We start from the raw sequence: 57671 nt of genomic DNA, 5'->3' as shown, positions 1-57671 counted from the left end.
GCCGGCGCCGACGGCCTGGCCGGTTCCGTACGGGACGCGGCCCGGCGGCTGCTGGACGAGGTCGACGGCACGGTCGGTGTCGTGGTGGCGATGGACCGCCGCGCGGAGGCCCGCCGTTGGCTGGCGGGGCTGGGCGACCGGGTGGTGGCGCTGGGCTCGCTGGAGGCCAAGGGGCTGGAGTACGACGCGACGCTGGTGGTCTCGCCCGCCGAGATCGCGGACGAGTCGCCGGCCGGGCTGCGGGTGCTGTACGTGGCGCTGACCCGGGCCACCCAGCAGCTGACGGTCCTGTCCGGGGCGCGGGACGAGCCGGACGAGCACGGGGTCCCGGACCTGCTCAGGGACTGAGCCGCGGGCGGCTGTCGGGGGCCGTACGGGGGAGTCCCGGGGAGTCCGGCGGCCGCCGCGAAAGAAGGTCGCGGGACGGGATTCGCTTCGAGAGATGGTTTGTTAGCCTTGGTGGTGGCACCGGCCCGATCCAAGCCCCCGGGCCCAACCATAGTCGCTACGAGCGACCACTTGCCGCGAGGCGAGCATGGCGGGTCGGTGTCACTGAAGCACGACGACGGGCGTCTTCCGGAGCAATCCGGGAGGCGCCCGTCGCCGTTCGCGCACTGTTCATCCGGGGTTGACGGCGGGTCTTCCACTCGGCGGATAAATTCTCGTATGGTGGAAGAGTCTTTCCGGAATCGGGAGCTGGTTACCGTATACCGGTTGGTAGGTGGGACGATCGGTCCTCGCGCTCCGGCCCGGTCCCGTTGCGGACCCCGGAGCGGCGCGCAGAGTGAAACAAGGGAAAGCAGAGGAAGTCGGCCATGGCAACGGCGCCTAGCGTCTCGTATTCGATGACGGTTCGGCTGGAGGTTCCCGCGAGCGGTACGGCGGTCAGCCAGCTCACCACGGCCGTGGAGTCCTCCGGCGGCTCCGTCACCGGCCTCGACGTGACCGCCTCCGGCCACGAAAAGCTCCGTATCGACGTCACCATCGCCGCGACCTCCACCGCGCACGCGGACGAGATCGTCGAGAAGCTCCGCGGCATCGAGGGCGTCTCGCTCGGCAAGGTCTCCGACCGTACGTTCCTGATGCACCTCGGCGGCAAGATCGAGATGCAGTCCAAGCACCCCATCCGCAGCCGTGACGACCTGTCGATGGTCTACACCCCCGGCGTCGCCCGGGTCTGCCAGGCCATCGCCAACAACCCCGAGGACGCCCGGCGCCTGACCATCAAGCGCAACAGCGTCGCGGTCGTCACCGACGGCTCCGCCGTGCTGGGCCTGGGCAACATCGGCCCCAAGGCCGCGCTGCCCGTCATGGAGGGCAAGGCGGCCCTCTTCAAGCGCTTCGCCGGCATCGACGCCTGGCCGCTGTGCCTGGACACCCAGGACACCGACGCGATCGTCGAGATCGTCAAGGCCATCGCCCCCGGCTTCGCGGGCATCAACCTGGAGGACATCTCCGCGCCCCGCTGCTTCGAGATCGAGGCCCGGCTGCGCGAGGCCCTGGACATCCCGGTTTTCCACGACGACCAGCACGGCACCGCCATCGTGGTGCTCGCCGCGCTGACCAACGCGCTGCGCGTGGTGGGCAAGAAGACCGAGGACGTACGGGTCGTCATGTCCGGCGCCGGCGCCGCGGGCACGGCCATCCTCAAGCTGCTGATCGCGGCCGGCGTCCGGCACGCGGTCGTCGCCGACATCCACGGCGTGGTGCACGCGGGCCGCGAGGACCTCGTCGACGCCGACCCCGACTCGCCGCTGCGCTGGATCGCCGACAACACCAACCCGGAGGGCGAGACCGGCACCCTCAAGGAGGCCGTCGTCGGCGCCGACGTCTTCATCGGCGTCTCCGCGCCCAACGTCCTGGACGGCGACGACGTGGCCCAGATGGCCAAGGGCGCGATCGTGTTCGCACTCGCCAACCCCGACCCCGAGGTGGACCCCGCGATCGCGCGGCAGACCGCCTCCGTCGTGGCCACCGGCCGCTCCGACTTCCCCAACCAGATCAACAACGTGCTGGTCTTCCCGGGCGTCTTCCGCGGCCTGCTGGACGCGCAGTCCCGTACGGTGAACACGGAAATGATGCTGGCCGCTGCCGGTGCCCTGGCGGACGTCGTCCTGGACGACGAGCGCAACGCGAACTACATCATCCCCAGCGTCTTCAACGACAAGGTCGCCGGCGCGGTGGCCGACGCGGTGAAGGAGGCCGCCAAGGCCGCCGGGGAGGCTGTGACGGCCGCCACGACGGTCTGACGCCCGGCGCGTCGCATGACACGGGGCCCGCGGCGCCCCCATAGGGTGGCGGGCAGCAACGGCCGCCCGCCCTGCGGGGCCCGGCCCGGTGGGACACGGTGCGGGATGTCACCACTCCGAGGCAGTGGCGCTTTCCGTGTGACCCTCCTGGGTGCCGGATTGGCTTTACCGCCGCAGGTGGGGGCAGGATGCTCCCCCGAGGACTCCGTCCAGGGGGCACCCCCGGGGCGCGAAAGGATCTGAAGGCAGACCCGGGTCCGGGAACTGTCCGAGGGCCCTGGCAGCATCGGCTTCGATCTCACGCCTCATTGGCAAGAAGAACACGGGAGTACAAACATGAACCGCAGTGAGCTGGTGGCCGCTCTGGCCGACCGTGCCGAGGTGACCCGCAAGGACGCCGACGCCGTTCTGGCCGCGCTCGCCGAGACCGTCGGCGAAGTTGTCGCCAAGGGCGACGAGAAGGTCACCATCCCCGGCTTCCTGACCTTCGAGCGCACCCACCGTGCCGCTCGCACCGCGCGCAACCCGCAGACCGGCGACCCGATCCAGATTCCGGCCGGCTACAGCGTGAAGGTCTCCGCGGGCTCCAAGCTCAAGGAAGCCGCCAAGGGCAAGTAAGCCACCGGGGGCCGCACGGCCCCTGTGAAAAAAGGCGTGAGAGCGGCCGCCCCCCTCGGGGGGCGGCCGCTCTTTTGCGCACACGACGCCCTGAAAGGCCCCCTGAAAGGCCCGGGGCGGTGCCCGTGGGGCCCTTGCGCCTCCTGGTGTCCGCCGAAGCTCTACAGGGGCGTAGAGGCCGTTCAGGGCTTACGCGGGGGTGGAGGGGCCTGTATGGGGGAATGGGGCGCGGGGGCGTACGGGACCGCCGTACGGGGTGGGGGAGCGTGGCTCGCCGCGGCGAGAGCCGGCCGGGTGTATGCGAGCGGGGCCGGACTCGGAAGGGTGGACCCGGGTGGCCGAATCGGGAGGGGCGGATCTGACGGGCCGGGCCGGGGGCTCGGGGGCTCGGGGGTTCGGAGATGGCGGTACCTTCGCCGCCGCCCGTCGCACCCGCAATGCGCGCAGCCCTCGGCTGCTGACGGCACCGGACCACAAGGCCCCGATTCAACCATTTACGAAAGCAAATTCGATGGCCTTTCCGTCCCTCTGTCACACGCAGCGGAAGGGGCGGCCACCCGGGTGGGTGGCCGCCCCTTCCGTCATGTGTGCGCGGGCGCTCCGCCGACGCCCGCCGCGCCGGTCAGGCGCTCAGCGCCCCGTTCGGCAGCTCCACGTGCGCCCCCAGGCTCACGAGCTTCTCCATGAAGTTCTCGTAGCCCCGGTTGATCAGGTCGATGCCGTGCACGCGCGAGGTGCCCTGCGCCGCGAGGGCGGCGATCAGGTACGAGAAGCCGCCGCGCAGGTCCGGGATGACCAGGTCGGCGCCCTGCAGCTTGGTCGGCCCGGACACCACCGCCGAGTGCAGGAAGTTGCGCTGCCCGAAGCGGCAGGCGCTGCCGCCCAGGCACTCCCGGTAGAGCTGGATGTGCGCGCCCATCTGGTTGAGCGCCGAGGTGAAGCCGAGCCGGGACTCGTACACCGTCTCGTGGACGATGGACAGGCCCGACGCCTGCGTCAGGGCGACCACCAGCGGCTGCTGCCAGTCGGTCTGGAAACCGGGGTGTACGTCGGTCTCCAGGGCGATCGCGTCCAGCGAGCCGCCCGGGTGCCAGAAGCGGATGCCCTCGTCGTCGATCTCGAAGGCGCCGCCGACCTTGCGGTAGGTGTTCAGGAAGGTCATCATCGAGCGCTGCTGCGCGCCGCGCACGTAGATGTTGCCCTCGGTGGCCAGCGCCGCGGACGCCCAGGAGGCCGCCTCCAGGCGGTCCGGGAGGGCGCGGTGGTTGTAGCCGCCCAGCTTCTCGACGCCGGTGATCCGGATGGTCCGGTCGGTGTCCATGGAGATGATCGCGCCCATCTTCTGCAGTACGCAGATCAGGTCCTCGATCTCGGGCTCCACGGCCGCGTTCGACAGCTCGGTGACGCCTTCCGCCAGTACGGCGGTCAGCAGCACCTGCTCGGTCGAGCCGACGGACGGGTACGGCAGGCGGATCTTGCAGCCGCGCAGCCGCTGCGGGGCCTCCAGATACTGGCCGTCCGCCCGCTTCTCGATGGTCGCGCCGAACTGGCGCAGCACGTCGAAGTGGAAGTCGACCGGCCGGCCGCCGATGTCGCAGCCGCCCAGGCCCGGGATGAAGGCGTGGCCGAGGCGGTGCAGCAGCGGGCCGCAGAAGAGGATCGGGATGCGCGAGGAGCCGGCGTGCGCGTCGATGTCGGCGACGTTGGCGCTCTCCACGTGCGACGGATCGAGGATGAGCTCGCCCGCTTCGTCGCCGGGGCGCACCGTGACGCCGTGCAGTTGCAGCAGGCCGCGTACGACGCGTACGTCGCGGATGTCGGGCACATTGCGCAGTCTGCTCGGGCTGCTGCCGAGCAGCGCGGCAACCATGGCCTTGGGCACGAGGTTCTTCGCGCCGCGAACCCGGATCTCGCCCTCCAGCGGGGTGCCGCCGTGGACAAGCAGTACGTCGTCGGTAGAGACGGTCATGGATCTCGCGTTCCTGGAGACGGACAGGGGGCCAAGGAGAAATGGTAAGGGCGACGGAGGGGTTGCCCGTAGGCCGGAGCGGGTCCGGGGCGTGTAATGGCTTTGTCACAACACCCTCCGCAACGGTCCGCCTTTGTTCTGTAATCGACATTTGGCCCACTGTGCACTGCTGTGCCCCGGTACGTCGCTCACGGCACGGACCCGTGCGCCGGGCCTGCCGTCGTACGCCCTGCACTGCTCTCGCCCGGGTACCGCTGTTGACTCCCCGCCGCGGTCCGATGTGCGGGATCATGTCCCCATGACCGAGGTGTCCTCGCTCACCGGCCGGCTGCTCGTCGCCACACCGGCGCTCGCCGACCCGAATTTCGACCGTGCGGTGGTGCTCCTGCTCGACCACGACGAGGAGGGGTCCCTCGGCGTGGTCCTCAACCGCCCGACGCCCGTGGGAGTCGGCGACATCCTCGAACCGTGGGCGTCCCTGGCCGGCGAGCCGGGCGTGGTCTTCCAGGGCGGCCCGGTCTCGCTGGACTCGGCGCTGGGCGTGGCCGTGGTGCCGGGCGGCCCGGAGACGCCGGAGAGCGCGCTCGTCGGCGACGGGCCGCTGGGCTGGCGCCGCGTCCACGGCGCCATAGGGCTCGTCGACCTCGAAGCGCCACCGGAACTGCTCTCCACGGTCCTCGGCAGCCTGCGGATCTTCGCCGGGTACGCGGGCTGGGGCCCCGGCCAGTTGGAGGACGAACTGGTCGAAGGCGCCTGGTACGTCGTCGAATCCGAACCGGGCGACGTGTCCTCCCCGGACCCGGAACAACTGTGGCGAGCCGTCCTGCGGCGCCAGCGCAACGAACTGGCGATGGTCGCGACGTACCCCGACGACCCCTCCCTGAACTGAAGCCCCCACTCGGGCTTCCGCCCGCCCGGCCCCGCCCCGACGCCACCCCCTCGCTCAGCCTCCGCCCTCCCCGCCCAACCCGAAGAAGCGTTCCGCCAATGGGTGGGCGCCGCGGGTGGGCAGGGCGAGGCGGACGGTTACGGGCGGCGCGTTCTTCAGGCGTACGAAGCGGATGCCCGGGTGCGTGTGCCGCTCGGCGACCTCCCGCGGCGCCACGCCGACCCCGTGCCCGGCGGCCACCGCCTCCAGCCACTCGTCGAAGTTGTCCGCCGTACAGGCCAGGCGCGGGCGGCGGCCGGCCGGCCACAGTTCGGGGCGGGTGCTGCCGGTGACGGTGTTCACCACGAGCGGGTGGTCCGCCAGCTCGGCCCAGTCCAGCACGCGGCGGCGCGCCAGCGGCCCGGTCGCGCCGAGCCTGCCGACCGCGGCGACCCGCGGCTCGTGCAGCAGTACCCGGGTGCGGACATCGGCGTCCGGCGGGGCGTCCCCGCGCAGTACGGCGATGTCCGACTCCCCGGTGTCCAGCCCGGCCAGCGGCGTGTCGCGGCGCACCAGCCGTACCCCGGCCCCGGTCGCCGCCTCGAACTCCGCGTTCAGCTCGGCGCAGGCGCCCGGCAGCAGCGAGGTGAAGCCGAGCCGCAGCACGCGCTGCCCGCCGGGGGCGCGCAGCGCGGCGGCCAGGCGGGGGAGCAGCGGCGCCAGTTCGGCGTAGAGGCGGCGCCCGTCCTCGGTCAGCTCGACGCGCCGGGTGGTGCGGTCCAGCAACCGGGTGGCGAGCGCCTCCTCAAGGGCCCGTACGGTCCTGGTCAGCGCGGGCTGCCCGACCCGCAGCCGATCGGCGGCATACGTGAAGCTCCGCTCCTCCGCCACGGCCATGAACGCCCGCAAATGACGCAACTCGACACCGTCGATCCCGTCGACGCCGCGTGGCCGAGCCGTCGTCGGTCCCGTGCCCGTCATGACGTCCGCGACGTCCACCGTCTCGTTCACGTCCTGGTGCCACCTTCTGCTGGAACAGCCGTTCAGCCGTTCAGTCATTCAGCCGTTCTGTCGTTCATGGCTCACGCCGCGCCGTCCAGGCGTTCGTCCCCGCGCGTTCCTTTCTCGATTACGCGGAGCCCGCCCGCGCGGCTTCGCACATGCGTGCGGACTTGTCCTGAGGGCTGCCGGAGGTGTCCCTTGAGGATCAGCTCAGTGATTTCTCAACAGCTTCAAAAATGTCCGCGTCGGTCTCCCGCTGCCAGGACGGGAGGTCGGGCCAGTCGGCCACATAGCCGGGTTTCGGGTCTTCGAAGTGCTTGAACATCTGGGCCGTCCAGCATGTCGCGACGAACCGGCCCTTCTGCTCGCGGGACAGTTTCGACGTCCGCCCACCGCTGATTTCGACGAATTGCCGCACCTGGTCGTACACGGCCCCCGCGGCGTCGCGCTCCCACTGCGGGGTGTCCTCCCATGGAGTGACGTAGCCGGCCTTGGGCTCGCCGGGGAAGTGCCGGCGCACTCCCGAGATCCAGGTCTCCCGGAACAGTCGTGCGCCCTTGGTCTGCGACATGCCAACCCCTTTCGTCACGGCGTGCCCAGCGAGCCGATCTCCGCCCTCAGCTCCACCACGCGGTGGTCGCTCACGGGGCCGAACTCGTCGCACAGGGCTCGGAGTCTACGGGCGACGTATCCGGATGATGAGGCTCGGGCGAGGCCGACGGCTTCCCTGCCGTACGTGACGACCTGTTCGGCATCCCGCCGCTTGGCTCCGATGGCCGCCAGGCCGGTGAGCGCCGCGGCCCGACGCCGGTACGACTGTCCGGAAGCCAGGGCCGTTTGTTCCAGCGCGTCCCGCAGCGCTTGCTCGGCCGGATCGAGACGCCCCAGCTGTACGTAGCACGCCCCCCGCTCCTCTGCCAGACGCGCGCCGTCGAATCGAAGCCACCCGCCCTCGGCGCTGCTCCCGGAGAGGCCACGGACGGCCTCGGCCCGGTCCATCGCTCGTTCGCACGCCTCAAGATCGCCGAGCCCTGCGTACGCCTCGGCCTGGACCGAAGCGACCCAATGGCGGGTCGAGAGGCCGCTGTCACCCCGGCCTGCGAGCCTTGCCGCGGCGCCGAGCAGCTGCGCGGCCTGGTGATAGCGGTGCTCGGACATCTCCACGTAGGCGTGGCGTACGAGGGCGCAGGCCCACAGGTCGTACGCTCCGGCGTCCTTGCCGGCCGAGGCCGCGAGCACATACGAGGCAATGGCGTCGGAATTCCGGTTTCCGTCGAACGCGATCTCGCCGGCCAACTGGAAGAGGTCGGCAGCCGCGCTCAGCAGAGGGCGAGTGCTGCCACGGTTTTCCCCGAGGGCCTCATTCATGGTCGCCAGCTGGTCGTGGATGACGGGGTACACCGAGCCCTTGAAACGAGCCATTTGATAGACCTGCCAGAGGTGGCGGTTCATCCTGGCGAAATCGGCGGCCGTCTCCCGGGGGGCCGCTTCCGTCAGGGCTGCCGCCTCCTCCGTCGGCAGGGCGGCCAAGGCGCCGCTGACGGTGAGTACGCGCAGGAATTCGCGGCGGATCATTTCGTCGATGTCTCCCGCGTCCGGAGAGGTGCTGGGCCGAGGAGGCCCGGCATTGCTGCGATCCGCACATTGCGGCGGCGACAAAAGGGCATCCAGCTCGGGCAGGCTGATTTCGAGGGCGCTTGCCAGGCCTCGACGCTGGGGTGGCTGGGGAGCGATCCTGCCGCTTTCCCAACGGCAGACCGTGGTGCGGTCCACGCCGAGTATCAGGGCCAGTCTTTCCTGGCTGTAACCCAGCGCCCTGCGCCGTTTCGCGAGTCCCATGAAGCTCCTCCCTGCGGTCCGGGGGCTGGGCCGGCCGCCGAGCACGGATCTGCGTCAAGACTGCCGCATCGATGCCGTGGGTTTCCCCGACTCTGCCGTATTTACTCGGAGTTGCTGCACACGGTCCGGTAAGGAACGGCGAAAGGGGCTGTACATGGCAACGCGAAACGCTGTCGAAGGACACGAGCCGGAAGAGGTCCCGCGAACGCCCGGTCCGAATACCGGTCAGCGTGTGCTGATGACGCTGCGGGTGTCCCGCGACTCCGGGCGCACATGGGGACGGACGATTACGGTCCGCGAGGGTGATCCGGTGAGGCTTCTGGCGAGCCCGCAGTTTCCCGCGTGCGAGTGCCGACGCTGTACCGGCTGTCATGTGGGGCCTGCGTGCTCGCTCAGGCCGGCTCCCTGATGCGTTGCAACAGCCGGCGCTGTTTGCCGTACGGCCTGGTAGTGACGGCAGAGGACAGATCCCCTGCGGGTCACGTGGACAGTGTCGTCCAGTGTCTGCTGGTCGGTCACCACGGCGGAGAGCCCATGCCCCATCCCCCGGGGTGATCTCACCCATTCCCCCCAGACATAAATCCCCCCACCCCGGCATTTCCCCCGCCATCCGGAGCACGCCTACGTTTCCCCGGTCGGTGCAGGTGGGCGGACGGAAGTAGGGAGTTGGTGGCGGTGGGCAAGGTGTGGTTGTTGGTGTTGGGGGCGTTTGTGCTGGGGCTGGATGCGTATGTGATGGCGGGGTTGCTGCCGGTCGTCGCGCACGACCTCGGGGCGACGGTGTCGCTGGTGGGGCAGATGGTGACGGTCTTCACGCTGGCGTACGCGATTGCCGCGCCGCTGGTCGCGGGGCTGATGGTGGGGGTGCGGCCGCGGGCGGTCATTCTGGTCGCGCTCGGCGTCTTCACGGTGGGCAACGCCGCCACGGCCCTCGCCCCCGCGCTCGGCGCGCTGCTCGCCGCCCGGGTCGTCGCGGGGGCCGGGGCGGGTGTCTACGCGGCACTGGCGACGGCCGCCGCCTCGGCGCTGGTGCCGGCCGGGCGGCGCGGCCGGGCGCTGGCGCTGGTCATGGGCGGGATGAGTACGGGGACCGTGCTCGGTGTGCCGGTGGGGGTGCTGCTGGCCGGGCACGCGGGGTGGCGGTCGACGATGTGGCTGGTCACCGGGTTGGGCGCGCTGGCCCTTGTGGGGCTGGTGGCGCTGTTGCCGCCGGTGCCGGCCGATCCGCCGGTGCCGGTGCGGGCCCGGCTGGCCGCCGTCAGTGACCGCGAGGTGGCTCCGGTCGTCGGCGTCTCGTTCCTGGCGGCCGTGGCGAGTCTGGGGCTGTACACCTATCTCGCGCCGGTACTGGCCGCGGCGGGCGGTGTGGGCGAGGTCGCCCCGTACCTGTGGGCGTGGGGGATCGGCGGTGTGCTGGGGAGCCTGGTGGCCGGGCCGCTGGTGGACCGTACGGGGAAGGCCGCGGCCCTGGTCGGCGGGGTACTGGTGACGGTCGCCGCCGCCCAGGCGCTGCTGCCGCTGCTGGCCTCCGCCGCGCTGCCGGGTGCGGCCGCGGCCCTGGTGCTCTGGGGCGCGGCCGGCTGGGCCCTGCAGGTGCCGCAGCAGCACCGCCTCCTCGCGCTGCGCGACGACCGGGGCACGGTCGCCCTCGCCCTGAACAACTCGGCCCTCTACCTGGGCAGCGCGGTCGGCTCCGCGCTGGGCGGGCTGGCCCTCGCGGCGGGGGTCGAGGCGTACGCGCTGCCGTGGGCGGCGGCCGGTGTCGCGGCCCTCGGGCTCGCCCTCCACCTGTGGGCGGGCCGCCGCTCCCGGCACGCCGCGCGCGTCGGTACCCTTGGCGGTTATGAGCACTCTTGAGCCCGAGCGCGGGGCAGGTACGGGGACCCTCGTAGAGCCGACGCCGCAGACGTCGCACGGCGACGGCGACCACGAGCGCTACGCCCACTATGTCCAGAAGGACAAGATCATGGCGAGCGCGCTCGACGGCACTCCCGTCGTCGCCCTCTGCGGCAAGGTGTGGGTACCGGGCCGTGACCCGAAGAAGTACCCGGTCTGCCCCATGTGCAAGGAGATCTACGAGTCCATGAGCGCCGGTGGCGACAAGGACAAGGGCGGCAAGGACGGCGGCAAGAAGTAGTTCCCCGGAGCCGGCGCGCCGCCGTCCGGCTCCCCGTCCGCCCTGCGCGTGCCCGGCCCGTTCCCGTACGAGGAGCGGGCCGGACTGCGTACTGCGCGCCGCGCGCCGAGGCCCGGCCCCGAACGGGGGCCGGGCCTCGGTCGTCGGTGCGCCGGACGGCTCAGTCGCGCCAGGGGGAGAGGTTGAAGATGTCGCCGCTCTCGGCGTTGGCGGTGCACTGGTTGGGATAGGTGTGCTTGTAGGCGGTCGTCCTGCCGTGCCAGGTGCCGTGGGCGACGACCGTGACCGGCTGGTAGATCCGCGGGCAGGCGCGGTGCGCCTGCGGCACGCGGGCGAGGTCGCCGTTGGCCAGGGCCAGCTTGAGGCAGGACGCCTCCGGGGCCGGGTGGCTGCCGCCGGTCGGGAAGCACCGCAGGTAGGCGGCGGCGAGGAGGGGCCCGGAGGGATCGGTGCCCTCGTGGACGGCGATGTGCAGACGGCCGCCGGTCTCCGGCGGGGCCTCCGCGGCGACCGGGGCGGCGGTGAGGGGCAGCAGCCCCAGGGCGGCGACGGCCAGCAGGGCGGTGCGTACGGGTCTTGCGCGCATGGGTTCGGTCGGGTCCTTTGCGTGTCGTGCGGCTGGGAGCTGCTTCCAGGGGCTGCTGCCGGGGACCGGTTCGTGCGGATGGTGTCCGGGGCTGCTTCTGGTCGCTGAGGAGGGATATCTGATTCATAGATAGACGCACCGGGACAAAATGGCGGCGAATGTGGGCCAGTGGTGGCGTGTCGCCCGTGCCGTTGCCCGATCGGCTCTTGTGGGGGAGCGTCGGCGCGCTTAGCCTCCTGAGGATTGTGCATGGCGAAACGCCCGTTGCGTATGTTGCAACGTTCCTCCAGGGGGTCCTCAATGCAGCTCTCCGCCCGAACAGCCGCCCGCGCGGCGGCACTTGTCTTGGCCGCCGGCATCGCCGCGGGCTGCGCCCCGTCCACCTCGGGCGGCGGCGCCAAGGAAGACACCAAGACCGGCACGCTGCGGGTCTGGCTCTTCCAAGAGGTCAACAACAAGCCCAAGGAAGAAGTCGTCCGCAAGGCGGTGGCGGACTTCGAGGCCGCGCACCAAGGTGCCGAGGTCGACGTCGACTACATCCCGATCGACACCCGCGCCCAGCGCATCAAGGCCGCCTTCAACGACCCGAAGAGCGCCCCCGACGTCATCGAGTACGGCAACACCGACACCGCCGGGTACGTCAAGGACGGCGGACTGGCCGAGGTCGGCAAGGAGTTCGGCGCCTGGAAGGACGCCAAGGACACCGACCCGACGGCCAAGGAGTCGGTGACCGTGGACGGCAAGGTCTACGGCGCCCCGCTGTTCGTCGGCGTCCGGGCCCTGTACTACCGCACCGACATCTTCAAGGACCTGGGCCTCGCCGTCCCCACGACGCAGGACGAGGTCGCCGAGACCGCCCGCAAGATCCGCAAGGAGCGGCCCGAGCTGTACGGCATCTCCGTCGGCGGCGCGTACACCTACGGCGCCCTGCCCTACCTCTGGGCGCACGGCGGCGAGTTGGCCACCGGCAAGGGCGATGCGTACACCGCCGCCGTGAACAGTCCGAAGGCGCAGGCGGGCATCAAGGCGTACGCGGACCTCTTCGGCGACGCCAACTGCCCGGCCGCCAAGTGTGCCGAGATGGGCGGCAACGACAGCGTCGCCGCCTTCGCCGCGGGCAAGGCGGGCATGACGATCGGCGGCGACTTCAGCCACCAGGCCATGGAGGACGGCAAGGTCAAGGGCAAGTACGCGGTCGTGCCGCTGCCCGGCACCACGAAGGGCTCGATCGCGCCGGCCTTCGCGGGCGGCAACAACATCGGCGTCCTCAAGAGCAGTTCGCACCGCACGCTGGCCGTGGACCTGATGAAGCAGCTGGCCGGCAAGGACACCCAGCGGCGGCTGTTCGACGCGATGGGCTTCCTGCCGACGTACTCCGACGTACGGGCCGAGGCGGCGAAGAAGCAGCCGTTCGTGCGGCCCTTCGTGCAGACGCTGGAGGCGGGCGCCAAGTTCGTCCCGGCCTCCCCGGCCTGGGGCACCATCGACTCCTCGCTCGTCCTGCCGACGATGTACCAGGAGATCGTCAGTGGCCGCAAGGACGTCGCGGCGGCGTCCGGTGACGCCGCGAAGAAGATGGACGAGGCGTTCAAGAAGTGACGCTCACCGTCAAGGAAGCGCGCGCCGGGGGCGGCCGTACGCCGCTCACCGGCAGTCGCCGCGTACGGCCGCCGTCCCGGCACGGGAGCCGCTGGACGCCGTGGCTCTACCTCGCCCCCGCCCTGGTCGTGCTGGGCGGGCTGCTCGTCTACCCGATCTACCAGCTCGGCCTGATCTCGTTCCTCGAATACACCCAGGCCCAGGTCAGCGGCGGCGAACCGACCACCTTCAAGGGGCTGGCGAACTACGCCGAGCTGTTCGGGGACGGCCAGTTCTGGCAGGTGCTGCTGGCGACGGTGGTGTTCGCCGCGGTCTGCGTCCTCTCCACGCTCCTGGTCGGCTGCTCGTTCGCCGTCCTGCTCACCCGGATACGGGCCCTGCCGCGCCTGGCCCTGATGCTCGCCGCGCTCGGCGCCTGGGCCACGCCCGCCATCACCGGCTCCACCGTCTGGGTCTTCCTCTTCGACCCGGACTTCGGGCCGGTCAACCGGGTGCTGGGCCTCGGCGACTTCTCCTGGACCTACGGGCGCTACAGCGCCTTCGCGCTGGTCCTGCTGGAAGTCGTGTGGTGCTCGTTCCCGTTCGTGATGGTCACCGTCTACGCGGGCATCCGGGCCATTCCGGGCGAGGTCCTGGAGGCCGCGGCCATGGACGGCGCGTCGCAGTGGCGGATCTGGCGCTCGGTCATGGCGCCGATGCTGCGGCCGATCCTCGTCGTCGTCACCATCCAGTCGGTCATCTGGGACTTCAAGGTCTTCACCCAGATCTACGTCATGACCAACGGCGGCGGCATCGCCGGCCAGAACCTCGTACTGAACGTGTACGCGTACCAGAAGGCGTTCGCCTCGTCCCAGTACAGCCTGGGCTCGGCGATCGGCATCGTGATGCTGCTGATCCTGCTGGCCGTCACGCTCGTCTACCTGCGCCTGCTGCGCAGACAAGGGGAGGAGCAGTGAGCGCGGGAGGAGCGGTGCGTACGGAAGGAGCCGTGCATGGGGGAGGAAGCGCGAGTGGGGGAGGAACGTTGACCGTGGTCCGTATGCCGCGCATCCGGCGGCCCGGGCGGCTGGCCGCCGAGGCGGGCGCGCTGCTGATCGCCGCCGCCGTGGCCTTCCCCCTCTACTGGATGGTGCTGTCCGCCTTCAAACCCGCGGGCGAGGTGCAGTCCACCGAGCCGCTGCCGTGGACCCTGCACCCCTCGCTGGACGCCTTCCGGCGGGTCTTCCAGCAGCAGGACTTCGGGCGCTACTTCCTGAACAGCCTGTTCGTGGCGGGCGTCGTCGTCATCGTCTCCGCGCTGATCGCCTTCCTGGCGGCGACGGCCGTGACCCGCTTCCGCTTCCGGTTCCGTACGACGCTGCTGGTCATGTTCCTGGTCGCGCAGATGGTGCCGGTCGAGGCGCTGACCATCCCGCTGTTCTTCCTGATGCGGGACATGGGCGAAACCGTGCCCGGCATCGGCCTGAACACCCTCGGCTCACTGATCCTGCCGCACCTCGCCTTCTCGCTGCCCTTCGCGATCTGGATGCTGCGCGGCTTCGTCAAGGCCGTCCCCGAGGCCCTGGAGGAGGCCGCCTACCTGGACGGCGCGTCCCGCGCCCGCTTCCTGTGGCAGATCCTCTTCCCGCTCGTCTTCCCCGGGCTCGTCGCGACCAGCGTCTTCTCCTTCATCACCACCTGGAACGACTTCCTCTTCGCCAAGTCCTTCATCATCAGCGCGACGGAGAACTCCACCCTGCCGATGGCCCTGCTGGTCTTCTTCAAGCCGGACGAGAACGACTGGGGCGGAATCATGGCGGCGTCGACCGTGATGACCGTGCCCGTACTGGTGTTCTTCGTGCTCGTCCAGCGCAGGCTGGTGTCGGGGCTGGGCGGCGCGGTGAAGGACTGACGAGCCCCCGCCCACCTCTATCTCCACCCCATCACCACCCCCACCTCTCACCACCACCCACCACTCTTCGCCCAAGGAATGGAAGGCTCAGCACATGGAGGACGCAGTGACGGCGGCCGGCGCGCGAACGGAGACCGGCCTGATACCACTGCCCCGCGACACCCGGCCGGAAGACGGCGCGTTCCACCCCGGACCGGGGACCGTCCTGGACGCGGGACCCGGCACGGAGGCCACCGCGGCCTGGCTGCGCGGCACCGTCGGCGCCGCGACCGGCCTGCCGCTCCCGCCCGGCACCGCCGGGGACGGCAAGGGCGGTACGGACGGTGGCAGCACCCCCGGGGACGGCGGAAGCGCCTCCGGGGACGGCGGCGCGATCCGCCTGCGCGTCGACGCGGAGACCGCCGACGCCCTCGGCCCCGAGGGCTACCGGCTGACCGTCGACAGCGACGGCGTCAGCCTCCTCGGCGGCGGCGCGGCCGGCGTGTTCTGGGGCGCGCAGACCCTGCGGCAGCTGCTCGGCGCCGACGCGCACCGCCGCGCGCCGCTGCGCCCCGGCCACCGCTGGTCCGTGCCGGCCGTACGCATCGAGGACGCGCCCCGCTTCGCCTGGCGCGGCATGATGCTCGACGTCGCCCGCCACTTCCTGCCCAAGGACGGCGTGCTGCGCTACATCGACCTGCTCGCCGCGCACAAGCTCAACGTCCTGCACTTCCACCTCACCGACGACCAGGGCTGGCGGATCGAGATCCAGCGCTACCCCCGGCTCACCGAGGCCGGCGCCTGGCGGGAGCGCACCAAGCTCGGCCACCGGGCCTCACCCCTGTGGGACGAGCGCCCGCACGGCGGCTACTACACCCAGGACGACATCCGAGAGATCGTCGCCTACGCCGCCGCGCGGCATATCACCGTCGTCCCGGAGATCGATATTCCGGGCCACTCGCAGGCCGCCATCACGGCATACCCGGAACTGGGCAACACCGACGTCATCGACACCAACTCCCTCAAGGTCTGGGACACGTGGGGCGTCAATCCGAATGTACTGGCCCCCACTGACAACGCCCTGCGCTTCTACGAAGGGGTCCTGGAGGAGGTCCTCGCCCTCTTCCCCTCCCGGTTCGTGCACATCGGCGGCGACGAGTGCCCCAAGGACCAGTGGCGCGCGTCGCCGCACGCCCAGGCCCGCATGAAGGAACTGGGCCTGGCCGACGAGGACGAGCTGCAGAGCTGGTTCATCCGGCACTTCGACCGCTGGCTCACCGACCGCGGCCGCCGCCTGATCGGCTGGGACGAGATCCTGGAGGGCGGCCTCGCGCCCGGCGCCGCGGTGTCGTCCTGGCGCGGCTACGCGGGCGGTATCGCCGCCGCCCGTGCGGGCCACGACGTCGTCATGTGCCCCGAGCAGCAGGTCTACCTCGACCACCGGCAGCACGGCGGCCCCGACGAGCCCGTACCGATCGGCTACGTACGGACTCTGGAGGACGTCTACCGCTTCGAGCCCGTGCCCCCGCAGCTGACACCGGAGGAGGCCGCCCGGGTGCTCGGTACCCAGGCCAACGTGTGGACCGAGGTGATGGAGAGCCAGCAGCGCCTGGACTACCAGGTCTTCCCGCGCCTGGCCGCCTTCGCCGAGGTGGCCTGGTCGCAGCTGCCGCCCCCCGAGGACCGCGACCAGGCCGGCTTCACCCGCCGGATGGCCGACCACTACCGCCGCCTGGACGCCCTCGGCGTCGACTACCGGCCACCCGGTGGCCCCCTCCCGTGGCAGCGGCGCCCCGGGTTGCTCGGACGCCCGATCGAGGGGTCGCCCCCAAACGTGTGAGCCGGGGCGGATGCGGGCCGCCGGAGCGCCCGGTTGCTGGGACGGTGGTGGCCCGCGGAACGCAGCCAAGGCAACCAGGGTGAGGTATGTCCGGTACATCGCATCAGGTGTCCTCGGGAGCGCCCGCCCGCGCGCAGGACGGCCCCCGGCTCCGGCCGGGGCGCCGTCCCGTACGTCCCGAACGCCCCGAAAATCGGCCATGTCCAGCCCGTGGAGCGCCCCCTGCCGCGCGAGGGCGTCCCGAAGCCGGGCCCTAGCACCGCGGGCCTGCAAAGATGTGCCAGAGTTGCCACGTCCGGACCGTGAGCACGTACCGTACGGCGGAGCGGAACAGCCGGGACACCGGGGAAGGGGCAGCTGGGTTGACCACGCACGCACCGCAGGCTTCGCAATCGGTGACGTTGCCGGCCTCGCTCGACGAGGCCGTGGCGGCGCTCGCCGCCATGCCCGCCGCCGTGCCCGTCGCGGGCGGTACGGACTTGATGGCCGCCGTCAACTCCGGGCTGCTGCGGCCCGCGGGACTGGTGGGCCTCGGCCGGATCAGCGAGATCCGCGGCTGGCAGTACCAGGACGGCCACGCCCTGCTCGGCGCGGGCCTGACCCTCGCCCGCATGGGCCGCCCCGACTTCGCCGCGCTCATCCCGGGCCTGGCCGCCGCCGCCCGCGCCGCAGGACCCCCGCAGGTCCGCAACGCGGGCACCCTCGGCGGCAACATCGTCACCTCCGCGCCCACCGGCGACACCCTGCCGGTGCTGGCCGCCCTCGAAGCCAACCTGGTCATCGCCGGCCCCGGCGGCGCCCGCCGCGAGATCCCCGTCAGCCACCTGCTGGCCGGCCGCGAGATGCTGCGCCCCGGCGAACTCGTCGGCTACGTACGGGTGCCGCTGCTGCACGCCCCCCAGACCTTCCTGAAGGCCACCGGCCGCACCGGCCCCGGCCGCGCGACCGCCTCGGTCGCCCTCGTCCTGGACCCGGCCCGGCGCGGCGTGCGCTGCGCGGTCGGCGCGGTGGCCGCCATGCCGCTGCGGCCCCTGGAGGCCGAGCAGTGGGTGGCCTCCATCATCGACTGGGACGGCGAACGCAAGCTGGTGCCCGAGGCGCTGGCCGCCTTCGGCGACTACGTGGCCGCCGCCTGCATCCCGGACCCGCCCCCGCCGCAGGACGGCACCGAGCCGCAGACCCTGCCGCCCGCCGCGCTGCACCTGCGCCGTACGGTGGCGGCCCTGGCCCGCCGAGCACTTGGGAGGGCGCTCTCGTGAGCGACGCCGACCGTCCCGACCGTCCCGACCGGCGCAACAGCCCCGAGGACACCCAGCCGCTGCGCGTGGTGCGGCCACAGGACCGGCAGCGGTGGGAACCGCTGCCCCAGGGCAACGAGTACGAGTCGGAGGCCACCGCCTTCGTCCAGCTCCCGGAGGGCTTCACCAGCGGCCCCTACCCGGGCGGCTACGGCTACCCCGCCTACCCGGACGCGCACGGCACGGGCACCGCGGACGCCCACGGCGGCGTGCCCGGCGCCGGTGACCACGGCGGGTACGGCGCCGACCCGCTCGCCGCGCCCGGCCACGGCTACACCCCGCCGTCCTCCTTCGCGCCGCCGACGCCCGGCGCGACCACCGACCCGTCGGCCACCGGGCAGTGGACGATGCCGTTCGCGGACGTCCCGGCCACGGACCTGCCCGCGCACGGCATGCCGGACGGCGTGCCGCACACCGGCGTACCGGGCGGCCACTACGCGGACGGCACGGACGGCGCCTCGCACGCGCTCTGGCCCGCCGCCGGCACCGACGGCTCCAGCGGCACCACCGGCCAGTGGGCGATCCCGACCGCCCCGGACGAGGTGCTGGAGGAGTCCGGCGAATACCTGCTGGGCGACGACCGTACGAACCCGGCCTCCGGATACGGAAACGCGTACGGGCACATCGAGCACGGGCACGACCCGGCGGCGACCGGGCACTGGAACTTCACCACCGACCAGCACCCGGACGCCGGCACCGGCCACCTGCCGTACGACCCGGCGGCACACCGCCCCCCGGACCAGGTGACGCCCGGCTACGACCCCGGCCTCGGCGCGCCCGCGGCCGGCGAGACCGCGGGCGGCGGCGCGGGCAACTGGTCGCTGCCCGCCGACGCGCTGGCCCAGTGGCCGCCGCGCCACCAGCCGCACGAGGAACCCCGTACGGAGCCGGCGGCCGTCGAGGACGCCGGGCAGGCCCCGGAGCCCGCCGCCGACCCGGTCGCCGGGCCGGTCGCGCACGGTCCCGCCGACGCCGCCGAGCCGGCCGCGGACGGGGCCGGGGCGCACGCTGCGCAGGCGCGTACGGACGAAGCGCGTACGACGGGCGAAGCGCGCACGGACGAAACGCATACGGAGGAGACGCGTCCGGAGGAGACGCGTCCGGAAGAGGGGTATCCGGACGGGGCACCTACGGAGCAGACGCATCCGGACGGGCCGCGTGCGGAAGATGTGCGTACGGAAGACGCGCGTGCGGAAGACGCGCGTACGGAGGAGCCGCGCACGGAAGACGTCCCCGCCGAGGCCGACGCCACCCCGGAAGCCCCCGGCGGCGGCAGCACGGACGCGCCCCCGGCCGCCGTACTGCCCGACGCCCCGCCCGCCGCCCCCGAAGCGGCCGGGCCCGAGCGGCCCGCCGACGGCATGCCCGCGGAAGCCGCCTCCCCGGAAGCCGCCTCCCCGGAAACCGTCCACCCGGAGGCCGAGCACGCCCCGGCCGGTGCGGCCTCCCCGGCCGAGGCCGGTGTCCGGCCCGCGCCGGACGCCCCGGCCGGCACCCCCGTGTCCCCGGCCGCGCCCGCCGAGCCCGTAACGGCCCCGGAGCCCGCGGCCCACCCCGAACCCGCGGCCGCGGACCCCGCCACCCCGGGGGCCCCCCTCGCAGCGGCAGAACCCCGGACAACACCCCCCGTGGAGGCGGCAGAACCTCCCGCCCCGACCACCGAACCCGCCACGGCCGAAGCCCTCTCGGCGACGGACCCCGACCCCGCCCTCACCGATCCCGACCCCGTAGACCCCCACGACGAACACCCGCACACCTCCTACGTGCTGACCGTCAACGGCACCGACCGCCCCGTCACCGACGCCTGGATCGGCGAGTCGCTGCTGTACGTGCTGCGGGAGCGGCTGGGCCTCGCCGGGGCCAAGGACGGCTGTTCGCAGGGCGAGTGCGGGGCCTGTTCCGTCCAGGTCGACGGGCGGCTCGTGGCGTCGTGCCTGGTGCCCGCCGCGACCACGGCGGGCAGCGAGGTCCGTACGGTCGAGGGCCTGGCCCAGCACGGCGCGCCCTCCGACGTGCAGTGCGCCCTGGCCGAATCGGGCGCCGTGCAGTGCGGGTTCTGCATCCCCGGCATGGCCATGACCGTCCACGACCTGCTGGAGGGCAACCACGCCCCCACCGAGCTGGAGACCCGCCAGGCCCTCTGCGGCAACCTGTGCCGCTGCTCGGGCTACCGGGGCGTGCTCGACGCGGTCAACGAGGTCGTACGCGGCCGTGCCGACGCCGCCGCGGCGGCCGAGGAGGCCGCGGCCGCCGCCCCCGAGGAGCCCGGCACCGGTACTCCCCGCATCCCCCACCAGGCGGGCCCCGCCGACCCGCAGGGCCCCGCTTCCCACGGCCACCACCCCCACGGGCCGCACCCCCACGGCCCGGGCGCAGATCCGCAGTCCGGAGGCTCCGCATGACCGGCACATCCGAGGGCGCCGGCGCCGTCACCGCGACCCCGGCCGCCGGCGTCCCCGTACCCGCCGAACCGCCGCCGCACGGCCTCGGCGTCTCCCTCCCGTCCGCGGACGCGCCCGCCAAGACGGAGGGCGTCTTCCCGTACGCCTCCGACCTGTGGGCCGAGGGCCTGCTGTGGGCCGCGATCCTGCGCTCCCCGCACGCCAGCGCCCGCATCCGGTCCGTCGACACCAAGCAGGCCGTGGAGATGCCGGGCGTCCGGGCCGTCGTCACGCACGCCGACGTGCCGGGCGACGCCGGGCACGGCCGGGGCACGCCCGACCGCCCGGTCTTCGCGCACGACGTGGTCCGCCACCACGGCGAGCCGATCGCCGCCGTCGCCGCCGACCACCCCGACACGGCCCGGCTGGCCGCGGCCGCCATCGCCGTCGAGTACGAGGTCCTGGAGCCGGTCACCGACCCGCAACTGGCCTTCGAGGCCGAGCCGCTGCACCCGGACGGCAACCTGATCCGGCACATCCCGCTGCACTTCGGCGACCCCGAGGTGGTCGGCGAGACCATCGTCGAGGGCCTGTACCGCATCGGCCGCCAGGACCCGGCGCCGATCGGCGCCGAGGCCGGGCTCGCGGTGCCGCGCCCGGACGGCGGCGTGGAGATCTACACCGCCTCCACCGACCCGCACACCGACCGCGACCTGGCCGCCGCCTGCTTCGGGCTGGAGCCGGAGCGGGTCCGCGTCGTCGTCACGGGCGTGCCCGGCGCCACCGCGGACCGCGAGGACCCCGGGATGCAGCTGTCCCTCGGGCTGCTGGCGCTGCGCACCGGCTGCCCGGTCAAGCTGACCGCCACCCGCGAGGAGTCCTTCCTCGGCCACGCCCACCGCCACCCGACCCTGCTGCGCTACCGCCACCACGCGGACGCCGAGGGCAAGCTGGTCAAGGTCGAGGCGCAGATCCTGATGGACGCGGGCGCGTACGCGGACACCTCCGCCGAGGCGCTGGCCGCCGCCGTGTCCTTCGCCTGCGGCCCGTACGTCGTGCCGCACGCCTTCATCGAGGGCTGGGCGGTCCGTACGAACAACCCGCCGTCCGGGCACCTGCGCGGCGAGGGCGCCATGCAGGTGTGCGCCGCGTACGAGGGCCAGATGGACAAGCTGGCCGGCAAGCTCGGCATGGACCCGGCCGAGCTGCGCCTGCGCAACGTCATGGCCACCGGCGACCTGCTGCCCACCGGCCAGACCGTCACCTGCCCGGCGCCGGTCGCCGAACTGCTGCGCGCCGTCAAGGACGAGCCGCTGCCCGAACTGCCCAAGGACACACCGGAGGAGGACTGGCTGCTGCCCGGCGGCCCGGAGGGCGCGGGCGAGCCGTCCGCGGTGCGCCGCGGCGTCGGCTACGCGCTCGGCATGGTCCACATGCTCGGCGCGGAGGGCACCGACGAGGTCTCCACCGCCACCGTCAAGGTCAGCGGCTCGGTCGCCACCGTGCTGTGCGCCGCGGTGGAAACCGGTTCGGGGTTCTCCACCCTGGCCCGCCAGATCGTCCAGGAGACCCTGGGCATCGAAGAGGTGCACGTGGCGGGCGTCGACACCGATCAGCCGCCCGCCGGGCGGGCCTGCCACGGGCGCCACACCTGGGTCTCCGGCGGCGCCGTCGAACGCGCCGCGAAGATGGTGCGTACGCAGCTCCTCCAGCCCCTCGCCCACAAGTTCGGCATGTCCACCGAACTCCTCCAGATCAACGACGGCAAGATCACCTCGTACGACGGCGTCCTCAGCACCACCGTCGCCGAGGCCCTCGACGGCAAGGAACTGTGGGCCACCGCCCAGTGCCGCCCGCACCCCACCGAGCCGCTGGACGAGAGCGGCCAGGGCGACGCGTTCGTGGGCCTGGCCTTCTGCGCGATCCGCTGCGTCGCGGACGTCGACATCGAACTCGGCACCATCCGCGTCGTCGAGATGACCGTCGCCCAGGACGTCGGCCGCGTCCTGAACCCGCGCCAGCTCCGCGCCCGTATCGAGGCCGGCGTCACCCAGGGCCTCGGCGCGGCCCTGATGGAGAACCTGCGCACCACCCGCGGCCAGGTCCGCCACCCCGACCTCACCGGCTACGCGATGCCCACGGCCCTCGACGTCCCCGACATCCGCATCGTCAAACTCGTGGAGGAACGCGACGTCGTCGCCCCCTTCGGCGCCAAACCCGCCAGCGCGATCCCCGTCGTCACCTCCCCGGCCGCCGTGGCCTCCGCCGTACGCGCCGCCACGGGCCGCCCGATAGGCCGCCTCCCGATCCGGCCGCAGGCGGCGGTGGCGCAGCAGCAGTAGCGGCCCGGCACGCACGTGGGGGCGGCCTCGTACATGTAGGGGGCCGCCCTCAGCTGTCCGTCTCTGCGGCTGTGCGTCTATGCGGCGCGGACGAGCGACCGGGCGCGCTCGTTGAAGTCGGCCACGAGGGAGTTCTTCCCGAAGGGCACCATGCGGCGCTGGATGTCCTGTACGGCTTCCACACAGCGGCTCGACTTCACCTGGGCAGCCAGATCCAGCGTCCGTACTCCGGCGGCGTGCGCCGCGTCGAGGTCGTTCCGCTGCAAATGGGATACCGCCACCACGGCTTGGGACATGGCGCCACGACGGGCCCGTTTCTGCCGCTCCGCATAGCGGATCGAGGACTGCGCGTGCTGCTCCGCATGATCGGGCCGCCCCATGTCCCGGAAGGTGTTCGCCCATTCCCCACCGAGGTAGGCGGGGTCGATGAAGGCTGCCCACTCGGGCTCGGCGGCCAAATCGACCCTTGTGTACGCGGCCTGTGCTTCGTGGACCGCGCGAGCCGCAGCCTTGGGCTCACCGAGTACGGCGAGGGCGCGCGCCTCCAGTGTCCAGAGGTCGGCCAGGCACGCGTTCGACGTGGTCTTCGCCAAGCCGTGCCGCCCGGCCTGGGCCAGCCGACGCCCCTCCGCAGGGTGTCCCACCAGCGTGGCCTGGTCCGCCATGCCTGCCAGCACATGGGCGCCCAGAGCGGCGTCACCACTTTCCTCCGCCAGGCGGAGCGACTGGATCAGGAACCGCTGAGCGGTGCCGTGTTCGCCGTTGTCGTAGGCCATCCACCCGGCCAAGTAGGTCTGCTCACTGGCCGCTTCACAGAGCGCTTTGCGTACGTCCTCTGTGTACGTCCGCTTGAGCAAGGGGAACACGTGCTGATTCAGGTACTCGGTGAGAGCACGACGCCCGGACCCGCCGCCCTGGAAGATATCCATCTTCTGGAATACGCCGAACATGTTCCGCACCGCGACAACGTCTTCGAGATTTACCCGCCGGCCCGGCCGGGACTGGTCTTGGTCGAGCGTACTCAGCAGCCAATCGCGGGACGGCCCGATACCCGCGACAGCCGTGAAAGGGACTCCTGCGAGAAACATTCGCCTGTCCACGTCTGCCCTTCCTAGCTCCATGACAGCAGTGACTGTCGCGTCCCACGATGAGCTGTACGTCAGCGCCCGGTCAACGGTGGGTGACCCTCCCAGGCCGAGGTCCCCCGTGGTCACTCGGTAACCGAACCGCTCCGTGAACAGGTCGGCCAAGATCGCTGGTACCGGTTGACGTGGGTGTTCCCCCCGTAGCCACCGCGAGACGCTGGACGTGTCGGAGGACACGTGAGGATGTCCTCGCTCCGCGGCCCTCACCTGTACGGCCCGGCCGAGTGCGCGCTTGCTCCAGCCCGAGCGCTCCAGCCAGTCGGACAACTTGCCATTTGGAACCTTCGCCACGGCTGACTCCCGCACGATCGGCGCTGACCGGCTGTATGAGGCAAGGGGATTCACTGTCTTTCACTACCCCTTTCCACGCTATCCCTCCCCACGCTGCGGCGGTTGGCTTTGCGTAGCAGTTCCCCGGCAGGGATGAAGCGAAAGTTGTGCGAGATGACCTATAGGCAAGGCGTCAGGGTGTTCGATCGAAGTAACAGCCGTGTCGGCACGGTGCTCTTGGAGGTTGAGGGCGGAGTGCTGCTCATGGACTCGGGAGGCAACGGCTGGACAGCAGAGACTTCCGGGCTCCGGCTGGCGACCGAGGACGAGCGCGCATCGGCTGCCCCCGGCAACATGGCACAAGGGTGATCCCCATGACGCCAGACGGATACCTCAGCCCACCCGTCCACCTCTCGGAACCGTTCGACCTGGACCCGTCACCCGTCGCAGGCTGCTCCGTGTGCCAGGAGAAAACCGAAGAGCGTCGGCAAGCCCTCGACGCGGGCTTCATGGCGGTAGCGGCTTGCGCTGCGATCGAGATCGGCCGCCACCCGAAGCACCGAGTGGGGTCGCGTGGTGAGTGAGCACAGGACGCGTGAGGAACCGGTCCTCGGCCGCCCAGCTCCACCGTGCAGCGAGTCGTGCCGCACGGTGGAGCGTGCCCAAGCCGTGCCGGTCGCGGCCGGCACCTCTTTGGATGTTAGGTCCGTATTGCACATAATGTAATGAACGCGGGAGTGCGTCCTGCCCGGCGTCACCCATGATGCTGTTCGCCGCCCGTCCCAGCACCGCCCGGTGCGGGGAGCACCAGCGACGAAAGCATCACCGTGACAGCCACCTCGCCCCGGCCCGCCCTGCCCGTCATACCCGGCGCGTCCGTCGGCCGTGCCCTGTGGATGCGCGTGGCCGGGTGGGTGTCGCCGGTCATCGCGCTCGTTCTCGGTGTATCGGGCAACTGGGACCCCTCCGCGTGGACCGACGAGATCGTCACCATCGACGTGGCGCGGCGGTCCTGGCCGCAGATGATGGAGCTGCTGGGGCAGGTCGACGCAGTGCACGGGCTGCACTACGTGCTGATGTACCTGGTCGGGCAGATGACCGGGGGGCTCAACGAATTCACGGCGCGGGCGCCCTCCGCGGTGGCGGTGGCCGTCGCGGTGGCCGGCCTCACCTGGCTGGGGCGGCTGCTCGGCGGTCCGCGTCTGGGGCTGTACGCGGGGCTGCTGCTCGCCGTGCTGCCGACCGCGTCGCGGTACGCGCAGGAGGCCCGCTCGTTCGCCTTCGTCATGGCGGTGGCGGTGCCGGCCACGGGCGTGCTGGTGAAGGCCCTGTCCAGCCGTGCCCGAGGCCGGTGGCTGGTCGCCTATGTCGTGCTGATCGCCCTGCTGGGCTGGTTCAACCTGCTGGGGCTGCTGCTGGTGGCCGCCCACGCGGTCACCGTGCTCCTACGGCGCCCCGGCCGCCGCGTCGTCGTACGCCTGCTCCTGGCCCTGACCGCGGGAATCGCCGCCGTCGTTCCGCTGCTGGTCCTCGCCTCCGCCCAGAGCTCCGCCGTGGGCGAAGCCGCACCGGTCACCGCCGGGACACCGTTCAGCTACTTCACCTGGCTCCTCACCCCCGGCCAGGGCACCCTGCCCACCGCGCTGAAACTCCTGCTCACCTTCACCGCCCTCGCCGCCCTGGCCCTCCTCGTGGTGCGCCGGCGCAAGGCTCCGTCCCTGGCGCTCGCGGTCGGTGTGCCCTGGCTGGCCGTGCCGCCGCTGCTCCTCATGGCCGTTTCCCTCGGCCACCCCCTCTTCGCCTACCGCTACCTGCTGTTCTGCCTGCCGGCCCTGGCCCTGCTGCTCGCGCTGGCCGCCACCGTCGTCCGTCCGTACCAGCAGCTGCTGCTCGTGCTGCTGCTGGCCGTCCCCATCGCCACGTCCCACCTGGCCATCCGCAAGGAGGACAGCCGCCAGTGGGACACCCGCGCCGTGATCAGGACCCTGCGCATCCACGACGCCCCCGGCGACGCCGTTCTCTTCAGCGGAGCGCGGTGCGGTCTGATCGCCAGTGCCTTCAAGGAGGCGTTCACGGGACGCGCCGACCTGGGCACGGCCCGGACGGCCGCCGCGGCCGGTGCGCTGGACAACCTGCCCGCCGACCCGGCCCTGCTGCAACAGCGTCTGGCCCACACGCCCCGCGTGTGGCACATCACCTGCAACCACCTGTCGTCCGGTGCCCGCCAGGCCGCCGCGCGCACCGCCGCGTCGCAGGAAGCAGCCCTCGACCGCGCCGGTTTCTCCCCGGTCCTCCACCACAGTGCCCCGGGCGTGGACATCACGCTCGAACAACGTCCCGCCACCGGACAGGCCGTCGTCAGGGCCGCCGGCCAGTCCGCCCGCTGATCCCGTCACGGACGCGTACGGTCGGTTCGGTCCGGCATCGGGTCAGGGAGAACCTCGGGCGGACAGGTTCGGATGGTGCTTGCTTGGAGGCCGTGATCGGAATCGAACCGACGTAACCGGATTTGCAGTCCGGTCCCTCAACCACTCGGGCACACGGCCGGGATGAAGCGATGTCCCGAGAGTAGGCCGGGGGACCGGGGGAGGGGCAAGGGGCCGGGCCCGGCTGCCATGAGGTTGCAATGTGGCGTTCACGGGTCCGGTGCGGCACCGGTTCCCGGGCGCGTACGGGGGGCGCTCAGGCCGTGTGCAGGAACTGCTCCACCACCCGGGCGAAGAGGTCCGGTTCGTCGACCCAGGGGTAGTGGCCCACCGCGTGGAGGGTCCGTACCCGTGCGTCGGGGAAGGACTCCGCGACCAGTTCGCCCGCCCGTACGCCCGTCACCGCGTCCCGGTCGCCGGTCACGACCAGCACCGGGCACGTCACCTCGCGCAGGCCCGCCAGGATCGCCTGTCGGGCCGGTTCGTCCACGCCCTGCCAGAACGCGGCGCGCGGCACCGGGTGCAGCTGTTCGGCTTCGGCGGTTGCGTGGGTCTGCTGGGGGGCCTCCCAGTGGCCGTAGGCGAGCGGGGCCGCGGTCAGCAGCAGGTCGTGCGCCTCGGCCAGGTCGGGGGTTTCCGTCAGGCGCTGTAGTGCTGCTGATGCCTCCGGCCACCAGGGCTCGTCCGAGCGGGAGGTGAAGATCTCCCGCGCGTCGTCGGGCAGTTCCCCCTGGATACGGGAGCCGGGGCAGACCAGGATCAGCCGGGTGAGGCGGTCCGGGTAGGCGGCCGCGTACGCCTGCGCGGTCGCCGCGGCGGCGTCGTGGGCGAGCAGCGCGAAACGGTCCAGGCCGAGGTGGGCGCGGAGTGCCTCCAGGTCTTCGGCCAGGTGCGGGAAGGCGTAGCCGGACGGGTCGGCGGCGGGCGGGGAGGCGCCCGTGCCGCGGCTGTCGGGGATCAGCAGTTGCCGTTGCTCCGCCAGGCCGCCCAGGTCGCCCAGGTACGCGGCGTCCCGTCCCGGGCCGCCCGCCAGGCACATCAGGGGCGGCAGCCCGGAATCGTCCGGGCCGAGCACGCGGTGGTGCAGGTCGGTGGCGTCGTAGCTGGTGAAGTGGGGCATGGGGCAAGCCTGCCGGATGGGGGGAGGGGCGGGGGAGCCGAGAGCGGGGGCCGGGACGGGGGCGGCCCGGCGCCCTAGTTCCAACGGCTGACAAGATCCCCGTCCTGCGACAGGGGCGAATGGCGCCGACGCCTCTTACGCTGACCGCATGACTGCCGTGGACCCGCACGACGCCGCCGAAGTGCCCCCGCCCGCCCCTGCCTTGGCCGCGCCGTCCATGGTGGACACCGGCGCACGTCCCGCGGCTGCTGCGCCCCTCGCGGACCCCGCCGCAAGCCCCCTGCCCGCGCCGCCCGCCGAAGGCGTCCTCGGCCGTACGTACCGGGCGCTGACCCTCGGCATCATCTCTGTCGTCTCGCTCATCGCCTTCGAGGCGAGCGCGGTGAACACCGCCATGCCCGCCGTCGGCCACGCCCTGGACGGCATCGAGCTGTACGCGTTCGCCTTCTCCGCGTACTTCACGGCGAGCCTGTTCGCGATGGCGCTGTCGGGGGAGTGGTGCGACCGCGGCGGGCCGCTCGCGCCCCTGTTCACCGGGATCGCCACCTTCGGCGCGGGCCTGGTGGTCGCGGGCTCGGCGCAGCAGATGTGGCTGTTCGTCGCGGGGCGCGGGGTGCAGGGCATCGGCGGCGGCCTGGTCATCGTCGCGCTGTACGTCGTGGTCGGCCGCGCCTATCCGGAGGCGCTGCGGCCGTCCGTCCTCGCCGCCTTCTCGGCGGCCTGGGTGCTGCCGGTGATCGTCGGCCCGCTCGTCGCCGGGACCGTCACCGAGCACCTGGGCTGGCGCTGGGTCTTCCTCTCCATACCCGTGCTCGTCCTGCTGCCGCTGACGGTCATGCTGCCCGCGCTGCGCAAGCTGCCGTCCCGGAGGGGGGACGATCGGATGGACCGGCGCCGCATCCTGCTCGCCCTGGCGGTGGCCGCCGGTGCCGGGCTCCTGCAGTACGCGGCCCAGCGGCGCGACTGGGTGGCTGTGGTGCCCGCGGCCGCCGGGCTCGTCCTGCTGGCGCCCGCGATCGTCCGGCTGCTGCCGAAGGGCACGTTCCGGGCCGCCCGCGGCCTGCCCTCCGTCGTCCTCATCCGCGGTCTGGCCGCGGGGTCGCTGCTGGCCGCCGAGAGCTTCATCCCGCTGATGCTCGTCACCGAGCGCGGCCTGTCCACGACGCTGGCCGGGCTGTCGCTGACCGGCGGCGGCCTCACCTGGGCCCTGGGCTCGTACACCCAGAGCCGGCCGCGCCTGGAGCCGTACCGCGAGCGGATCATGGGCATCGGGATGCTGCTGATGACGGCGGCGATCCTGGCCGTACCGCTGGTGCTGCTGAACGGCGTGCCCGTATGGATCGTCGCGGCGGCGTGGATCGTGGCCGGGTTCGGTATGGGGCTGAACATCTCCAGTGGGAGCGTGCTGCTGCTGAAGCTGTCCCGCCCGCAGGACGCGGGCAGCAACTCGGCCTCCCTCCAGGTCTCCGACGCCCTCGGCAACATCACCTTCGTCGGCCTGAGCGGCCTGCTGTTCAGCGCGTTCGGCGGCGCCGCGGTCGCCGTCTCCGCCACGCCGGACGTGACCAACGCCGCATCCGGGCAGCCCGCCGCCTTCGCCGCGGTGTTCGTTGCCATGGCGGCGGTGGCCCTCACCGGAACGTGGGTGGCCACGCGGCTGAAGCCCGCCGCGGACGGCCGCGCGGGGGCCCCGTCCGGTGGCGCGAAGACGGCACCGGCGCCGCACCCGAGAACGCCGTCCGCTCCCGCGGAGCGTTAGGCTGACGCGGTTGCCGATCGCCGAGTCAGCCCGACGGAGACCGTGACTACCACCACCAGCGCCACCAACAACCACCACCTGTCCCCGGCCTTCCCCGGACGGGCCCCCTGGGGTACCGCGAACAAGCTGCGCGCCTGGCAGCAGTCCGCGATGGACCGGTACATCCAGACGCAGCCGCGCGACTTCCTCGCGGTCGCGACGCCCGGCGCGGGCAAGACCACCTTCGCGCTCACCCTCGCCTCGTGGCTGCTGCACCACCACGTCGTGCAGCAGGTGACCGTGGTCGCCCCCACCGAGCACCTGAAGAAGCAGTGGGCGGAGGCCGCCGCCCGGATAGGCATCAAGCTGGACCCGGACTACAGCGCGGGTCCGCTGAGCAAGGAGTACCACGGCATCGCGATCACGTACGCGGGTGTCGGCGTACGTCCGATGCTGCACCGCAACCGGATCGAGCAGCGCAAGACGCTGGTCATCCTCGACGAGATCCACCACGCCGGCGACTCCAAGTCCTGGGGCGAGGCGTGCCTGGAGGCGTTCGAGCCGGCCACCCGGCGGCTCGCGCTGACCGGTACGCCGTTCCGCTCCGACACCAACCCGATCCCCTTCGTGACGTACGAGGAGGGCAACGACGGCATCCGGCGCAGCTCCGCCGACTACACCTACGGCTACGGCAACGCGCTCGGCGACGGCGTCGTCCGCCCGGTGATCTTCCTGTCGTACAGCGGCAGCATGCGCTGGCGCACCAAGGCCGGTGACGAGATCGCGGCGCGGCTCGGCGAGCCGATGACCAAGGACGCGGTCTCCCAGGCGTGGCGCACCGCGCTCGACCCGCGCGGCGACTGGATGCCCAAGGTCCTCCGGGCCGCCGACCAGCGGCTCACCGAGGTCCGCAAGGCCATACCGGACGCCGGAGCCCTGGTGATCGCCTCCGACCAGGAGCAGGCGCGCGCGTACGCCAAGCTGATCCGCGAGATAACGGGGCAGGGCGCCACCCTCGTGCTGTCCGACGACAGCGGCGCCTCGCAGCGCATCGACGACTTCGCGCACTCCGACGACCGGTGGATGGTCGCGGTGCGCATGGTGTCCGAGGGCGTCGACGTACCGCGCCTGGCCGTCGGCGTGTACGCGACGACCATCTCCACCCCGCTGTTCTTCGCCCAGGCGGTCGGCCGCTTCGTACGGTCCCGCAAGCGCGGCGAGACCGCGTCGGTCTTCCTGCCCACCGTCCCCTCGCTGCTCGGCTTCGCCAACGAGATGGAGGTCGAGCGCGACCACGTCCTGGACAAGCCGAAGAAGGACGGCGACGAGGACCCCTACGCCGAGTCCGAGAAGGAGATGGACGAGGCCAACAAGGAGCAGGACGAGGACACCGGCGAGCAGGAGCAGTTCTCCTTCGAGGCGCTGGAGTCCGAGGCGGTCTTCGACCGGGTCCTCTACGACGGCGCCGAGTTCGGCATGCAGGCGCACGCGGGCAGCGAGGAGGAGCAGGACTACCTCGGCATCCCCGGACTGCTGGAACCGGACCAGGTGCAGATGCTGCTGCAGAAGCGGCAGGCGCGGCAGATAGCGCACAGCAAGAAGAAGCCGGACTCCGAGGCAGACCTGCTGGAGATGCCCGCCGAGCGGCGTCCGGTGGTCACGCACAAGGAGCTGCTGGAGCTGCGCAAGCAGCTGAACACCCTGGTCGGCGCGTACGTCCACCAGAGCGGCAAGCCGCACGGAGTGATCCACACCGAGCTGCGCCGGGTGTGCGGCGGCCCGCCGAGCGCGGAGGCCACGGCCGGGCAGCTCAACGAGCGGATCAAGAAGGTACGGGAGTGGGCCACGCGCATGAAGTGACCTGTGCGCGAAGTGGCGCCCGTATGAGGTGACGCGCGCGAAGCGACGCCGGTATGAGGTGAGGTGGCGGCCCGCGGTCCGGACGGTGTTCCGGGCCGCGGGCCGCGCCCGTACGCGCCCCGCCCGCCTATGCGTCCCGCGCCCGTACGCGCCCCGTGTTGTACCCCAGGCCGAAAGGCCCACGAGTGCCGCCGACCGGTCACAACGTGCGGATGTTCAGGGATAAAGCGGTCACGGAAGACCGGATTCTGGACGGACTCTTCCGCTGACCGGACCAGCTCGCTACTGTCCCGGTCACGCACACGCCCCGTGGCAGCGCCGCCGCGGAGCGCAGCCGGTGCCATGCGGCCGGCGGCCTCTTTGCGCGCGCTGCCCCGGGACCGGCAGCGCACCCCGCGGACGAGCCGCCACTCACCCGAGGAGGGGGCGTCGTGACCGCGGAGACCTCCCAGACGCTCGACCGAGGACTGCGTGTCCTCAAATTGCTCGCCGACACCGACCACGGCCTGACCGTCACCGAGCTGTCCACCAAGCTGGGGGTCAACCGGACCGTGGTCTACCGCCTGCTCGCCACCCTGGAGCAGCACGCCCTGGTGCGCCGGGACATCGGCGGCCGGGCCCGGGTCGGCCTGGGCGTGCTGCGCCTGGGCCGCCAGGTGCATCCGCTGGTACGGGAAGCCGCGCTGCCCGCCCTGCGGGCCCTGGCCGAGGACATCGGGGCCACCGCCCACCTGACGCTCGTGGACGGCACCGAAGCGCTGGCCGTGGCCGTCGTCGAACCGTCCTGGACCGACTACCACGTCGCCTACCGCGCGGGCTTCCGCCACCCGCTGGACCGCGGCGCGGCCGGGCGGGCGATCCTCAAGGCCCGCCAGGGCCGTATCGAGGACGCCGGACTGGCCCTGACGCACGGCGAGTTGGAGGCGGGCGCGAGCGGCGCGGCGGCCCCGCTGCTCGGGGTCAGCGGTATCGAAGGCAGTGTCGGGGTGGTGATGCTCGCGGACACGGTGCCCGAGCGGGTCGGGCCGCGGGTGGTCGAGGCGGCGCGCGAGGTGTCCGAAGCGCTGCGGTGAGCCGGGCGCGGTGGCGTACGGACCGGCGGCACGTACCCGGCGCGGTGGCGGCCGGGCCTGCGGTTACGTACCCGGCGCCCCGTGATGAGAGTCCCGGCGCGCCGGTCATCTAGGGTGGCGGGGTGTCTTCTCGCACTCGCGCCCTCGGGATCTGCGCCGCCCTGATCATCGCGCTCCTCGCCACCGTGGTCTTCGCGCCGCTGCCGTTCTCGGTCGCCTTCCCCGGCGACACGGCGGACGTGCTCGGCAAGCACAAGGGCAAACAGGTGATCACGATCAGCGGCGCGCCGACCCGCGAGACCAGCGGCCAGCTGCGGATGGCGGCGATCGTGGCGACCGGCCCGGACGCGCCGGTCCGGCTGCCGGACATCGTCAAGGGCTGGTTCCGTACGGACCAGGCCGTGATGCCCGTCGAGTCGGTCTACCCGGTCGGCGACACCGCCGAGAAGGCCGTGGAGCACAACCTGAAGGACATGCGCTCCTCCCAGGACGTCGCCACCCGCGCGGCCCTGAACTATCTGCACAAGAGCGACAAGGACGTCCAGGTCAAGCTGGACCTGGGCACGATCGGCGGGCCCAGTGCCGGCCTGCTGTTCTCGCTGGGCATCATCGACAAGCTGGCCGGGGACGGCAAGGGCGGCGAGCTGACCGGCGGGCGGAAGATCGCGGGCACCGGCACGATCGAGGCCGACGGCACGGTCGGCGCGGTCGGCGGCGTCTCCCTGAAGACGCAGGCCGCGGGCCGGGACGGCGCCACGGTCTTCCTCGTCCCCGAGTCGGAGTGCAAGGACGCGCAGGCCGAGCTGCCGGAGGGGATGCGGCTGATCCCCATCACCACGCTCTCCGGCACGGTCGACGCGCTCAAGGCGCTGAAGTCCGGCGGCAGCGTCCCCAGCTGCTGAGCGGACTCCGGGCTGCTGAGAGGCTTCCGGCTGCCGAGGTCCGCGGCTGCCGAGGGCCCCAGCTGCCGGGAGGCCTCCGCCTTCGCGTCAGCCGCCGTCCTTGATGAACCCCTTCTCGATCAGCCACTCCTTGGCGACCTCGTGCGGGTCCTGCCCGTCCACGTCCACCTTCCCGTTCAGGCGCTGCGCGACGGTGTTGTCCAGCGCCTTGGTGATCGGCCCGAGGATGCCGGCGATCTGCGGGTACTTCTTCATCGTCGCCGCGTTCATCTCGGGCGCGGCGTTGTAGTTGGGGAAGAAGTGCCGGTCGTCCTTGAGGGTGTGCAGGCCCATCGCCTTGATCCGGCCGTCGGTCGTGTAGACCTCGCCGAACGTGCAGGCCCGGCCCTCCGCCGCCTGTGTGTAGACGACGCCGCTGGTCATCTTCTTGACGTTGCCGGGCGGGATGGTCATGCCGTACGCCTTGGCCATGCCCGGCAGGCCGTCGTTACGGGCCGAGAACTCGGCCTCCGCGCACAGGGTGACCGCGCTCGGGTTCTTGTGGGACAGCGCGGCGACGTCCGACAGCGTCTCGACGCCCAGCCGCTTGTGCTGTTGCGCGTTGAGCGCCAGCGCGTAGGTGTTGTTCAGCTTGGACTGCGGCAGCCACACCAGGCCGTTGGCCCGGTCGCCGTCGCGCACCGCCTCCCACTGCTTCTGCGGATCGGCGATGGGCCGCTCGTGGCCGAGGTGGGTGATCCAGCCGGTGCCGGTGTACTCGTACATACCGTCCGCCGTGCCGGACTTCACCGCTTCGCGGGCGCCGATCGTGCCCTGGATGTTGGTCTTGTCGACGACGGTGGCGCCGGCCGCCTTGAAGGCCAGGCCCATGATCTGGCCCAGGATGATGTTCTCGGTGAACTCCTTCGACGTCACCGTCAGTTCGGCGCCCTTCAACGGCTGCCCCCGGCCGATCGTGCCGGGCTCGACGGCGTCGCTCATGGGGCTGCCGCTGACCAGGCCGCAGCCGCTCAGCCCGGCCGCGGCCAGCAGCAGGCAGGCAGCGGCGGCCGGTACGGTCCGGCGCGCGCGCCACGGTACGGCGGTCATGATTCCCCCACCTCCAGGCCACGCGGGCGCAGCAGCAGTTCGACGAGGGACGCCAGCCAGTCGACGAGCAGCGCCAGCACCACCGTCAGGACCGAACCGAGCACCAGCACCGGCATCCGCTGGGTGATGATGCCCGCCGAGATCAGGTCGCCGAGACCGCCGCCACCGCCGAAGGTGGCCAGCGTGGCGGTGCCGACGTTCAGGACGAGCGCGTTGCGTACGCCGGCCAGGATCAGCGGTACGGCCAGCGGCAGTTCGACCTTGCCCAGTACGCCCGCCGCCGACATGCCGATGCCGCGGGCGGCCTCGGTCAGCGTCGGGTCGATGGCCTTCAGGCCCGCGATGGTGTTGGCCAGCACCGGCAGCACCGCGTAGATCACCATGCCGATGACGGCGGCCTCGGGGCCGATGCCGAGCCAGATGACCAGCAGTACCAGCAGGCCCAGGGCGGGCACCGCCTGACCGAGGTTGGCCACCGCCACGGCGAACGGGGAGGCCCGGCGCAGCCTGGCCCGGGTCAGTGCGATGCCCAGCGGCAGCGCGATGAGCAGCACGAAGAAGGTCGAGACGGCGGTCAGCTGGATGTGCTGGCGCAGCGCGAGCCACACCTTGCCGCCGTCCACCGCCTGGTGCGCGATCGAGTCCAGCGGCGCGCCCCGGAACCACAGCCAGGTCGCGAGCAGCACCGCCGCCAGCACGGCGGGCACCGTGACCGCCTTCTTCCAGGTGATGCGGCGCGGCGGGCGGGCGGCCGGCGCGGCGGGCCCCGGCTCCGCCGTCAGCACCGGCCCGCGCACCTCGTCCCCCGTACCGTCGCGGAAGGGCACCCCGCGTACCTCGTGCTCGCCCGGCGGCCGTTCGTCCTTCGGCGGCCGCTTCCGGTCCCGGGGGCTCACGCCTGGGCCCCGTGCGCGCCGCCCGCCGGATCGACGCCCTCCTGGGCGAGCCGCGTCTTCTGCGCGCGGCGCTCCGCCAGTTCGTGCCGGTGCTCGACGGCGTCCAGCCGGTCCGCCTCCAGCAGTTCGTGGACGTTGTTCATCAGCGTCTCCATGTCCACCACGCCGATGTACGCGCCGCGCCGCCCGGTCACCGCGACCCGGCCCGTGTTGTCGATGAGCACCGCCTCCAGCGCGTCGCGCAGCGTCGCGTCGCGGGTGACCGTGTCGTGTACGAGCGTGCCCGCGCGGGCCAGGGAGTCCTGGGCGCGCATCAGGTCGCCGCGGCGCAGCCACTTGTAGGGGCGCCGGTGCCGGTCCAGCAGCAGGATCTCGTTGGTCGAGCCGGAGCGCAGCAGGTCGAAGATGGACTGCAGCGGGTCCTCGACGGAGGCGGTGGGGAAGTCGACGACGCCGACGTCCCGTACGCGGGTGAGGTTGAGGCGCTTGAGTGCCGCGCCCGCGCCCACGAAGCCGGAGACGAAGTCGTCGGCGGGGTTGGTGAGGATGGCCTCGGGCGTGTCGAACTGCGCGATGTGCGAGCGTTCGCGCAGTACCGCGATGCGGTCGCCCAGCTTGATCGCCTCGTCGAAGTCGTGGGTGACGAAGACGATGGTCTTGCGCAGCTCGTGCTGGAGGCGGATCAGCTCGTCCTGGAGGTGGTCGCGGGTGATCGGGTCGACCGCGCCGAACGGCTCGTCCATGAGCAGTACGGGCGGGTCGGCGGCCAGCGCGCGCGCCACGCCGACGCGCTGCTGCTGCCCGCCGGACAGCTGCCGCGGGTAGCGGTCGTGGAACTCGCGCGGGTCCAGGCCGACCAGGTCGAGCATCTCCTCGACGCGGCCGCCCACCTTCGCCTTCGGCCAGCCGATCATCTTCGGCACGAGCGCGATGTTCTGGGCGACGGTCATGTGGGGGAAGAGCCCGGACGACTGGATCGCGTAGCCGACCTTGCGGCGCAGCCGGACCGGGTCGATGCCGGTGACGTCCTCCTCGCCGATCCTGATCCGCCCGGAGGTGGGCTCGATCAGCCGGTTGATCATCTTCAGGGTGGTGGACTTGCCGCACCCTGACGGCCCGACGAGGATCACGGTCTCGCCGGGGCTGATGTCCATGCTCACGTCGTCGACCGCGGGCACACCGTTGCCCGGGTACCGCTTGGTCAGATGCTCCAGCGCGATACCGGCGCCGGATGCGGTGGTCTCAGGCACGAATCCCCCTGGGAATGGTCAGACGCCCGATCAGGACGTACGCGGCGTCGAAGAGCAGGGCGAGCACGACGATCCCGAGCGTCCCGGACAGCACCTGGTTGAGCGCGTTGGCGCTGCCCAGGGAGGCGATGCCGCGGAAGATCTCGTTGCCCAGGCCGGGCCCGGAGGCGTAGGCGGCGATGGCCGCGATGCCCATCAGCATCTGGGTGGAGACCCGGATGCCGGTCAGTATCGGCGGCCAGGCCAGCGGCAGTTCGACCCGCAGCAGCCGGGCCGTACGGGACATCCCGATGCCCTTGGCGGCGTCGATCAGCGCGGGGTCGACGCCGCGCAGTCCGACGACGGCGTTACGCACGACCGGCAGCAGCCCGTACAGCGTCAGGGCGATGACGGTGGGCGCCACGCCGAGGCCGACGATCGGGATGAGCAGGCCGATCATGGCCAGCGAGGGCACCGTCAGGATCGTCGCGGTCGTGGCGGTGGCCAGGTTTCCGGCCCATTCGCTGCGGTAGGTGGCGACGCCGAGCAGCACTCCGAGCACGGTGGCGAGCACCATGCACTGGAAGACGGCGCTGGCGTGCTGAAACGTATCCGTCAGCAGCTGGGCGTGCCGGTTGCCGACGTACTCCCAGAAGCTCACACGCGCTCTCCTCGGTCAGTCCCCCGAGGCTTGTTTCACCAGGGGGATGATGCGCAACGGAACTGGATTTTCCATGACAATCGCGGTCGAAGCCCGCATGATGCCATCAAAACCCACAACACGGTCGATTACCCGCTGCAGGTCGGCGTTGGAACGGGCAACGAGTCTGCACAGCATGTCCCCATGTCCCGTCGTTGTATGCAGCTCCAGCACCTCCGGTACGGACGCCAAGTGCGCCCGTACGTCGGCCCCTTGACCCTGTTTGATCTCCAGCGTGGCGAACGCGGTGACCGGATAGCCCAGTGCCGCGGGGTCCACATCCGGCCCGAATCCCCGGATCACTCCGTTCGACTGAAGCCGGTCCAGACGCGCCTGCGCCGTCCCGCGCGCCACCCCGAGCCGGCGCGAGGCCTCCAGCACGCCGATCCGGGGCTCCTCGGCGAGCAGTTCCAGGAGCCTGCCGTCCAAATGATCGATCGCCACGGGCGTTGCCTCCGAAATTGATGGTCATCATGTACGAATCGTCCGGTGAACAGAACGCTTCGCTGTGCATACTGCCCAGTGAATGCGCAAACTATTGCGCATCTTGTGGGCCAGGGAGAGCCTGCGGGCATGACACAGACCACGGACCACACCACCCCCTCCAGTGCTCGGCAGGCCGATCCCTTCCCGGTCAAGGGGATGGACGCGGTCGTCTTCGCCGTCGGCAACGCCAAGCAGGCCGCGCACTACTACGCCACGGCCTTCGGCATGAAGCGCGTCGCCTACTCCGGTCCGGAGAACGGCAGCCGCGAGACCGCCAGTTACGTGCTCGAATCCGGCGGCGCCCGCTTCGTGTTCACCTCCGTCATCAAGCCGGCCACCGACTGGGGCCGCTTCCTGGCCGACCACGTCACCGCGCACGGCGACGGCGTCGTCGACCTGGCCATAGAGGTGCCGGACGCGCGTGCCGCCTACGCGTACGCCCTGGAGCACGGGGCCACCGGCATCGAGGAGCCGTACGAGACCAAGGACGAGCACGGCGTCGTCGTCCGCGCCTCCATCGCCACGTACGGCAAGACCCGGCACACCCTGGTCGAGCGCACCGGCTACGACGGTCCCTACCTGCCCGGCTACGTCGCCGCCGAGCCCATCGTCGAGCCCGGCCCGCGCCGCTTCCAGGCCATCGACCACTGTGTCGGCAACGTCGAGCTCGGCAAGATGGACGAGTGGGTGTCCTTCTACAACAACGTCATGGGCTTCACGAACATGAAGGAGTTCGTCGGCTCGGACATCGCCACCGAGTACAGCGCCCTGATGTCCAAGGTGGTCGCGGACGGCACCCGCAAGGTCAAGTTCCCGCTCAACGAGCCGGCCATCGCCAAGAAGAAGTCGCAGATCGACGAGTACCTGGAGTTCTACGGCGGGCCCGGCTGCCAGCACATCGCCCTGGCCACCAACGACATCGTCGCGAGCGTACGGGCCATGCGCGCGGCGGGCGTCGACTTCCTGGACACCCCGGACTCCTACTACGACACCCTCGGCGAGTGGGCGGGCGAGACCCGCGTCCCGGTCGAGACGCTGCGCGAACTGAAGATCCTCGTCGACCGCGACGAGGACGGCTACCTGCTGCAGATCTTCACCAAGCCGGTCCAGGACCGCCCCACCGTCTTCTTCGAACTGATCGAACGGCACGGCTCGCTGGGCTTCGGCAAGGGCAACTTCAAGGCCCTCTTCGAGGCCATCGAGCGCGAGCAGGAACGCCGCGGCAACCTCTGATCCCCCTCCGGACGCCACCCCCCACCCGCGGCCCCGCCGGACCTGACCCGGCGGGGCCGCGGCCCTTCCCGCGGGGAGCGGCGCTCCCGCACCCGGGACCACCACCCGGGTGCGGGAGAGGATCTTCCGTGTACGGCCCACGGATGGGAGGCTGACGGCATGGACCTCATCGCACGCCTGCGCGACGCCCTGCCCGCGGAAGCGATCCTCACCGACCCCGACGTCACCGGCTCCTACGCCCACGACATGGCGAGCTTCTGCGAGGCCGGCACCCCCGCCGTGGTCGTCCTGCCGCGTACGGTCGAGCAGGTCCAGCACGTCATGCGCACCGCCACCGAGCTGCGCGTCCCCGTCGTCCCCCAGGGCGCCCGCACCGGCCTGTCCGGCGCCGCCAACGCCAGCGACGGCTGCATCGTGCTCTCCCTGGTCAAGATGGACCGGATCATCGAGATCAACCCCGTCGACCGGATCGCGGTCGTCGAGCCCGGCGTCGTCAACGCGGTGCTCTCCCGCGCCGTCAACGAACACGGCCTCCACTACCCGCCGGACCCCTCCAGCTGGGAGGAGTGCTCGATCGGCGGCAACATCGGCACCGCCTCCGGCGGCCTGTGCTGCGTCAAGTACGGCGTCACCGCCGAATACGTCCTCGGCCTCGACGTCGTCCTCGCCGACGGGCGGCTGCTGAAGACCGGCCGGCGCACCGCCAAGGGCGTGGCCGGCTACGACCTCACCCGCCTGTTCGTCGGCTCCGAGGGCAGCCTCGGCATCGTCGTACGCGCCGTCCTCGCCCTCAAGCCCGAGCCGCCCCGCCAGCTCGCGCTGGCCGCCGAGTTCCCCTCCACCGCCGCCGCGTGCGACGCCGTCTGCGAGATCATGGCGCGCGGCCACGCCCCCTCACTGCTCGAACTGATGGACCGTACGAGCATCCGCGCCGTCAACGCGATGGCCAACATGGGCCTGCCCGACAGCACCGCCGCCCTGCTCCTGGCCGCCTTCGACACCCCGGACCCGGCCGCCGACCTCGCCGCCGTCGGCGCGCTGTGCGAGGCCGCCGGCGCCACCGAGGTCGTCCCGGCCGACACCCCGGCCGAGTCCGACCAGCTCCTGCAGGCGCGGCGGCTGACCCTGACCGCCCTGGAACGCGTCAAGTCCGCCACGATGATCGACGACGTGTGCGTCCCCCGCTCCCGGCTCGCCGCGATGATCGACGGCACCGCCGCCATCGCCGAGAAGTACGACCTGGTCATCGGCGTCTGCGCACACGCGGGCGACGGCAACACCCACCCCACCGTCTGCTTCGACCCGGCCGACGCCGACGAGTCCCGGCGCGCCCGCGAGTCCTTCGACGAGATCATGGCGCTCGGCCTGGAACTGGGCGGCACGATCACCGGCGAGCACGGCGTCGGCGTCCTGAAGAAGGACTGGCTGGCCCGCGAGCTGGGCCCGGTGGGCCTGGAGATGCACCGCGGCATCAAGGCCGTCTTCGACCCGCTGGGCCTGCTCAACCCCGGAAAACTGTTCTGACCGGCACCTTCTAGGGTCAGGACCATGAACTCCGAACTCTGGACGGCCATCGCCGCCGCCGTCGTCGTCATCGTCGTGCTCGCCTCCTCCGGCGACGCGCGCCACAAGGACCTCCAGCGCAGGCTCCAGTACATGGACCGCAAGCTGGACCGGATCATGGAGCACCTGGGCATCGAGGAGGCCGACCCCGAGGGCATGGCCGAGGTCGACGCGCTGCTGCACAAGGGCCAGAAGATCCAGGCGATCAAGCGCTACCGCGAACTGACCGGCGCGGGCCTGAAGGAGGCCAAGGACGCCGTCGAGCGCCGGGCATCCTGAAACGCCCCCGCCCCCGCGAATGCCCCGATACATGTGGCCGTCCCGGGGCCCCGGCACGAGGATGGACCCGTTGCCGTGACGCCGACGCAGGGAGCGATGAGCGATGCCAGGGACCACAGGGGCCGAAGCGGCCGCCGGCCACGACACCTACGACGTCGTCGTGCTGGGCGCGGGCCCGACCGGTGAGAACGTGGCCGACCGGGCCCACGCCCTCGGCCTGAGCGCGGTGATCGTGGAGAGCGAACTCGTCGGCGGCGAGTGCTCGTACTGGGCCTGCATGCCCAGCAAGGCACTGCTGCGCCCGGTCACCGCCCGCGCCGACGCGCGCCGCGTCCCGGGCCTGCGCCAGGCGGCGTCCGCACCGCTGGACACCAAGGCCGTGCTCGCGCAGCGCGACGCGTTCACCTCCCACTGGAAGGACGACGGCCAGGTCCGGTGGCTGGACTCGGCAGGCATCGACTTCGTACGCGGCCGGGCCCGCCTGGACGGCCCCCGGCGCGTGGTGGTCGCCACGGGCGGTGAGGGAGAACGCGTCCTCACCGCCCGGCACGCCGTCGCCGTCTGCACCGGCAGCCGCGCCGTCCTGCCCGACCTCCCCGGACTGGCCGCCGCCCGCCCCTGGACCAGCCGCGAGGCGACCAGCGCGCAGTCCGTACCGCCGCGCCTGGCCGTGGTCGGCGGCGGCGTCGTCGGCGTCGAGATGGCCACCGCCTGGCAGGCCATGGGCTCCGCGGTCACCCTCCTGGTGCGCGGCGGCGGGCTGCTGCCCAAGATGGAGCCGTTCGCGGGCGAACTGGTCGCCGAGGCCCTGACCGAGGCGGGCGCCACCGTACGCACCGGCGTCTCCGTGAGCGCCGTGCGGCGCGAGATGCCCAACGGCCCCGCCACCGTCGTCCTGGACAACGGCGAGGAGATCGTCGCCGACGAGGTCCTGTTCGCCACCGGCCGCGCGCCGCGCACCGACGACATCGGCCTGGAGACGGTCGGCCTGGAGCCCGGCTCGTGGCTCCAGGCCGACGACACCTGCCAGGTGCCGGACGTGGCGGGCGGCTGGCTGTACGCCGTCGGCGACGTCAACCACCGCGCGCTGCTGACCCACCAGGGCAAGTACCAGGCCCGCATCGCCGGCGCCGCCATCGCCGCCCGCGCCCAGGGCGAAACGGACCTGGACACCGGCCGCTGGGGCGCGCACGCCGCGACCGCCGACACCGCCGCCGTACCGCAGGTCGTCTTCACCGACCCCGAGATCGCCTCCGTCGGCCCGACCGCCGCCGAGGCGGAACGCGCCGGACACCGCACCCGTGTCGTCGACTTCGACCTGGGCTCGGTCGCGGGCGCCGCACTCTACGCCGACGGCTACCGCGGCCGCGCCCGCATGATCGTCGACCTGGACCGCGAGATCCTCCTCGGCGCCACCTTCGCCGGCCCCGCGGTCGGCGAACTGCTCCACTCGGCGACCGTCGCGGTGGCCGGCGAGGTCCCCCTCGCCCGGCTGTGGCACGCGGTGCCCGCCTACCCGACGATCAGCGAGGTGTGGCTTCGACTGTTGGAGACATATCGCGGTTGAGACGCCGGTACGTACGCCGCCGGGCGGTGGTGCGCACCGGGGACGAGGACGTCGGTCCGGGCACGGCCGGACCGGCGACGTAGGTCGGAATCCCGATACCCGCGCAGGGTGGCGCCGCCGTACGGTCAGGAGTGCCAGAGCCCGACGGGTCTGAACACACCGGCCCGCACAGACGTCGCAGGAGGCACCCCGTGTCCGTGCAACTCGACCACACCATCATCCACGCCACCGACAAGTTCGCGTCCGCGCGCTTCCTCGCGGAGCTGGCCGGGCTGGAGGAGCCGACGGCGTTCGGCCCGTTCGCCGCCGTACCGACCGCGAACGGCCTGACCATCGACTACGCCGAGCACGTCGTCGAGGCGGCCGCGATCGTGCCCCAGCACCTCGCGTTCCGGGTCTCCGAGGAGGAGTTCGACGCGATCCTCGCCCGCATCCAGGAACGCGAACTGCCGTACTGGGCGGACCCTTACCGCCGCAAGCCGCAGGAGATCAACCACATCGCGGGCGGCCGCGGGGTCTACGTCAGCGACCCGGACGGCCACGCCATCGAGTTCCTCACCCGCAAGCACAGCCTGGAGGACCTCGGTACCGCATCGTCCTGACCCTGCTACGTCCCGCCCGCCGCTACGCCCCCGCCTCCGGCGACTCGTCCGACGGCCACGGGTCGGACAGCCACAGGTCGTCCCGCGTCGTCATGGCGAGCAGCGCGCTCAGCCCTTTGTCCAGCCCCAGGTGCTCCTGCTCCGTCCCCGGCGGCACCACCCGCAGCGTGCGCTCCAGCCACGCCGAGACCGCCGCCGCGGGCGCCTCCAGCAGCGCGTCACCGTCCGGCGAGCTGAGCGCCATGCAGACCAGGCTGCGCCCGTCCACCTTCGTGGGCCACACCCGCACGTCACCGTGACCGCACGGCCGGAACACCCCCTCGACCAGCAGTTCGCGGGCGAACGTCCAGTTGACGGGGGCGTCCGAGCCGATGTGGAAGGTCACGTGGACGGCGTAGGGATCGTCCGTGCGGTAGGTCAGCCGGGCCGGGACGGGGATGCTGCGTTCCGGCGACAGGACCAGACCCAGCTCCAGCTCTCGTTCCACCACGGTGTGCATACGGTCCGCCTCTCTGTCTGTACTGCCGCGGACCCCTGCGCGTGGGTCCACACCTGGATAGAGGCCCCTGCGCCCGGACCATTACGCGACTTCGCACAACTTTTTTCGCGGGCCTCTTCCAGGTGGTCCGGCCCGGCCGGGACACCCGGCCCGACCCTCTGTCTGATAGATGTGGACGCTGCGTTGCGGCAGACTGCACATGCCCCACCCACCACACCAGGCCGAGAACAGATACGGGACTTCGGACATGAGCGCCCCTTCCTCAGGATCCGCCGGCGGCAGCCCCACGCCAGGCTTCTACCCGGACCCGTCCATCCCCGGCTACATCCGGTACTGGAACGGTGCCGCATGGGTGCCGGGCACCAGCCGCCCCGCGCCCGCCGAGGGCGAGGCGTTGCCCGCGCCGCCGCCCGGCGCCGCGGCCCAGGCCGCAGCGCCGGCGCCGACCCCCGCCGTGGAGGAGACCGGTCCGGTCTTCTTCGACGAGGAGGAGGAGCACGGCCGGCCGGCCGAGACCTCCGGCCCCTCCGGTACGGGCGTCCCGCCCTCCGCCTGGCAGGCCGACACCGCCCGGCAGAACGGCTTCGGCGATGAGCAGGGCCGCCGTATCTCCTGGGGCTCGCCCGAGGAACAGCAGCAGGCCGGACTGCCGCAGCAGCGCGACGAGACCGCGGCCCCAGCCGGGACGCCGGGGGAAGGGGAGGGCACCCCGCGGCCGGACGGCACGGTCACCATCCGGGCCGTACGGGACGACGCGGGCGGGCGCGGCGGCGACCACGGGACGACCACCATCCGTGCCGTGCCCCCCGGCGGGAACACGGGCGGCAAGAGCGACACGATGGCGATCCGGGTGGCGCCGCAGGCCGGCGCCCCGTCGTCGCCCGTGCCCGGCACGACCGCCCCGCAGCCGCTGCCGTCCACCGGCGCGCAGCAGCAGCCGGCCGCCCCCGGGGCGCAGCAGCCGCCCGTACAGCCCGGCCCCGGCGGTCCGGCACCCGCCGCCCAGGGACCGGCCCGGCAGGCGCCGCAGGGCCCGCAGGGGCCCGTGCGGCCGCAGCCCGGCCCCGGGCCCGCCGCACCGCCGGTCCAGCACCAGCCGTTCCCGCCCCAGCAGCCGCCACAGCCTCACCAGCCCCCGCAGTCGCACCAGCTCCAGCAGCCACCGGCGCCGCACGCACCGGCGCACCAGGCCCCGCCCCAGCCCGCCCCGCAGGCGCAGCCCGCCCAGCCCGCCCCCTTCTCCGGCTTTCCGCCGCAGCAGGAGGGCGCCGCGGCCGAGGGCGTCGTCCCCTGGAAGCCGCCGACCTCCGACCCGTTCCTCGCGGCCGCCCAGGCGCAGGGCCGCCCCGCCCCCCTGGGCCGCCGGTTCGCCGCCCGTCTGATCGACACGCTGGCCCTGGCCGTCATCACCGGCGCCGCCGCCGTACCGCTGTGGGGCCCGGCCGCCGACCACATCGACGCCAAGGTGGAGGCCGCCAAGCAGTCCGGGCGACAGGTCACGGTCTACCTGCTCGACGGCACGACCGGCCCCTACCTGGCCATCGTGCTCGCCGTGCTGCTCATCGGCGGCGGTCTGTACGAGGTGCTGCCCACCGCCAAGTGGGGCCACACGCTCGGCAAGAAGCTGTGCGGCGTGCGGGTGCTGGACATCGAGGGGCACGACACCCCGCCGCTGTCCTCGGTGATCAAGCGGTGGCTGGTGTACGGCGTGCTCGGCGTGCTGGCGGTCGGGATCGTCAACGCGGTGTGGTGCCTGTTCGACCGGCCGTGGCGGCAGTGCTGGCACGACAAGTTCGCGCGCACGTTCGTCGCCGAGAAGTAGGCCGCCGGCCCGGCCGCGTCACCCGCCCGGCCCTCGCCGGATGCGGCGGCGGGCGGCCCGGGTTCGACTCGGGCCATGAGCACCGACCAGCCCAGGCCCGGCTCCGGCGGCGAACCGCCGGAGGACGACCCGTTCCTGAAGAAGCCGCAGGATCCGCCGTCGGGCGGCTCTCCCTACGGGGGCGAGCCGGCCGGTGGCTCTCCGTACGGCAGCGGGCCGGCCGACGGCTCCCCGTACGACCGGCCCGCCAACGCCACCCCGCACGGCGAACAGCCCCCCGGCGGGGACCCGTACGGCGGCAGCGCCCCGCCACCCGGCGGCGGCCCGCCTCCTGGGGGGATGCCGCCGCCTCCGTACGGAGGTGACCCGTACGGGGGCAATCCCTACGGTGGCCAGTACGGCGCCGCCGACCCGCTGGCCGGGATGCCGCCGCTGGCGGGCCGCGGCCGCCGTCTGGTCGCCCGCATCATCGACTGGATCATCGTCTGCGTTCCGGTCGGCCTGATCATGAGCGGGATCGTCGGCGGGTTCGACTACTGGACAACCGACGGCACGCAGACCGGACGGCAGGCGTCCGTCTCCATCGTCACGATGCTCGTGTACGTCATCTACGAGGGCCTGATGCTCACCAGCCGCGGCCAGACCGTCGGCAAGATGGCGATGAAGATCCGCGTGGGGATGCTGGAGAACGGCGCGGTACCGGCCGGGCAGGCGGGGTGGGTGCGGGCGGCGCTCTACACGCTGCCGGAGATCGTGCCGTGCTGCGGCTTCATCTTCTGGCTCGTCAACGTCCTGTGGTGCACCTGGGACAAGCCGTACCAGCAGTGCCTGCACGACAAGGCGGCCAAGACCGTCGTGGTCTCCGCCGCCTGACGGCGCACGCCCCGCGAAGGCACCGCGCCCCGGCTCCGCCCGGCGGATCCGGCGCGTCAACCGGCGGTCGGCGCACCCCTGCGAAGAGGGGTGCCCGGCCGCCTACGCGCGTCCACCAGCCACGGACAGGTGACTAACGCGAGTGCTCGCTGACGCGGGTCTCGGAGGAGACGCGCGCGTGGGCGCGCTCGTGCGGCAGGCGCATGGCGGACACGCCGGTGGCGGCGGGCACCCGCGTGCCCGCGCCGCCGTTGCCGGCGGCCGTGCCGGAGCGCCGGGGCGCACCGCGGCGCACACGAGAAACCCCCGGCAGCGGCGCCGCGAGGGCGACGACCAGGCCGAGGGCGAGGGCTGCGACGGCGATGACCGCGATCCCGATCCCGGTCCGTGCCTGCGAGAGCAGTAACAGGACGAGGGTCGAGAAGATGACGGTGGCCGATCCGTAGGCGAGCTGTGCGGCAGTCGGACGAGGCATGGCGGATCCGTCCTCAAGAGGTCGGCAGGGGTGTGGTCGACAGGGGCGCGCGCCGTCAAATGACTCTACGGTCCTTACTGCCCGAGCGGAACTTGCGGTAAGCGTGACCTGACCCACGGTTCCGGGGCATGAGGGGCGCACGGATTCATCGCGGGTTTGAACGGACCTGCTCAGCGCGTCCGTTGGGGTGTGCGGAGCACGGTGCGGGGGAGCCGCCGGGGGGAGTGCGGATACGTACGGAAGTGTGCACGGGGCTGTCCGATAGCCGCATCCGGAGGACCGAAAACCGTACTTCCCTGACGTGACCAAGTCAAGATCTGTCTTTTCCCTTCCCCTTCCGGTCAAATGCTGGCATCCAGTGACCGATTCCCTAGGGGAGGAATGCGCCAAGTGAGAGCCAAGAGACGGGCGTTCAGACCGGCCGCCCTGGCCACGGCAGCCGCCGCGATCGGGGCGGCCGCCCTGTCCTCCGGCGCGCCCGCGCAGGCCGACGACGGCCACCGGCCGCTCGCCGTCCAGCGCCAGGACCCGGGCGCCGCCGCCAAGCAGGCCGTCGACCACGACCTCAAGGGCCCGTTCAGCGACCAGCAGGCGGCGCAGCGCAAGGAAGCGCTCCAGCAGGTCATCTCCGGCGACGCCAAGCCCACCCGGCAGGGCGCCTCCCAGGTCGTCAAGCTCGACCGCGGCAAGTACGTCGAACTCGCCCGCGAGAAGACCGACAAGATCTTCACCATCCTGGTCGAGTTCGGCGACAAGGTCGACGACACCACGATGTACGACCCGGACGGCGACGGCCCCAAGCCCCCGGTGAAGAAGTACGGCGGCAAGCCGGGCCCCGCGCACAACACCATCGCGCAGCCCGACCGCCGCAACGACAACTCCACCGCCTGGCAGAAGGACTACGACCGCCGGCACTTCCAGGACCTCTACTTCTCCCACGACAAGAAGAAGGAGTCCCTGGCCAAGTACTACGAGAAGCAGTCCTCGGGCCGCTACTCCGTCGACGGCGAGGTCTCCGACTGGGTCAAGGTCGACTGGAACGAAGCCCGTTACGGTTCCAACTTCTGCGGCTCCACCAACTGCGCCAGCGCCTGGGACCTGATCCGCGACGGCGTCAACCGCTGGGCCGAGGACCAGAAGGCCAAGGGCCGCACCGACGCCCAGATCAAGGCCGACCTCGCCAAGTACGACCAGTGGGACCGCTACGACCACGACGGCGACGGCAACTTCAACGAGCCCGACGGCTACATCGACCACTTCCAGATCGTGCACGCCGGCGAGGACGAGTCCGCGGGCGGCGGCGCCCAGGGCACCGACGCCATCTGGGCGCACCGCTGGTACGCGTACGGCAGCGACTCCGGCCGCACCGGCCCGGCCGGCAACAAGGCGGGCGGCACCCAGATCGGCACCACCGGCATCTGGGTCGGCGACTACACCATGCAGCCCGAGAACGGCGGCCTCGGTGTCTTCGCCCACGAGTACGGCCACGACCTCGGCCTGCCCGACGAGTACGACACCACCGGCACCGGTGAGTCCTCCGTCGACTCCTGGTCCCTGATGTCCGGCGGCTCCTGGCTCGGCCGCGGCAAGGACTCCATAGGCGACCTCCCCGGCGACATGAGCGCCTGGGACAAGCTCCAGCTCGGCTGGCTCGACTACGCGAAGGCCAAGGCGGCCACCAAGTCCACCCACAAGCTGGGCGTGGCCGAGTACAACACCAAGAACAAGCAGGCGCTGGTCGTCGAACTCCCCGCCAAGTCGGTCCGCACCGACGTCGTCAAGCCCGCCGAGGGCACCCACCAGTGGTGGAGCGGCATGGGCAACGACCTGAAGAACACCCTGTCCCGCTCCGTGGACCTCACCGGCAAGAAGAAGGCCGCCCTGACCCTCAAGGGCTGGTGGGACATCGAGCAGAACTACGACTTCGCGTACGCCGAGGTCTCCACGGACGGCGGCGCCAACTACACGCCGCTGGAAGGCACCGCCGACGGCAAGCCGATCACCCGCGACGGCGGCGACAAGCCCGCCCTGACCGGTACCTCCGGCGCGTACCAGGACCTCGTCTTCCCGCTCGACGCCTACGCCGGCAAGAAGATCGACCTCCGCTTCCGCTACCAGACCGACGGCGGCGCCGCCCAGAAGGGCTTCGCGGCCGACGCGATCTCGGTGACCGCCGACGGCAAGGCGCTGTTCACCGACAACGCCGAGACCGACGACGCCGGCTGGACCGCCAAGGGCTTCTCGCGCATCGGCGCCTCCTTCACCAAGGACTACCCGCGCTACTACATCGCCGAGAACCGCCAGTACGTCTCGTACGACAAGACCCTCAAGACCGGCCCGTACAACTTCGGCTGGACCTCCAGCCGTCCCCAGTGGGTCGAGCACTTCCCGTACCAGAACGGCGTCCTGATCTGGCTGTGGGACACCTCGCAGCCGGACAACAACGTGGGCCAGCACCCGGGTCACGGCCAGATCCTGCCGATCGACGCGCACCCGAAGGCCGAGAAGTGGTCGGACGGCAGGCTCATGCGCAACCGCTTCCAGACCTACGACTCGACCTTCACCCGGCACCGCACGGACGCGCTCACCCTCCACAAGGACGGCAAGGTCACCAAGATCAAGTCGAAGCCCGGGGTGACCGTCTTCGACGACGGCAAGGGTGACTACTACGACGAGTCGAACCCGACCGGTGGCGTGATCGTTGCTGACACCAACACCCGCATCAAGATCCTCAACGAGGCCTGGAACGGCTCCACGGTGACCCTGCAGGTGGGCCCCTCCACCAAGTAGTCAACAAAACCGCAGGTCACAAGCCAATCGGCCGCCGCCCCCTAGCGGGCGGCGGCCGTTCGCGTTTAGATGCATCCTGCGAGCTCTTGTTGACACCGAGTCTTACGGGGAGACCATGCCCACAACCGGAGGAGGGTTCATCAGGCTTCCGGGCGGAAGCGTGGTGGTCGCCCTCGCCCTGCCCAGACCGGGCGACAACGGACACCGCGTCCGCGTCCTGGTCCACGCCGTGAACCGCCAGCGCGCCCTGACCAGGCTGCGCAACCTGGGCCTGCGCGCGGTCTACCTCCGCGGCAACACGGAACCCCCCACCCCGGACGAGATCACCGCCGTCCTCCACCACCCCGACGGCCTGGTCTGGCGCGAAACCCCCGAAGACGACACAGAATCCTGGCACCCGATACGAGCACTGCTGAGATCGGCGTAGCCCCCCCCAGGCCCCAAGCCCAGTCCCCACCCCGCGACGGCGAGACAGTCGCGTACGGCCCGACACCCCCGGTGGGAGCCTCCCCCCCCACCCACGACGGCGGGAAGGTCCCGTACGGCCCGACAATCCCCCCGGAGGAGGCCCCCACCCACGGCGGGCGAGACAGCCCCCTACGGGCCCGGCAATCCTCCAGAGGAGGCCCCCAGCCACGACGGCGGGAAAGCCGCCCACGGCGCGGGGCTCGGGTCCACGCAGGGGTCTCCCCGCAGAGCAGCCGGGTATCTGGGTTCACTATGACCACACCGATGACGTGCACGGTGTCGAGGAGTGACCCCTGCGTGGGCCCGAGCCCCCCACCCACCGGACAGAAAGCGCACACCGCACCCCCCCACGGCGTCAGGCCGCGAAGATCACCGGCTTCCCGGTCATCTCAACCCCAGCCCCCCGCATCTCCTCCACCGCCCGCTCCGTCGTCCCCACAGCCACCCCCGCCGTAAGCTCCAACAACACCCGCACCCGAAACCCCTCCCGCACCGCATCCACCGCCGTAGCCCGCACACAGTGATCCGTGGCCAGCCCGACCACATCCACCTCGCTCACCTGATGCGCCCGCAGCCACTCCGCCAACGGCCGCCCGTTCTCGTCCACGCCCTCGAAGCCGCTGTAAGCGGCAGAATGCGCGCCCTTCGAGAAGACCGCGTCCACCGCCCCGGAAGCCAGCGCCGGCGCGAAGTTCGGATGGAAGCCGCTGCCCTCCGTGCCCGCCACGCAGTGCGGCGGCCAGGAGTTCTCGTAGTCCGGGCGCACGGAGAAGTGATCGCCGGGATCGATGTGGTGATCGCGCGTCGCCACGACGTGCTGGTAGCCGCTGCCCCCGGCCTGCCCCACCAGATCCGTGATGGCGGCAGCCACATCCGCACCACCTGCCACGGCGAGGCTGCCGCCCTCGCAGAAATCGTTCTGCACATCAACGACGATCAATGCCCGGTGCATGGTACGAGCCTTCCGGCTGGAGAGCGGGGATCAGGGGAACGAGGGACGAGGAACGACGCGGCGGGAAACGACGACGCGGCGGAAAACGACGACGCGGCGGAAAACGACGACGCGGCGGAAAACGACGACGCGGCGGGAAACGACGAGGCGAGAAACGGACGCAACACGGTGTGACCGAGGGTAGCCACAACGCCCGCCGAGTGGGAGTGGGCACCGGACGCCCGCGGGCGCACCCCCTCACACCTGCTCCGTGGGCAGCACCGCCTCCCCCCGAGACAACTGCGTCGCGGACATCGGCAACCCGCCCCGCGCGGCGATATGCCGCTCCCGCACCGCGTCCAGCGGCTCGCGGGCGACCACCTCACCGCCGCGCACCAGCGGCACCGCGAGCAGCCGGTCGGCCAGCTCCGGCGGTACCGGCCCGGTCCCGACGACCTCGGCCTCGGCGACGCCGTGCTCGTCCAGCCGGCGCGCCGCCCACTTGCGGCCGCCGAGCGACGCCTTGCCGCCCATGGACTTCTTCGCGACCGGCCGCAGCGGCGCGTCCGGCGCGTCGCTGTCGGCGCGGGCGACCAGCTTGTAGACCATCGAGCAGGTCGGGTGCCCGCTGCCGGTGACCAGCTGCGTACCGACGCCGTACGCGTCCACCGGCGCCGCCGCGAGCGAGGCGATGGCGTACTCGTCCAGGTCGCTGGTCACGACGATCCGCGTGTCGCGGGCGCCCAGCTCGTCCAGCTGCTGCCGTACCCGGTGGGCGAGCAGCAGCAGGTCGCCGGAGTCGATGCGTACGGCGCCGAGGCCCGGACCGGCCACCTCCACGGCGGTGCGGACGGCCTCGGTGACGTCGTAGGTGTCCACGAGCAGCGTCGTGCCGCTGCCGAGCGAGTCGACCTGCGCCCGGAACGCGTCCCGCTCGCTGTCGTGCAGCAGGGTGAAGGAGTGGGCGCTGGTGCCGACGGTCGGGATGTTGTAGCGGAAGCCGGCCGCGAGGTCCGACGTGGAGTGGAAGCCGCCGACGTACGCCGACCGGGCGGCGGCGACCGCCGCCAGCTCGTGGGTGCGGCGGGCGCCCATCTCGATCAGCGGCCGGCCGCCGGCCGCGACCGCCATGCGGGACGCGGCGGCGGCCACCGCGGAGTCGTGGTTGAGGATGGAGAGGATCACCGTCTCCAGGAGGACGGCCTCGGCGAAGGTGCCTTCCACGCGCATGATGGGCGAGCCGGGGAAGTACACCTCGCCCTCCGGGTAGCCCCAGATGTCGCCGCGGAAGCGGAAGTCGGCCAGCCAGGACAGCGTGCGTTCGTCGAGGATGCCGCGCTCGCGCAGGAAGCCCAGGATCGTTTCGTCGAAGCGGAAGTTCTCCACCGCGTCCAGGACCCGGCCGGTGCCGGCGACGACGCCGTAGCGGCGTCCTTCGGGCAGGCGCCGCGTGAAGACCTCGAAGACCGAGCGGCGGTCGGCGGTCCCGGACCGCAGCGCGGCCTGCAGCATGGTGAGTTCGTACTGGTCGGTGAAGAGCGCAGTCGACGGCACGGCCACCGGCAGCCCCAGGTCTGCTGTGTTCATGGTGAGGATGCTACCTCTCATACTCGTCACTCTGACGATTTCCCCGGGCCGTTTGTGCGATGCCCCACCACGGGTGGCAGCATGGAGACCGTGAGCGCCGACCCGTCTGCCACCATCGCCCTTCGATCGACGCGCTGCGCGCCCAGCGCTCCCGTGGAGATCGAACGACCCGAGTCCAGCGAGGCACCCTTCGAGGTGCCCGAGCCGGACGTGCCCTGGGTCACGCTGGTGCACAACGACCCCGTCAACCTCATGAGCTACGTGGCGTACGTCTTCGAGACCTACTTCGGCTACTCGAAGGGCAAGGCCAAGCAGCTCATGCTCGACGTTCACCACAAGGGACGGGCGGTCGTCTCCAGCGGCAGCCGCGAGGAAATGGAGCGCGACGTGCAAGCGATGCACGGCTACGGCCTGTGGGCGACCCTCACGCAGGACCGCTGATGGCCGGCCACTTCGAGCCCCTGCCCGGCGGCGGCGCGGCCGCCCCCCTCGACGAGGTCGAGATCTCCATCCTGCGCAGCCTCGCCGTCCAGCTCATGGAGCTGATCGGGCCGGGCGAGGAGGCGGCCGAGGGCGCCGACCCGCTCGCCGCGCTGTTCACGGACGGCCCCAGCGAGCCGCCGTCCGACCCGGCGCTGGCCCGGCTCTTCCCGAACGCCTACGGCGGCCCGGACGAGGTGCCGGACGACGCCGCGCACGCCGCCTCGGCCGAATTCCGCCGCTACACGGAGAACGACCTGCGCACCCGCAAGCGCGAGGACGCCCTCGCGGTCGTACGGGCCCTGGACGCCCTCGGCCCGGTCGGCGGGGCGCGCGGCGCGGACGGGGAGGGTGCCGCGGAGGCGGCGGACGGCGCCGTGCTGCGGCTGAAGCCGGACGAGTCCCGGCAGTGGCTGGGGGCCCTGAACGACCTCCGGCTGGCCATCGGCACCCGTCTGGAGGTCACCGACGAGGACGAGAGCGGCGAGCTGCTGCGGCTGCCGGACAGCGATCCGCGCAAGCCGATGGTGATGGCGTACCTGTGGCTGGGCGCCCTCCAGGAGAGCCTGATCGAGACACTGACGGCCTGATCGCGTACGGTCGGCTTCCGGCCACGTACGGACCGCCTCCCGGCCCCGCCCCGTACGGACCGGCGGGCCCGGCTCCGTACGGACCGGCGGCCTCCGCGCCCCCGGCCGTCCGCCCCCGGACGCGCCGGTCGCGGGGCTCCGCTCAACGGACGCTCAAATCCGGATAACGATCGCGTCACCGACCCTGACTACCCAGCAGCCCATTCCAGCATTTATCCTACTTTTCTTGTGATCGGCTCCAAGACATCACTGGTAGATGTCCAAGGGGCCGTGATAGATGTTCACGACCTGCCGTGAGTGACGCCACCCCTGTTGCTCCGGGAGCGCTTGGCCGGCCGACCGTCGGCGTGCACGAACTCCATCCGGGGGGATCGGAACCCGATCCGGACAGACCGGGTCGGAATGGAGAAGGGCGCACCACTCATGACCTCTGTGCAGGTCGAAAAGGAAACCGGCGGCGACGCCGCAGCGGGATCTGCCTCGGAAGAGGGTTACCAGCGGGGGCTGGGAAACCGGCAGATCCAGATGATCGCCATTGGTGGCGCCATCGGAACCGGCCTGTTCCTCGGGGCGGGCAAGGCGATCTCGAAGGCAGGTCCCAGCATCATCCTGGCCTACGCCATCGTGGGCCTGGTCATCTTCTTCATCATGCGGGCCCTGGGCGAGCTGCTCATGTACCGCCCGGTGTCGGGCTCCTTCTCGGAGTACGCCCGCGAATTCCTCGGCCCGTTCATGGGATTCGTCACCGGCTGGACGTACTGGCTGTTCTGGGTGGTCACCGGCATCACGGAAGTGACTGCAGCTGCCACCTATGTGCAGTACTGGAACAAGGGAATACCCCAATGGGCGTCCGCCCTGGTGTTCACGGTCGCCCTGTTCGGTATCAACCTGATCTCCGTGAAGCTCTTCGGCGAGCTGGAGTTCTGGTTCTCGATGGTCAAGGTCACCGCGATCATCGGCATGATCCTCATCGGTCTCGGCGTGATCACCATCGGGTTCTCCGACGCCGGTGACACCGCTTCCTTCAGCCTTCTGTGGTCGGACGGCGGATTCTTCCCGAAGGGCATCGGCGGCACGCTGATGACCCTGCAGATCGTGATGTTCGCCTTCCTGGCGGTCGAACTCGTCGGCGTCACCGCGGGCGAGGCCACCAACCCGAAGAAGGTCCTGCCCAAGGCCATCAACACCGTGCCGTGGCGGATCGGCCTCTTCTACATCGGCGCGCTCATCATCATCCTGTCCGTCGTCAGCTGGACGGTCTTCAAGCCGGGCGTGAGCCCCTTCGTCGCGGCCTTCCAGCAGATCGGCCTGCCGGCCGGCGCGGCCATCGTCAACTTCGTCGTGCTGACCGCGGCGCTGTCCTCGGCCAACTCCGGGATGTACTCCACCGGCCGGATGCTGCGCGACCTCGCGCTCAACGGCCAGGGCCCCAAGCTGTTCACCCGCCTGAGCAAGAACGGCCTGCCCACCTGGGGCACCGGCGTCTCCGTCGCGATGATGCTGTTCGGCGTGTGGATCAACTACCAGTGGCCGGGCAAGGCGTTCGACCTGGTGGTCTCGTTCGCGACGATCTCCGGCATGTGGGCCTGGATCATGATCCTGATCTCCCAGCTGCGCTACCGCGCCAAGGCCAACCGCGGCGAGCTGCCGCAGTCGGAGTTCAAGGCGCCCGGCGCCCCGTACACCTCGATCTTCGCGCTGGCCTTCATCGGCATGGTCATCGTGATGATGGGCGTGGACCCGGACGCCCGCGTCTCGCTGTACGCGGCGCCGTTCTGGGCGCTGGTCCTGGGCGTCAGCTACCTGGTGCTCAAGTCCCGCAACCCCGACATGTTCGCCAAGGGCCCGCTCGGCGCCGCCTCCTCGAAGGCCGCCGGACAGGGCGGCGAGGCGTCCGGTCAGGGCGGCAAGAAGGACTGACGGCGGCCCGCCGAAGGCAGGCTGTCCGGCATGTGGGCCGGTCCGTACCAACCCTCGGTACGGACCGGCCCGCGTCCTATTCTTGGGCCCATGCTGACCCTTACCAAGGCCCTGCACGACCGGATCGTGGCACACGCCCGCGAGGACCACCCCGACGAGGCCTGCGGCATGGTCGCGGGCCCGGCCGGCAGCGGCCGCCCCGAGCGGTTCATCCCGATGCTCAACGCCGCCCGCTCGCCCACCTTCTACGAGTTCGACTCCCAGGACCTGCTCAAGCTCTACCGCGAGCTGGACGACCGGGACGAGGAACCCGTGATCATCTACCACTCGCACACCGCGACCGAGGCGTACCCCTCCCGCACGGACATCTCCTACGCGAACGAGCCCGGCGCGCACTACGTCCTGGTCTCCACGGCCGACACCGACGACGCGGGACCGTTCCAGTTCCGCTCGTTCCGGATCGTGGACGGCGTGGTCACGGAGGAAGACGTCCAGGTCGTCGACGCGTACTGAGCACCGCGACGGCGGGCACCGCCCGCCCACCTGACACACTGTGCCGCATCACCTCGGGCGGCAGGACCCAGGAACCCGGTGCGAATCCGGGACGGTCCCGCCACTGTGACCAGGCCGCACGGCCAGGAAGCCAGGAACTGACCTGCCGCCCCCCAGCACACCGACCAGGGGACGCGGATCCCCCGGAGGAGGCACGGCCATGGCCCGGTCCAGGTCCCACGGCGCACTGCGCGCGCTCATATCGGCGGCGCTCCTGCTGCCGCTCGCCGCCTGCGGCACCGGCGGCGACGGCGACGGCAAGGCGTCCGGCGGGGCCACGGCCCAGGCGGCCGGCTTCCCGTACACCGTCGAGAACTGCGGCGTACGCACCACCTTCAAGGCACCGCCCGAGCGCGTGGTGACCATGAACCAGCACACCACCGAGATCATGCTCGCCCTCGGCCTCAAGGACCGCCTCGTGGGCACCGCCTATCTCGACGACAAGGTGCTGCCCACGTACGAGAAGGACTACAAGAGCGTCAAGGTGCTCGCCGAGAAGTACCCCGACTACGAGACGCTGCTCGGCGCCAACCCCGACTTCGTCTACGGCGGCTACTCCAGCGCCTTCGACAAGGGCGAGGGCCGCGAACGGGCCGCCCTGGAGAAGTCCGGCATCAGGACCCGCCTGAACATCGAGTACTGCGCCCGCGACAAGACCGGCGTCCAGCAGCTCGCCCAGGAGATCCGCGAGGTCGGCGCCACCTTCGGCGTACGCGACCGGGCCGAGACCCTGGTCAAGAAGGCCGAGGCCACCATCGCCGCCACCAAGGACCGGCTGAAGGGGACCGACCCGGCCTCCGTCTTCGTCTACGACAGCGGCGACAGCTCCGTGCACACCGCGGGCGGCAAGGGCATCGGCAACGAGATCATCTCCATGGCCGGCGGCCGCAACGTCTTCGCGGACATCCCCAAGACCTTCACCGACGTGTCCTGGGAGCAGATCGTCGCGCGCAAGCCCGAGATCATCGTGATCTACGACTACGGCGGCACCCCCGTCGAGGCCAAGCGCAAGCAGCTCCTCGCCGACCCCGCGCTCCAGGACGTACCCGCCGTGAAGAACAAGCGGTTCGCGGTGCTGCCGCTGTCCAGCGCGGTGCTCGGCGTACGCGTACCGGACGCGGTCCGGTCGCTGGCCGGGCAGCTGCACCCCGACGCCTTCAAGTAGCCCCGGTGACCTGCGAGACCGCGGCACCGCCGCGCCGGCTGCGCTACACCCTCGTCCTGGCCGTCCTGCTCGCCGCCCTGCTCGCGGCGGGGCTGGCCGGCCTCGTCCTCGGCGCCGTCCGCATCCCGCCCGGCGACGTGCTGCGCATCCTGACCGGGGACGCGCCGGCCGGCCCGTACCCGACCATCGTGCTCGACGTACGGCTGCCGCGCGTGCTGCTCGGCGCCGTCGTCGGCGCGGGGCTCGCCGTCATCGGCACCGTCCTGCAGGCGCTGGTCCGCAACCCGCTCGCCGACCCGTTCCTGCTCGGCGTCTCCTCGGGCGCCTCGACCGGCGCCGTCATGGTCGTCGTCCTCGGCGTCGGCGGCGGCCTGGCCACCACCGTCTCGATGCCGCTGGGCGCCTTCGCGGGCTCGCTGGGCGCGCTGGTCGCCGTGTACGCGCTGGCCCGGCGCGGCGGGGCCATGACCACCGGGCGTCTGGTGCTGGCGGGCGTCGCGGTGCAGTACATCCTCTCCGCGCTCACCAGCCTCGTCCTGGTCACCTCGGCCGAGGCCGAACACCTGCGGTCGATCATGTTCTGGACGCTCGGCGGCCTCGGCCAGGCCCGTTGGCACACCCTGTGGCTGCCCGCCCTCGTCCTGCTCGCCGGCCTCGCGCTGCTGCTCACCCTCGCCCGGCCGCTGGACCTGCTGCTGGTGGGGGAGGAGGGCGCCACCGTCCTCGGCCTGGACACCGGCCGC

49 protein-coding genes, 1 tRNA gene and 1 riboswitch (2 of these 51 cut by a window edge) are annotated in these 57671 nt (G+C 71.8%); of the genes, 33 read left to right on the top strand and 17 right to left on the bottom strand.

Annotated elements, in window-relative coordinates:
- From ACFV57_RS17995 to ACFV57_RS17985, 3 genes are all read left to right on the top strand, one after another.
- A protein-coding gene (locus ACFV57_RS17995; RefSeq protein ID WP_385232499.1) for a HelD family protein crosses the window boundary here: on the top strand, positions 1-348 show its 3' end. 2079 nt of this gene lie to the left of the window's left edge; 348 of the gene's 2427 nt are visible here — the last part of the coding sequence; its start codon lies off the left edge, out of view; the stop codon is at positions 346-348.
- Between the two features lie 467 nt (positions 349-815).
- The gene (locus tag ACFV57_RS17990; protein WP_385232496.1) at positions 816-2249 is read left to right on the top strand and encodes an NAD-dependent malic enzyme; all 1434 of its coding nucleotides are present in this window, start codon (positions 816-818) and stop codon (positions 2247-2249) included.
- A gap of 336 nt (positions 2250-2585) precedes the next feature.
- Positions 2586-2867, top strand: a complete 282-nt coding sequence (locus ACFV57_RS17985; protein WP_004571953.1) for an HU family DNA-binding protein — start codon at positions 2586-2588, stop codon at positions 2865-2867.
- Positions 2868-3489: 622 nt separating this feature from the next.
- On the opposite strand, the gene murA is transcribed toward ACFV57_RS17985, so the two are convergent.
- Complete coding sequence (murA, locus tag ACFV57_RS17980; RefSeq protein ID WP_385232494.1) at positions 3490-4836, bottom strand: UDP-N-acetylglucosamine 1-carboxyvinyltransferase; 1347 nt, start codon at positions 4834-4836, stop codon at positions 3490-3492.
- Positions 4837-5134: 298 nt separating this feature from the next.
- Between murA and ACFV57_RS17975 the strand changes: the two genes are divergently transcribed.
- Positions 5135-5725, top strand: a complete 591-nt coding sequence (locus ACFV57_RS17975; protein WP_385232491.1) for a YqgE/AlgH family protein — start codon at positions 5135-5137, stop codon at positions 5723-5725.
- A 54-nt stretch (positions 5726-5779) separates the two neighbouring features.
- Here the strand turns inward: ACFV57_RS17975 and ACFV57_RS17970 are convergent, their stop codons facing one another.
- From ACFV57_RS17970 to ACFV57_RS17960, 3 genes are all read right to left on the bottom strand, one after another.
- Positions 5780-6715: a LysR family transcriptional regulator gene (locus tag ACFV57_RS17970; protein ID WP_385232488.1), complete on the bottom strand. Its 936-nt coding sequence runs from the start codon at positions 6713-6715 to the stop codon at positions 5780-5782.
- A gap of 196 nt (positions 6716-6911) precedes the next feature.
- Entirely contained in the window at positions 6912-7277 is a 366-nt protein-coding gene (locus ACFV57_RS17965) for a hypothetical protein (protein WP_385232485.1), read from the bottom strand.
- A gap of 14 nt (positions 7278-7291) precedes the next feature.
- A complete protein-coding gene (locus ACFV57_RS17960; protein WP_385232482.1) occupies positions 7292-8545 on the bottom strand; it encodes a helix-turn-helix transcriptional regulator in 1254 nt (417 codons plus the stop codon).
- A gap of 675 nt (positions 8546-9220) precedes the next feature.
- Here ACFV57_RS17960 and ACFV57_RS17955 point away from each other — a divergent pair.
- Together ACFV57_RS17955 and ACFV57_RS17950 are read left to right on the top strand one after the other, a co-directional pair.
- On the top strand, positions 9221-10402 hold the full coding sequence (locus ACFV57_RS17955) for an MFS transporter (RefSeq protein WP_385232479.1): 1182 nt from the start codon (positions 9221-9223) through the stop codon (positions 10400-10402).
- Positions 10389-10682 (top strand): DUF3039 domain-containing protein, encoded by a 294-nt coding sequence (locus ACFV57_RS17950; RefSeq protein ID WP_385232476.1) that lies wholly within the window; start codon positions 10389-10391, stop codon positions 10680-10682. The genes ACFV57_RS17955 and ACFV57_RS17950 overlap by 14 nt, the downstream gene beginning before the upstream one ends.
- 160 nt (positions 10683-10842) lie before the next feature.
- Here the strand turns inward: ACFV57_RS17950 and ACFV57_RS17945 are convergent, their stop codons facing one another.
- Positions 10843-11268, bottom strand: coding sequence for an SSI family serine proteinase inhibitor (locus ACFV57_RS17945; RefSeq protein ID WP_385232473.1), 426 nt, complete (start codon positions 11266-11268; stop codon positions 10843-10845).
- Between the two features lie 300 nt (positions 11269-11568).
- On the opposite strand from ACFV57_RS17945, the gene ACFV57_RS17940 reads away from it, so the two are divergent.
- The 7 genes from ACFV57_RS17940 to ACFV57_RS17910 all read left to right on the top strand — a co-directional run bounded on the left by ACFV57_RS17940 (position 11569) and on the right by ACFV57_RS17910 (position 22598).
- Entirely contained in the window at positions 11569-12867 is a 1299-nt protein-coding gene (locus ACFV57_RS17940; RefSeq protein WP_385232470.1) for an extracellular solute-binding protein, read from the top strand.
- Positions 12864-13823 carry a carbohydrate ABC transporter permease gene (locus ACFV57_RS17935; protein WP_385232467.1) on the top strand — a complete coding sequence of 320 codons (960 nt, stop codon included), beginning with the start codon at positions 12864-12866 and terminating at the stop codon, positions 13821-13823. Before ACFV57_RS17940 ends, ACFV57_RS17935 begins: the two co-directional genes overlap by 4 nt.
- Before the next feature lie 83 nt (positions 13824-13906).
- Positions 13907-14758, top strand: a complete 852-nt coding sequence (locus ACFV57_RS17930) for a carbohydrate ABC transporter permease (RefSeq protein WP_385232464.1) — start codon at positions 13907-13909, stop codon at positions 14756-14758.
- 94 nt (positions 14759-14852) lie between these two features.
- Positions 14853-16577: a beta-N-acetylhexosaminidase gene (locus ACFV57_RS17925; protein WP_385232461.1), complete on the top strand. Its 1725-nt coding sequence runs from the start codon at positions 14853-14855 to the stop codon at positions 16575-16577.
- A 362-nt stretch (positions 16578-16939) separates the two neighbouring features.
- A complete protein-coding gene (locus ACFV57_RS17920) occupies positions 16940-17836 on the top strand; it encodes an FAD binding domain-containing protein (RefSeq protein WP_385232458.1) in 897 nt (298 codons plus the stop codon).
- A complete protein-coding gene (locus ACFV57_RS17915) occupies positions 17833-20277 on the top strand; it encodes a 2Fe-2S iron-sulfur cluster-binding protein (protein WP_385232455.1) in 2445 nt (814 codons plus the stop codon). Before ACFV57_RS17920 ends, ACFV57_RS17915 begins: the two co-directional genes overlap by 4 nt.
- Entirely contained in the window at positions 20274-22598 is a 2325-nt protein-coding gene (locus tag ACFV57_RS17910; protein ID WP_385232452.1) for a xanthine dehydrogenase family protein molybdopterin-binding subunit, read from the top strand. The genes ACFV57_RS17915 and ACFV57_RS17910 overlap by 4 nt, the downstream gene beginning before the upstream one ends.
- 77 nt (positions 22599-22675) lie before the next feature.
- Here the strand turns inward: ACFV57_RS17910 and ACFV57_RS17905 are convergent, their stop codons facing one another.
- Entirely contained in the window at positions 22676-23548 is an 873-nt protein-coding gene (locus ACFV57_RS17905; RefSeq protein ID WP_385232449.1) for a transcriptional regulator, read from the bottom strand.
- Positions 23549-24840: 1292 nt separating this feature from the next.
- Between ACFV57_RS17905 and ACFV57_RS17900 the strand changes: the two genes are divergently transcribed.
- Positions 24841-26400: a hypothetical protein gene (locus ACFV57_RS17900; RefSeq protein ID WP_385232447.1), complete on the top strand. Its 1560-nt coding sequence runs from the start codon at positions 24841-24843 to the stop codon at positions 26398-26400.
- 84 nt (positions 26401-26484) lie between these two features.
- Here ACFV57_RS17900 and ACFV57_RS17895 read toward each other — a convergent pair.
- Both ACFV57_RS17895 and ACFV57_RS17890 read right to left on the bottom strand, forming a co-directional pair.
- Positions 26485-26559: transfer RNA gene (locus ACFV57_RS17895), tRNA-Cys, on the bottom strand.
- Positions 26560-26695: 136 nt separating this feature from the next.
- Positions 26696-27559 carry an alpha/beta fold hydrolase gene (locus ACFV57_RS17890; protein ID WP_385232444.1) on the bottom strand — a complete coding sequence of 288 codons (864 nt, stop codon included), beginning with the start codon at positions 27557-27559 and terminating at the stop codon, positions 26696-26698.
- Positions 27560-27707: 148 nt separating this feature from the next.
- Between ACFV57_RS17890 and ACFV57_RS17885 the strand changes: the two genes are divergently transcribed.
- From ACFV57_RS17885 to ACFV57_RS17870, 4 genes are all read left to right on the top strand, one after another.
- Positions 27708-29318, top strand: coding sequence for an MFS transporter (locus tag ACFV57_RS17885; RefSeq protein ID WP_385232441.1), 1611 nt, complete (start codon positions 27708-27710; stop codon positions 29316-29318).
- A gap of 42 nt (positions 29319-29360) precedes the next feature.
- Positions 29361-31157: a DEAD/DEAH box helicase gene (locus ACFV57_RS17880; protein WP_385232438.1), complete on the top strand. Its 1797-nt coding sequence runs from the start codon at positions 29361-29363 to the stop codon at positions 31155-31157.
- A 431-nt stretch (positions 31158-31588) separates the two neighbouring features.
- On the top strand, positions 31589-32230 hold the full coding sequence (locus ACFV57_RS17875; RefSeq protein WP_030025056.1) for an IclR family transcriptional regulator: 642 nt from the start codon (positions 31589-31591) through the stop codon (positions 32228-32230).
- Positions 32231-32352: 122 nt separating this feature from the next.
- Positions 32353-33132: a S16 family serine protease gene (locus tag ACFV57_RS17870; protein WP_385232435.1), complete on the top strand. Its 780-nt coding sequence runs from the start codon at positions 32353-32355 to the stop codon at positions 33130-33132.
- Positions 33133-33219: 87 nt separating this feature from the next.
- Here ACFV57_RS17870 and ACFV57_RS17865 read toward each other — a convergent pair whose 3' ends face one another.
- The 5 genes from ACFV57_RS17865 to ACFV57_RS17845 are packed head-to-tail and all read right to left on the bottom strand — an operon-like array spanning position 33220 to position 37490.
- Positions 33220-34221, bottom strand: coding sequence for a glycine betaine ABC transporter substrate-binding protein (locus ACFV57_RS17865; protein WP_385232432.1), 1002 nt, complete (start codon positions 34219-34221; stop codon positions 33220-33222).
- Positions 34218-35117, bottom strand: coding sequence for an ABC transporter permease (locus ACFV57_RS17860; RefSeq protein ID WP_385232429.1), 900 nt, complete (start codon positions 35115-35117; stop codon positions 34218-34220). The genes ACFV57_RS17865 and ACFV57_RS17860 overlap by 4 nt, the downstream gene beginning before the upstream one ends.
- Positions 35114-36367, bottom strand: a complete 1254-nt coding sequence (locus tag ACFV57_RS17855; protein WP_385232426.1) for an ABC transporter ATP-binding protein — start codon at positions 36365-36367, stop codon at positions 35114-35116. The genes ACFV57_RS17860 and ACFV57_RS17855 overlap by 4 nt, the downstream gene beginning before the upstream one ends.
- On the bottom strand, positions 36360-37007 hold the full coding sequence (locus ACFV57_RS17850; RefSeq protein ID WP_385232423.1) for an ABC transporter permease: 648 nt from the start codon (positions 37005-37007) through the stop codon (positions 36360-36362). The genes ACFV57_RS17855 and ACFV57_RS17850 overlap by 8 nt, the downstream gene beginning before the upstream one ends.
- Before the next feature lie 15 nt (positions 37008-37022).
- Positions 37023-37490, bottom strand: a complete 468-nt coding sequence (locus ACFV57_RS17845; RefSeq protein WP_073761201.1) for an Lrp/AsnC family transcriptional regulator — start codon at positions 37488-37490, stop codon at positions 37023-37025.
- A 129-nt stretch (positions 37491-37619) separates the two neighbouring features.
- Between ACFV57_RS17845 and hppD the strand changes: the two genes are divergently transcribed.
- The 5 genes from hppD to ACFV57_RS17820 all read left to right on the top strand — a co-directional run bounded on the left by hppD (position 37620) and on the right by ACFV57_RS17820 (position 42776).
- Positions 37620-38765 (top strand): 4-hydroxyphenylpyruvate dioxygenase, encoded by a 1146-nt coding sequence (hppD, locus tag ACFV57_RS17840; RefSeq protein ID WP_385232419.1) that lies wholly within the window; start codon positions 37620-37622, stop codon positions 38763-38765.
- 159 nt (positions 38766-38924) lie between these two features.
- Complete coding sequence (locus ACFV57_RS17835) at positions 38925-40289, top strand: FAD-binding oxidoreductase (protein ID WP_385232416.1); 1365 nt, start codon at positions 38925-38927, stop codon at positions 40287-40289.
- Positions 40290-40313: 24 nt separating this feature from the next.
- Positions 40314-40607 (top strand): ribosomal protein L7/L12, encoded by a 294-nt coding sequence (locus ACFV57_RS17830; protein WP_385232412.1) that lies wholly within the window; start codon positions 40314-40316, stop codon positions 40605-40607.
- A gap of 103 nt (positions 40608-40710) precedes the next feature.
- Positions 40711-42174, top strand: coding sequence for a dihydrolipoyl dehydrogenase family protein (locus ACFV57_RS17825; RefSeq protein ID WP_385232409.1), 1464 nt, complete (start codon positions 40711-40713; stop codon positions 42172-42174).
- A gap of 191 nt (positions 42175-42365) precedes the next feature.
- Positions 42366-42776 carry a VOC family protein gene (locus tag ACFV57_RS17820; RefSeq protein WP_385232406.1) on the top strand — a complete coding sequence of 137 codons (411 nt, stop codon included), beginning with the start codon at positions 42366-42368 and terminating at the stop codon, positions 42774-42776.
- A 22-nt stretch (positions 42777-42798) separates the two neighbouring features.
- Here ACFV57_RS17820 and ACFV57_RS17815 read toward each other — a convergent pair whose 3' ends face one another.
- Complete coding sequence (locus ACFV57_RS17815) at positions 42799-43275, bottom strand: SsgA family sporulation/cell division regulator (RefSeq protein ID WP_385232403.1); 477 nt, start codon at positions 43273-43275, stop codon at positions 42799-42801.
- Positions 43276-43522: 247 nt separating this feature from the next.
- Between ACFV57_RS17815 and ACFV57_RS17810 the strand changes: the two genes are divergently transcribed.
- Positions 43523-45097, top strand: a complete 1575-nt coding sequence (locus tag ACFV57_RS17810) for an RDD family protein (protein ID WP_385232400.1) — start codon at positions 43523-43525, stop codon at positions 45095-45097.
- A gap of 75 nt (positions 45098-45172) precedes the next feature.
- Positions 45173-45970 (top strand): RDD family protein, encoded by a 798-nt coding sequence (locus ACFV57_RS17805; RefSeq protein ID WP_385232397.1) that lies wholly within the window; start codon positions 45173-45175, stop codon positions 45968-45970.
- Between the two features lie 133 nt (positions 45971-46103).
- Here the strand turns inward: ACFV57_RS17805 and ACFV57_RS17800 are convergent, their stop codons facing one another.
- Positions 46104-46445, bottom strand: coding sequence for a hypothetical protein (locus ACFV57_RS17800; protein ID WP_385232394.1), 342 nt, complete (start codon positions 46443-46445; stop codon positions 46104-46106).
- A gap of 381 nt (positions 46446-46826) precedes the next feature.
- Between ACFV57_RS17800 and ACFV57_RS17795 the strand changes: the two genes are divergently transcribed.
- Positions 46827-49235, top strand: a complete 2409-nt coding sequence (locus ACFV57_RS17795) for an immune inhibitor A domain-containing protein (RefSeq protein WP_385232391.1) — start codon at positions 46827-46829, stop codon at positions 49233-49235.
- Positions 49236-49350: 115 nt separating this feature from the next.
- Positions 49351-49662, top strand: a complete 312-nt coding sequence (locus ACFV57_RS17790; RefSeq protein WP_385232388.1) for a hypothetical protein — start codon at positions 49351-49353, stop codon at positions 49660-49662.
- A 396-nt stretch (positions 49663-50058) separates the two neighbouring features.
- On the opposite strand, the gene ACFV57_RS17785 is transcribed toward ACFV57_RS17790, so the two are convergent.
- The gene (locus ACFV57_RS17785; RefSeq protein WP_385232385.1) at positions 50059-50655 is read right to left on the bottom strand and encodes an isochorismatase family protein; all 597 of its coding nucleotides are present in this window, start codon (positions 50653-50655) and stop codon (positions 50059-50061) included.
- 237 nt (positions 50656-50892) lie between these two features.
- Positions 50893-52221, bottom strand: a complete 1329-nt coding sequence (locus ACFV57_RS17780) for a nicotinate phosphoribosyltransferase (RefSeq protein WP_385232382.1) — start codon at positions 52219-52221, stop codon at positions 50893-50895.
- Positions 52222-52302: 81 nt separating this feature from the next.
- On the opposite strand from ACFV57_RS17780, the gene clpS reads away from it, so the two are divergent.
- The 6 genes from clpS to ACFV57_RS17750 form a co-directional block, all read left to right on the top strand.
- The gene (gene clpS / locus ACFV57_RS17775) at positions 52303-52662 is read left to right on the top strand and encodes an ATP-dependent Clp protease adapter ClpS (protein WP_385232379.1); all 360 of its coding nucleotides are present in this window, start codon (positions 52303-52305) and stop codon (positions 52660-52662) included.
- A complete protein-coding gene (locus ACFV57_RS17770; protein WP_385232376.1) occupies positions 52662-53291 on the top strand; it encodes a DUF2017 domain-containing protein in 630 nt (209 codons plus the stop codon). Before clpS ends, ACFV57_RS17770 begins: the two co-directional genes overlap by 1 nt.
- A gap of 423 nt (positions 53292-53714) precedes the next feature.
- Positions 53715-55211 carry an amino acid permease gene (locus ACFV57_RS17765; protein ID WP_385232373.1) on the top strand — a complete coding sequence of 499 codons (1497 nt, stop codon included), beginning with the start codon at positions 53715-53717 and terminating at the stop codon, positions 55209-55211.
- 90 nt (positions 55212-55301) lie between these two features.
- A complete protein-coding gene (locus ACFV57_RS17760) occupies positions 55302-55724 on the top strand; it encodes a Mov34/MPN/PAD-1 family protein (protein WP_385232370.1) in 423 nt (140 codons plus the stop codon).
- 68 nt (positions 55725-55792) lie between these two features.
- Positions 55793-55864, top strand: a riboswitch (cobalamin riboswitch).
- A 59-nt stretch (positions 55865-55923) separates the two neighbouring features.
- The gene (locus ACFV57_RS17755; RefSeq protein WP_385232367.1) at positions 55924-56928 is read left to right on the top strand and encodes an ABC transporter substrate-binding protein; all 1005 of its coding nucleotides are present in this window, start codon (positions 55924-55926) and stop codon (positions 56926-56928) included.
- 5 nt (positions 56929-56933) lie between these two features.
- Positions 56934-57671, top strand: the 5' portion of a protein-coding gene (locus ACFV57_RS17750; protein WP_385232364.1) for a FecCD family ABC transporter permease. It continues 309 nt past the right edge of the window; only the first 738 of its 1047 coding nucleotides appear in the window; it begins with the start codon at positions 56934-56936; its stop codon lies off the right edge, out of view.

The organism is Streptomyces sp. NPDC059788 (assembly GCF_042732265.1).
GTDB lineage: Bacteria > Actinomycetota > Actinomycetes > Streptomycetales > Streptomycetaceae > Streptomyces.
The sequence above is the reverse complement of the archived record's forward strand: the minus strand, read 5'-3'. Positions and strand labels throughout refer to the sequence as shown.

Bases quoted from the DNA above. Each gene is read 5' to 3' on its own strand.
- ACFV57_RS17950 (WP_385232476.1), top strand. From the start codon at position 10,389: ATGAGCACTCTTGAGCCCGAGCGCGGGGCAGGTACGGGGACCCTCGTA.
- ACFV57_RS17945 (WP_385232473.1), bottom strand. From the start codon at position 11,268: ATGCGCGCAAGACCCGTACGCACCGCCCTGCTGGCCGTCGCCGCCCTG.
- ACFV57_RS17755 (WP_385232367.1), top strand. From the start codon at position 55,924: ATGGCCCGGTCCAGGTCCCACGGCGCACTGCGCGCGCTCATATCGGCG.
- ACFV57_RS17885 (WP_385232441.1), top strand. From the start codon at position 27,708: ATGACTGCCGTGGACCCGCACGACGCCGCCGAAGTGCCCCCGCCCGCC.
- ACFV57_RS17780 (WP_385232382.1), bottom strand. From the start codon at position 52,221: ATGAACACAGCAGACCTGGGGCTGCCGGTGGCCGTGCCGTCGACTGCG.
- ACFV57_RS17810 (WP_385232400.1), top strand. From the start codon at position 43,523: ATGAGCGCCCCTTCCTCAGGATCCGCCGGCGGCAGCCCCACGCCAGGC.
- clpS (WP_385232379.1), top strand. From the start codon at position 52,303: ATGGAGACCGTGAGCGCCGACCCGTCTGCCACCATCGCCCTTCGATCG.
- ACFV57_RS17830 (WP_385232412.1), top strand. From the start codon at position 40,314: ATGAACTCCGAACTCTGGACGGCCATCGCCGCCGCCGTCGTCGTCATC.
- ACFV57_RS17910 (WP_385232452.1), top strand. From the start codon at position 20,274: ATGACCGGCACATCCGAGGGCGCCGGCGCCGTCACCGCGACCCCGGCC.
- ACFV57_RS17925 (WP_385232461.1), top strand. From the start codon at position 14,853: ATGGAGGACGCAGTGACGGCGGCCGGCGCGCGAACGGAGACCGGCCTG.
- ACFV57_RS17990 (WP_385232496.1), top strand. From the start codon at position 816: ATGGCAACGGCGCCTAGCGTCTCGTATTCGATGACGGTTCGGCTGGAG.
- ACFV57_RS17790 (WP_385232388.1), top strand. From the start codon at position 49,351: ATGCCCACAACCGGAGGAGGGTTCATCAGGCTTCCGGGCGGAAGCGTG.
- ACFV57_RS17785 (WP_385232385.1), bottom strand. From the start codon at position 50,655: ATGCACCGGGCATTGATCGTCGTTGATGTGCAGAACGATTTCTGCGAG.
- ACFV57_RS17835 (WP_385232416.1), top strand. From the start codon at position 38,925: ATGGACCTCATCGCACGCCTGCGCGACGCCCTGCCCGCGGAAGCGATC.
- ACFV57_RS17985 (WP_004571953.1), top strand. From the start codon at position 2,586: ATGAACCGCAGTGAGCTGGTGGCCGCTCTGGCCGACCGTGCCGAGGTG.
- ACFV57_RS17905 (WP_385232449.1), bottom strand. From the start codon at position 23,548: ATGTTCGGCGTATTCCAGAAGATGGATATCTTCCAGGGCGGCGGGTCC.
- ACFV57_RS17800 (WP_385232394.1), bottom strand. From the start codon at position 46,445: ATGCCTCGTCCGACTGCCGCACAGCTCGCCTACGGATCGGCCACCGTC.
- ACFV57_RS17960 (WP_385232482.1), bottom strand. From the start codon at position 8,545: ATGGGACTCGCGAAACGGCGCAGGGCGCTGGGTTACAGCCAGGAAAGA.
- ACFV57_RS17890 (WP_385232444.1), bottom strand. From the start codon at position 27,559: ATGCCCCACTTCACCAGCTACGACGCCACCGACCTGCACCACCGCGTG.
- hppD (WP_385232419.1), top strand. From the start codon at position 37,620: ATGACACAGACCACGGACCACACCACCCCCTCCAGTGCTCGGCAGGCC.
- ACFV57_RS17815 (WP_385232403.1), bottom strand. From the start codon at position 43,275: ATGCACACCGTGGTGGAACGAGAGCTGGAGCTGGGTCTGGTCCTGTCG.
- ACFV57_RS17760 (WP_385232370.1), top strand. From the start codon at position 55,302: ATGCTGACCCTTACCAAGGCCCTGCACGACCGGATCGTGGCACACGCC.
- ACFV57_RS17930 (WP_385232464.1), top strand. From the start codon at position 13,907: ATGCCGCGCATCCGGCGGCCCGGGCGGCTGGCCGCCGAGGCGGGCGCG.
- ACFV57_RS17765 (WP_385232373.1), top strand. From the start codon at position 53,715: ATGACCTCTGTGCAGGTCGAAAAGGAAACCGGCGGCGACGCCGCAGCG.
- murA (WP_385232494.1), bottom strand. From the start codon at position 4,836: ATGACCGTCTCTACCGACGACGTACTGCTTGTCCACGGCGGCACCCCG.
- ACFV57_RS17770 (WP_385232376.1), top strand. From the start codon at position 52,662: ATGGCCGGCCACTTCGAGCCCCTGCCCGGCGGCGGCGCGGCCGCCCCC.
- ACFV57_RS17865 (WP_385232432.1), bottom strand. From the start codon at position 34,221: ATGACCGCCGTACCGTGGCGCGCGCGCCGGACCGTACCGGCCGCCGCT.
- ACFV57_RS17805 (WP_385232397.1), top strand. From the start codon at position 45,173: ATGAGCACCGACCAGCCCAGGCCCGGCTCCGGCGGCGAACCGCCGGAG.
- ACFV57_RS17940 (WP_385232470.1), top strand. From the start codon at position 11,569: ATGCAGCTCTCCGCCCGAACAGCCGCCCGCGCGGCGGCACTTGTCTTG.
- ACFV57_RS17975 (WP_385232491.1), top strand. From the start codon at position 5,135: ATGACCGAGGTGTCCTCGCTCACCGGCCGGCTGCTCGTCGCCACACCG.
- ACFV57_RS17825 (WP_385232409.1), top strand. From the start codon at position 40,711: ATGCCAGGGACCACAGGGGCCGAAGCGGCCGCCGGCCACGACACCTAC.
- ACFV57_RS17965 (WP_385232485.1), bottom strand. From the start codon at position 7,277: ATGTCGCAGACCAAGGGCGCACGACTGTTCCGGGAGACCTGGATCTCG.
- ACFV57_RS17795 (WP_385232391.1), top strand. From the start codon at position 46,827: ATGCGCCAAGTGAGAGCCAAGAGACGGGCGTTCAGACCGGCCGCCCTG.